Here is a 57671-nt window from a genome sequence, read left to right as displayed (position 1 = left end):
GCGGCGGCGGCGCGGCACTTCTCGCAGGCGCAGCCCACGCTTTATCACGCCGATCACAGCAACCCCGCCGCGCCGCGCATCCGGCCGCTGCACGAGGAGATCGCGCGCGTGATCCGCTCGCGCGTGGTCAATCCGAAGTGGATCGAAGGCGTGCAGCGTCACGGCTACAAGGGCGCGGCCGAAATGGCCGCGACCGTCGATTATCTGTTTGGCTATGACGCGACCGCGCGCGTGGTGGGCGACCATCAATACGCGCTGGTCGCCGATGCCTACGTGCACGATGACGCGACGCGCGCCTTCATGCAGCGCCACAATCCGCACGCCTTGCACGCGATCTGCGAACGGTTGATCGAAGCGATGCAGCGCGGCCTCTGGCAAGCGCCCGGCGAGCATCGCGAACGCATCGAACAGCGCCTGCTCGAAGTGGGCGAGCGTATGGAAGGTCGATAAGGATATCGAAGGAATGACCATGACTATCGCGGCGACGCGTCCGGCTTTTCCCTTCACCGCGCTGGTCGGCCAGGCGCCGTTGCAGCGCGCGCTGCTGCTGGCGGCCATCGATCCGGCGATCGGCGGCGTGCTGGTGAGCGGCCCGCGCGGCACCGCGAAATCGACGGCGGCGCGCGCGCTCGCCGCGCTGCTGCCCGATGGCGCGTTCGTCACGCTGCCGCTGGGCGCGAGCGAGGAAAAGCTGATCGGCACGCTTGATCTCGAAGCCGCGCTGCGCGAAAGCGCCGTGCGTTTTGCGCCGGGCCTGCTCGCGCGCGCGCACGACGGCGTGCTGTATGTCGATGAAGTGAACCTGCTGCCCGATGCGCTCGTCGACGCCTTGCTCGACGCCGCCGCCAGCGGCGTGAACACGGTCGAGCGCGACGGCGTCTCGCACACGCACGAAGCGCGTTTCGTGCTGGTGGGCACGATGAACCCGGAAGAGGGCGAACTGCGCCCGCAACTGCTGGACCGCTTCGGCCTGATGATCGAACTCGACAATCGCTACGACACGGCGGAGCGGCAGCGCATCGTCAAGGCGCGGCTTGCGTTCGATGCGAATCCGCCGGCGTTTTGCGCGGCGCACGAGGCCGCGCAGCACGAACTGGCGACGCGCATCGCGGCGGCGCGTGTGGCGCTCGATACGCTCGAATGGAGCGACGCCGTGCACGAACGCGCGGCGCAACGGTGCGTAGAAGCGGCGGTGGACGGCATGCGCGCCGATCTCGTGATGCTGCGCGCGGCGCGTGCGCTGGCGGCGTTCGAAGGCGCGGCGCGGATTACGCCCGAACACGTCGATCAGGTTGCCGATGCGGTGCTCGCGCATCGTCGGCGTGCCTTGCCGGATCAGCCGCAGGCAGGGCGCAACGAAGCGCCGCCGCAATCTCGCGACTCGCACGACTCGCGTGACTCGCGCGACGATAGACAAAGCACGCAGACGCAAAAGCCGCAGTCCGAAACAATCGCCGATTGGGGCGAGATGCCGCCCGAGCCGGTGGCCGCGAAAGCGGTGAAGGGCGTGATTCCGCTGCCCGCAAAAAAACGCTGACCCGTCGGGCAAGGGCCGCCGCCCAGGCACAGGGCGGCGCACGACGGCGAGAAGGCCCCGGACAGGCGCGAGCGCGTGTCTCAAGCGACGGCGCACGCATTGCCTGGCCGCCCACGCTGGCGGCCAAACGCGGTGCAGCGCTCGAGGCGCGACATCTGCGATACGCGCAGCGCAAGACCGGCAACGGCGTCTTGCATTGCTTCGTGCTGGATTGTTCGGCGTCGATGCTCGCGCACGATCAGCTTGCGCTTGCCAAAGGGCTGCTGATCGCGCTGTTCGACCGTGCGCGCAGCGAGCGCGTGGAAGTGGCCTTGATCTGCTTTGGCGGCGCACAGGCCGAATTGCGTTTCGGCCCTGCGGTGCCGCGCTGGTGGAACGAACGCTGGCTGGAGCCGATTGCGGGCGGCGGCGGCACGCCGCTCGAAGCGGGCATCGCGCGCGCCTCGCAACTGCTCGATGCGGCGGCGCGGCGCGACCCCGCGCGCGAACGCCACCTCTGGCTCTTTAGCGACGGGCGCACGACGCAGTGGCCGGCGCGCCCGCGCCACGCGGATCACATCACCGTGGTGGATTGCGAAGCGGCGGATGTGCGGCTGGGGCGCTGCCGGACGCTGGCGCAGGCGTGGCAGGGCGAGTGCATCGAGGCGGCGGCGTTGCCCGCTTGAAACCGCGTCCTAGCGCGAACCGCCGGTCCAGTACAGCACGTCGTCCTGACGATCGAACACGTAGACCTTCATCGCCATTTGATCGGCGGGCGAGAGGCTGTCGAGTTCGAGCCCGAGCGTGTGCAGCGGCTCGGCGCCCTCTTCCTGATGCACATTGCGCACGACGGCGCTCGTTTCGACGGTGGTATCGAGTTCGCCCGATTGCAGCCGGAACGCCACGCGCAGCCGTTCGCCGACCTTGGCGAGTGCCCACGGCGCGGCAATCGACAGCCCGAGCGCGCTGATGCCGCGCGCGAGTGCAACGCCCTGAAACCCCTCCGACTCCTCGCCGATACCGTAGCGCACGGGAAATTGCGCGCGCACGCGAATCGACTTGCGCTCGCGCAGCATGCGGATATTGGCGGGCTTCGAGAGCACGAGATAGCTGAGCGGCTGCTGATACAGCGCGTGGATGGTGCAGACGAAGCGGTAGACCGCATGACTGGCGATCGCGACGATTTCGACGTTTTCGCCGGGGGTGATGTCGATCGGGCGTCGGTCGACATAGGGAAGCGTGACGAAGATCGCTTCGTTGGGCGCGACGCCGATCAACTTGCACGGATGCATGGGCGCGCCGCTGGCGCCTTGCTGCGGACGCAGGCCCATGAGGGCGCCGATCGTCAGGTGCAGGTCGCGGACTGTGAGGGGCGCGTCTTCTGCTGCGGGCTTTTTGGGTTCGGATGCGGGGGCTTCGGTGTCGCCGCGGTGCGGCTTGAAGTGGCGGAACAGGAAGTCGCGTTCTAGCTCGCCTACCAGGGTTGCGCCGCTGTCGAGAAGGAGTGTGCCGTCGGCGTCGATCAGGGGCCAGGGGAGGGGCTCGCCTGGGGTGATGTCGGCTGCCGCTAGGGGGGCGGTCGCTGATTCTGTGGCTGCTGCTGCGGTGGCTGTCTCGGTCATCTGCGCGGTTCCTGCGAGGATGGGTTCACTGTGTTTACGGCGCGATGGGGGGGATTTTTAGGGGGGATATGCGGGGTGGGTTTTTTTGTGGGTTTTATTAGGGGGGTTGGCATTTCCTTGTTTTCGTGTCGGTCTATTAGCGTCGCCCCTGTGCGGGGCGGCACCTACTTTTCTTTGCAGCGGCAAAGAAAAGTAGGCAAAAGAAAGCCGCTCACACCGCCAGTGTGACGCAGTTGGCAAACAGCCGTTTAGGGGGAAAGGTATAGGAGCATCCGGTCCCCCGCGCCACCAAAGCTAGTGACAAGGCGCCCGCCCACCCGGGGGCGCTGCGCGCCCCGAGGGGCATAACCGCAAACCGAAGGTTTGCTGGTTTCACGGGCAAACCCAACCGTTGCGCGCGCAGCGAGCAACGGGATGTATGACGGCTTTGTCACTGGCTTTGAAGGCGCGAGATGCCGGATGCCCCTATACCATTCCCCGCGTAAGGCTGTTTGTGGACTGCGTCACATTGGCGGTGTGAGCGGCTTTCTTTTGCCTACTTTTCTTTGCCGCTGCAAAGAAAAGTAGGTGCCGCCCCGCACAGGGGCAACGCTAATAGACCGACACGACCCCAAGGAAATGCCAACACCCCAAGAAACGCCACCAATCAAACATCAACCCCATACCACCGAGGCGTATAAACCCACTCCCCATCACCACCACGCAAAAACCCCCGCGTAGCCGAAGACCCCACAATCACCATAGTCCGCATATCGACATCATCGGATCGAAGCGCACCAAGCGTAGTAGCCCGAAGCGTCTCCCCGGGCCGCCCGACATCGCGTCCGAGCACGACACGCGTCTCAGGCGTTCGCACAGCCCGCACAACCTCCAGCGCCCGATCGAGCTGCCAGGGCCTGGCCCGCGAAATCGGGTTATAGAAAGCCATAACCAGATCCGCGACCGCAGCATGATGCAAGCGCTTCTCGATCACCGCCCAAGGCTTGAGATTGTCCGACAGCGAGATCATGCAGAAGTCATGCCCCAGCGGCGCCCCAGCCTGCGCAGCCGTCGCCAGCGCCGCCGAAACACCCGGCACGATCCGCAGATCGACCTTGCGCCAGCGCTCATCCTCAGCGCCTTCGAGCGCCTCGAGCACCGCAGCGGCCATCGCAAACACCCCCGGATCACCCGACGACACCACCGCCACACGCCGCCCCTCGCAGGCCAGTTCGAACGCATGCCGCGCGCGCTGCAGCTCTTCGCGATTATCGGTAGGGTGCCGCACCTGCCCCGGCCGCAGCGGCCCGGCCATTTCCACATACGTGGCGTAACCGATGATATCGGTGGCTTCGTCGAGCGCGGCGCGCGCCATCGGCGTCATGAGATCGGCCCGGCCAGGCCCGAGACCCAGCACGGTCAGCCGTCCACGCGCCCGGCCAAGCGCGGCCACATCCAGCGGCTCATCGGCGATACCCAGCGCAATCCCATGCGCCGCCTCCACGCGCCGATGCGCCAGCGGCAACTTCAAACCATCGAGCAAGTCACCATCGACGAATCGCAACGGCACATTCAAAGCCGCCGCCGCCTGTTCGAACGCCACCTCGCCCATCCGCGCCACCGGCGCCACCAGCGCAGCCAGCGCCTGCTCCGCCACACCGGCTTCGCGCAGCGCCTCACGCACGTATTCGGCCAGCAGTTCGGGCGCATCGGCTGCCGCCGCCACCACCGAACGCGGATGAATCACCAGATGCTCAGGATTGCCGTCCCACGCCTGCGGACTCACGCGAATCGCGTGGCGCGCCGCGGCGTCGCGCGGCAGATCGACGTTGTCGAGCCAGGGCGCGTCGCCGTCGATGCGCGTGGCCTCGCCCGCCAGCAGATCCGACACGAAACGCTTGCCCTGCGCGAGACTCGCCAGCGCATAACCTTCCGGCGGATTCAGCAGGCAGGTGCCAAAGCGCAATTCGCCGCTTGTCGTGATCGCGGGTGCAATTCCCAGCGCCGCGCCGATTTCGCGCGCCATCACGTTCACGCCCGTCAGCCCGCCGAGCAGCGGCACCACGGCGCTGCCGTCTTCCGCGAGCGCGAGCACGGGCGGCTCGATGCCCTTGTTGGCCAGCAGCGGCGCCACGCAGCGAATCACGATACCCGCCGCGCACAGCGCGATGAGCGGCGTGCCGCGCCGATACAGTTCGCGCAGATGTTCGCCCAGTTCGCTGAACGCGATATCGCCTTGCGCGCGGTCCTGCAGCGCGTGAATCTGCGCGCCCGCATACAGCGCCTTGACGCGCTGCGCCGTGGCCAGCGCGCCTGGTCCCAGCACGATCACGGCCGGCGGCTGCAGCGCGGGATTCACGGTTGCCATTTTTCCCCCGGCACGACGAGCAGCGAAAAATACGGCGAAGCCATCGGATCGACATCGTCGAGCGGCACGATGCGCTGGTTCGACATCGTTGCGCGCTCAACATACAGCGCGCGATCGGCGAGACCGAGTTCGGTCAGCACGCGGCGCACTTTCTCGAAGTTTCGGCCGAGTTTCATGATGACGGCCGCGTCCGCATCGGCGAGACGGCGGCGCAGTTCGTCTTCGGGCAGCACGCCGGACAGCACCGAAAGGCTCTGGTTGCGGTAGACCAGCGGCACGCCCAGCACCGCCACGCCGCCGAGCATCGAGCACACGCCCGGCACGACTTCGGCTTCGTAACGCGCGGCCAGGCGGTCGTGCAGATACATGTACGAGCCGTAGAAGAACGGGTCGCCTTCGCAGATCACGGCCACGTCGCGGCCCGCGTCCAGATGGCGGGCGAGCACGTCGGCCGCGCCGTCGTAGAAGTCGGCGATGATCGCTTCGTACGAGAGCGGCGGTTCGAGCGCTTCGGTCGTTACCGGATAAACCAGCGGCAGTTGTTCCTGCTCCGGTTCCAGATGATCTTCGATGATGCCGAACGCGTTGCCTTTCTTGCCTTTGGCGACGAAATACGCCACCACGGGTGCGGCCTTGATCAGGCGCAGCGCCTTGAGCGTCAGCAGTTCAGGGTCGCCGGGGCCGACACCAATGCCATGCAGTCGTCCTTTACTGGACATTTATTCGATCTCCGAAGCCAATGCGTTGACAGCGGCGGCGGCCATCGCGCTGCCGCCGCGCCGTCCGTGTACGACCACGTAAGGCACGTCGATGCGGGCGCTCGCGAGCAGCGCCTTCGATTCGGCGGCGCCCACGAAACCCACCGGCATGCCGAGGATCAGCGCGGGACGCGGCGCGCCCGCTTCGATCATGTCGATGAGGTGAAACAGCGCCGTAGGCGCATTGCCGATCGCGACCACGCTGCCTTCCAGATGCGGGCGCCAGAGTTCGAGCGCGGCCGCCGAGCGCGTATTGCCGAGTTCGCGCGCGAGCGTGGGCACCGCGGGATCGTCGAGCGTGCAGACGACCGTGTTGTTGGCCGGCAGACGCGCGCGCGTGATGCCGAAGGCGACCATTTTCGCGTCGCAGAGAATGGGTGCGCCGCTGGCCAGCGCTGCGCGGCCGGCTGCGCCCGCGCCCGGCGAAAAGGCCAGGTCGGCGACGACATCGACCATGCCGCAGGCGTGAATCACGCGCACGGCGAGTTTTTCGAGGTCGGCGGGAATGTGCGCGAGATCGGCTTCGGCGCGGATCGTCGCGAAGGACTCGCGATAGATCGCCTGGCCGTCGCGGATGTAATCAGACATCAGGAATGCTCCGGGGCGCGCTGCGCATGCGGTTGCATCGAAAGGTGTTCGAGCAGTTGCGCAGCGGCTTCGATCGTCAGGTGGCGCGCGACACGGCGGCCGAATGGGGCCGCGTCGCGCTCTTCAATGTTTTCGCTGCTGTTTTGGGCGACGCTTTCGTCGATGTCTTCGTAAACGTCGTAAGCGCCGGGCGCGACCGCCAGCAGCGTGAACGGCGCGCGATGGGCGGCGGCGCAGGAGCGCTCGCAACCGCTCAGGTGCACGTGGATTTTCGGCGGCAGGTGTGCGGCCAGCAAAAGCGCATCGGCTTTGGTATCGGCGCGACTTTTGGCGCAGCCCGTCGAACCCGTGCAGGCGATCGTGCGGGCGAGCGGATGCGCGGCATCGGTTATCAGGCCGAGCGCGTGCAGCGCGGCGATCACTGCCGGCATGGCGTCGTTTGCCACGTGCGGCAAGATCGCGCCTTGCCATGGCGTGATGCGCAACGTGCCGTCGCCATGCGTTTGCGCGAGCGCGGCGAGGCCGCGCAGCGTCGCGGCATCGAGGCGCGCGAGCGGCGGCTGGCAGCCCACGTAGCCGGTCCGATCGTTCAGCCTGTGCGCGCCAAGCCGCAAACCGGTATCGACTTTGCTGCGTTGCCAGCCGCTTGCCGTTTCGTTCGCGATGTCGATCGACGCATGACGCAGCGCCTGTTTCAGCACCGCTTGCAGGCCGTGCGCGGCGACCACTTCGCGCATGCGCAACTGGCCGGGCCCGGCGAGATCGAGGAATGCGTGCAGCAGCGCGCGGATCAACGGCGTCGCCTGCGCTGCGGCAATCGAGCCGAAAGCGCCATCGCCGGGACATCCGGCGAGGCCGAACATGAAACGCGCGCCGCCTTCATGCGCGGTCGCAGCCAGCCAGATATCGTGCGGATGATCGAGCGCGGCCAGCGCTTCGCCGCCATCGATCAGCAGCGCGAACTTCGGCGAAAGTGCCGCGAAACGCGGCTCGTTTTGCAGCATCGCGACGATGGGCGCGGCGAGCGTGGTCGTATCGAGCAGCGCGGCGGGGTCGAGTCCGGCGAGCGGCGCGAGCATCAGGTTGCGCAATTCGTCGGCGGTGCAGAGATCGGCGCTTGCCGATGCCGATGGGCCGAGGCCGCCTGCCACGAGCGCTTCGCTCAGCGCCGCTTCGCTGCCCGCCCGGATGCCGCGCACCTGCAGGTTGGCGCGATTCGTGAGTTCGAGCGTGCCGCTGGCGTGCGCGAGTGCGGCTTGCGCGATCGCTTCGGCCTGCGCGGCCGTGAGCAGGCCGCCCGGCAGACGCACGCGGCAGAGCCCGCCGTCGTGCGTGGCGACGACGCGCACCAGCCCCGGGCACGCCGAACGGCGGGCCGCGGCCCATGCAGCAGGGGACGAAGCGGGCTTCGAGTCGTGATTCAAGGGGCACCGTGGATGAGTCGCGCGGTCGTTTGACCTTGCCGGCGTGGCGGCACGGCTTTGGCGCGCGCTGGCTGAATCGGCGGTGGGCCGGAAATTCGAGGGAAATTCGCGGATTTCAGGCCCGTGAGGCGCCAGCGGAAGCGGTATTATGCCCGTTTTCCAGCGCGATTCGCCAATCCGGGCGGGCCGCGCGCAACGCATGACGGAGCGTGAATGCAGGGCAGGCGAGCGTGGCTGACGGTGATCGGCATCGGCGAGGACGGATACGAGGGCCTCGGGCGCGAGGCGCGCCGCGCGCTGTTCGCGGCGACGGTCGTGACGGGCGGCGCGCGTCATCTGGCGATGCTGCCCGCCCGCGTGCGCGCGCGCCGCGAAGCGTGGCCGCAGCCGTTCAGCGTCGAGCCTTTGCTGAAGCTGCGAGATGCGCAGTCGTCGTCGCCGTTTTCCGTGTGCGTGCTGGCAAGCGGCGATCCGATGTTCTACGGCGTGGGCGCGACGCTCGCACGCCAGCTTCCGGCCGAGGACATGTGCGTGCTGCCCGCGCCTTCGTCGCTGTCGCTGGCGGCCGCGCGGCTGGGCTGGGCCTTGCAGGAGACGGCGGTGGCCTCGCTGGTCGGCAGGCCGCTCGATGCGCTGCGGCGTCATCTGTTCGCGGGCGCTCGCGTGCTGGCCTTGAGCGCCGATGGGCGCACGCCCCAGGCCATCGCCGCGCTGCTTGCGCAGCAGGGTTATGGCGCGACGCGTGTGGTCGTGTTCGAGCATCTGGGCGGCGCGCAGGAGCGTCGTATCGATGGCCGCGCCGATGCGTGGGCAAACGGCGCAATCGTCGATGAAGTCGCGGCGCTCAATCTGGTGGCCTTCGAATGCGTTGCCGCCGGAGATAGGCCCGCGCAGCCCTGGACGCTCACGCCAGGCCTGCCCGACGAGGCCTATCAGCACGACGGCCAGATCACCAAACGCGACGTGCGCGCGCTCACGCTCGCGCGTCTCGCGCCGACGCCCGGCGCCTTGCTCTGGGACGTGGGCGGCGGCAGCGGTTCGATCGGCATCGAATGGATGCGATCGCATCCCGCCTGCCGGGCGATCGCGATCGAATCGAACAGCGAGCGGCAACGCAATATCGAACACAATCGCCAGGCGCTGGGCGTGCCGGCGCTGCAACTCGTCGCGGGGCGCGCGCCGGATGCGCTGGCCGGTCTCGCCACGCCGGATGCCGTGTTCATCGGCGGCGGCGTGACGGTGCCGGGCGTGCTCGAAACCTGCTGGGAGCGCCTCGCACCGGGCGGCCGCCTGGTGGCGAACGCGGTGACCGTGCAAACCGAAATCGCGCTGGTGAACTGGCGCGCGCAACATGGTGGCACGCTTACGCGCATCGGCATCGGCGAAGCGGAGCCTTTGGGGCGCTTCGACACCTGGCGTCAAGCGCTGCCCGTCACGCTCTATGAAGCGATCAAGCCATGAGCGCGCGCGTCTTGCTGCTCGGCGGCACGGGCGACGCGCTGCGCATTGCGCGCGCGCTCGACAGCGCGCATGTCTACAGCCTCGCGGGCCTCGGGCGCGTGCCCGCCGATTTGCATTGCACCGTGCGGGTGGGCGGCTTTGGCGGTGCGCCGGGCCTCGCGCGTTATCTCGCCGATGAGAAAATCGGCCTCGTGCTCGACGCCACGCATCCTTACGCGGCGCAGATCAGCGCGAATGCTGCGAACGCTTGCGAGCAGACGCAGGTGCCGTACTGGGCGCTGCGCCGCGCGCCGTGGCAGCCGCATCCCGGCGACGACTGGCGCATGGTGGATGGCTGGAGCGGCGTGACCGGCGCGATCGCTTCTTATGAGCGCGTGCTGTTCACGCTGGGGCGCGAGCCGCTCGCGCATCTGGACGAAGTGCCGACGCATCAGCACTGGACCGTGCGTTGCCTCGATCCGCATCCCGGCCATGCGCGCGCGCAGGTGATCGACGCGCGCGGGCCTTTCACGCACGAAGGCGAGCGCGCGCTGTTCGAATCAGGACGCTACGACGTGATCGTCAGCAAGAACAGCGGCGGTGCGGCCACGGAAGCGAAACTCGCCGTCGCGCGGGAAATGAAGTTGCCCGTGGTGATGGTGCGGCGGCCCGCACTGCCGCCGGCGCTGCGCGAATTCGAATCGGTGCAGGACGCACTGGATGCCTTGCACGCGCTCGCGAATCTCAAACATCGGAATATCGACGCATGACTGTTTTCTTCATTGGCGCAGGCCCCGGCGACCCGGAACTGATCACCGTAAAAGGCCAGCGTCTCGTGCGCACTTGCCCCGTCATTCTTTACGCGGGTTCGCTCGTGCCGACTGCGGTGCTCGAAGGCTATCGCGCACATCAGGTCGTGGATACCGCGCCGTTGACGCTCGATGAAATCGTCGCGTTGCTGGAAAACGCGCATCGCGCCGGGCACGACGTTGCGCGCGTGCATTCCGGCGATCCTTCGCTTTACGGCGCGATTGGCGAGCAGATTCGTCGCTTGCGTGAGCTTGGGATTCCTTATGAAATCGTGCCGGGCGTGACGGCGACGGCAGCCTGCGCCGCGACACTCGGCAACGAACTCACGCTGCCCGGCATTTCGCAGACGCTGATCCTGACACGTTTTGCCACCAAAACCTCGATGCCCGAAGGCGAGGCATTGGGCGATCTCGCGCGTCATCGCGCGACCATGGCGATTCATCTGGGCGTGCGCCATATCGCGCGTATCGTCGATGAACTGCGCCCGCATTACGGCGACGATTGCCCCGTGGCCGTGGTGTATCGTGCAAGCTGGCCCGACGAAGAACGCGTCACGGGAACGCTTGCGGATATCGCCGCAAAAGTCCAGGCAACGGATATCGAACGCACGGCGCTGATCCTCGTGGGGCGCGTGCTGGGCGCGGAAGGTTTCGCGGATTCGACCTTGTATGGTGTGGGCAAGCGGTAGACTGGCGGCCTTTGAAATTCGAGGAGGCAAACCATGCGTGACGAAGACTCAAAGTTTGCTAATCAAATTCCGAATCTGAGCGACGTCACGCTCTGCGCCGTCGATACCGTCAATCCAGATCTCGCCGCGCGTGCGCTCGACATAACGCTGTCCCAGTGCCAGTTCGCCGATGCGATGTTGATTACGCACGCCACCGTGCCCACGCGCGCGCGCATCGTGCCGATCGAACCCATCGCATCGCTGGCCGCCTATTCCCATTTCATGCTCAAGCGCCTGGCCGATCACATCGCCACGCCCTGGGTTCTGGTGGTGCAATGGGATGGCTTTGTCACCGATGCGTCCCAGTGGCGCCGCGATTTCCTTCAATACGACTACATCGGCGCGCGCTGGCCGAATGCGGATACCGGTAAGGACATTGGCAACGGCGGCTTTTCGCTGCGCTCCGCGAAACTGCTCAAGACGCTGGCCAGCGACCGGTTTGTAATCGAAAGCGATGTTGGCGAAGACGTGCTGATTGGCAGCACCTGGCGATCGGCGCTCGAAACCGACTTCGGCATTCGCTTTGCGCCCGCTGGAATCGCGGATCAATTCGCCTATGAATACGCGCTGCCACGCCAGCCGACTTTCGGCTTTCACGGCGTCTTCAATATGTGGCGGCATGTCGAAGATCGCGCGATGTTTGAAATCATCGATGCGCTGGATATCCAGACGCTGGCGTCGCCGCGCGGCGTTGCGCTGTTGAAAAATTATTGCGATCTGCGCAAGTTCAACTGCGTGCGCGCCATGTACCGGCGCTACCGCGAATACCTGAGCGTGGCGGACGTCGCCCACGCGTTCGTGCACAACGGATTGAGCGACGAAGCCGCGCGCAATTACGTGACGCTATGCGAAGCGAGCCTGGCGAATTGATTTTCAGATGATGCGCCGCAACGCTTTGCGACATTTTGCCCAGCCAGCAGCCAGAATCGAATTCATTCGAACGTTTTGAGATATGCGTTTGACTATCATCGCTTTCCGTAACGAGTCTTGACTCAAGGCTGTACGGCGCGAATGCGATAGAAACAGCGCAGCGCGATGGACCGCTTTGAGCCTTTCCGCTTGAACGGTCCGATCATGTCCACATCGCCCATCCATCTTTGCATCATCCAGCCGGACAGCAATGTCCAGTTTTTAGGCTTTCTCGACCAGGCGCGTTTCTTTCGATATCAATTCCGGCGTCTGGGCGCCGAGGTGACGATCGGCAAGAATCGTCTGCGGCATGACGCGATCAATGTCGTTTTCGGCGCTCATGCCGGTTTCGATGCCGATCTGAAGCGGCGATATCGCTGCGTATTCGTGAACCTCGAGCAACTGGGCGAGAACGGCGCAACGGTTTCGCCCGATTATTTGCGCCTGCTGTCCACTTCGGCCGTGATCGATTACGACGAACGCAACATTGCGGCCTATGGCGCGGGCGCTCCGGTGTCGATCGTTTCGTTTGCTCACGCACCTTATCTTTGTTCCGAAGCGGCTATGCCGATCGAACAGCGGCCCGTCGACGTGCTGTTCTTCGGCAGCCTGAACGAGCGGCGGCTGGCGCTATTGCGAGAGATCGAAGCGGCGGGCTGCAAAGTCAGCGTATTGCCGTTTGGTATTTTCGGCCCGGAGCGCGACGAAGTCGTGCGTCAGGCAAAGGCCGTTTTCAACTGCCACTACTACGAAAGCGCGCGTTTCGAACAGGCGCGGGTTTTTCAATGTCTGTCGCTGGGCACGCCGGTTATCAGCGAGCGCACGCCGACAACCGAAGCGCCGTCGCAATTCGAAGACAGTGTTTTCTGGGTCGATGCGGCGAATGTCCGCTCGTTCTTCGCAGGCGATTTTCGCGCGGCGTCATTCGCGGATGCCGCTCGCGAGCGTTTGAATGCGTTTGCGGCACACGATGTACTCGCTCAATACGCTGCCGCGCTGGACCATGCGCAACAGTACTTCGCGACTCAGGCGATTTCCACGGCGCGCTGGCAGCCGGAGCGTCTGCAGATCGGATCGGGCAGGGATTACATGCCGGGCTGGCTCAATCTGGACATTCTGGCGCGCGCCGAACCCGACGTTCTACTCGACCTTTCCGCACCGCTTGACTTGCCGTTGCAACTCGAAAGCGGCCTCGCGGGCCCGGTCGAACTGAAAGCGGATTCGGTGGGTTTTATCTACGCGAATAACGTGCTGGAACACGTCGGCGATCTCACGCAGATGATGAGCAACTGTTTGCGTCTGCTGAAAATGGACGGCCAGATGCTGGTGGAAGTGCCTTACGAAAAAGCGCCGTCCGCGTGGCAAGACCCCACGCACGTGCGCGCGTTCAACGAGCATTCGTGGATCTATTACGCCGACTGGTTCTGGTATCTCGGCTGGTTCGAAACGCGCTTCGCGATCGTCGAACAGGTGTATCTGGACGGCCAGCACGCGAACACCACGCTGGAGCACGCGCATTTCATGCGTGTGCGTCTGCAGAAAGTGCCGACTACCGCGCTGGAGCGCAGTCAGGCACGCGCAAAGCGGGCCGATTTCGGCGGTATTCCCGAAGACCGGATCTAAAGCGAAAGGGGCCAACCAGGTTGGCCCCGCTTCGATTCAATGCGCGCCCGCGTGTTTGTGATCGGCATGTGTATGCGGTTGCGTCACCACGCTCACGGCCGCCAGCACGACGATATTCACGCCCAGTGCAAGAAAGCCGATATTGATGTCCTTGAGCGCATCCGGCGCAAAAGGAATCAGCTGCGCGACACTCACATGCAGCACGGTCGTGAGCACGACCACCAGCACGCCCGCCAGAATTCCGCAGAACGCGCCTTGTTTCGTCACGCGATTGCGCGGCGCCAGGCTGCAAACCAGCGCGGGAAACAACTGCGTCACGAAGTTATAGCCCATCAGCAATAGCGCCACGATGGTCTCGCCGCCGTTGAGCGTGAAGCCCACCGCCACCAGCGCGATGACCGGCACGAAGAAGCGCGCGAGTGTCGCCACGCGGGCGTCGTCGGCCTGTTTCATCATTGCGCCGCGATAGACGTCGTTGGCGATCAGCGTCGATGCCGTGGTCAGGATCATCGATCCCGGCACGAGGGCCGTGAGCACACCGGCCGCGCCGATCACGCCCACGAACCACGGATCGAAAGTCTGCAACGCCAGCTTGAAGAGCGAGAGATCGATCGCGCCGCCCTTGAGGCCCGGCACCTTGAGCACGGCCGCGAAGCCGCAAAAGAATACGAACAGCAGAATCAGCTGATAGAGCGGCAGAATCGCGGCATTGCGGCGGAAAATGCGTTCGTCCTTCGCCGTATACACCGAGCCGAACGTATGCGGCCACATGAAAAAGCCCAGCGCCGTCAGCAGCACGGTGGACTGGAACCACGTCACGCTCTGGCCTTTGGCGGGGAAGGTGAGGAAGCCGGGCTTGGCCGCGTCGATCGCGCGGAACATCTCGGCCATGCTGCCGTAATGATGGATCGGCAGATAAATGCCCAGAAAAATGGCGATGGCGAGAATCATCGTGTCTTTCACGACTGAATTCCACGCGCAGCCGCGCACGCCCGAGACGATCACATAAGCCGTCACCACGACCGCGCCGATCCAGATGGCGGCCGTCGACGAAACCGCGCCATACGACGCCGTCGTCACGATAATGCCCAGGCCCTTGAATTGCAGCACCAGATACGGCACGAGCGCGAGCACGCCCACGCAGGCCACCAGCACGCCAAGCGCGGGACTGTTGTATTTGCGCGCGAAAAAGTGCGGTTGCGACATCAGCCGGTGCTGCTTGGCGAAACGCCAGATGGGCGGCAGCATCCAGTACGAGAGGATGTAGGCGAGGGTGGCGTAAGCGAGGATGTAGTAGACCGGCGCGCCCTTGCCGTAGGCAAAACCGCTGCCGCCGAGGAACGTGAAGGTGGTGTAGATCTCGCCCGCCATCAGCAGGAAAACGAAGGCCGTGCCGAAACTGCGTCCGCCCACCGACCACTGTTCGAGACTCATATCGTGCCCGCGCCGCGCACGCACGCCCAGAAATAGCGCGACGAGCGTGACCGCCGCGATGATGATCAGCGCGCTCATGGTCGCACCTCGGCTTGCGTTTCGCCTGCAGTGCGATTGACCGGATCGAGGCGATACACGATCGCCATGATCACGGAGGTGAGCACCACCCACATGACGATCCACGCCAGCACCAGCGGCATGCCGAGCACGAGCGGCTCGGTGTGATTGACGAACGGCACGCCTAGCAGAATGCCGATGAAGGGTAGCGCTGCGAGCAACCTCAGTGACATGGCAACTCCTTTGTGCAAAAGGGGAACGTCGCGACCGGGTTCAATCGGTCCACTCTATGCCCGTGAACGCACCCCGTAAAGCCGCCAAAAATCCCAGGTTAGCGATCCTTTTAACCGGCGTTTTCATGGTGCAGCGCGTCACCAGCAAGCAGATTTCGTGCGCGCGCCGTCGCGATAGCGCACCGGCAGGGCACGCCGCACGCCGATCCAGTTACACTTCACGCACCCCGGCGGCACGCGTTGATCTGTGCAGCGCAGAAGTCGCGCGCCGCTCCAGTGACGACTTGCAGCACTCGCCCCGTTTTTCGGATCGCCTTCATGATCGAGAGCCTGATTTCAGACATTCTGTTCGGTTTCACCGGACTGATCAGCATCATCAACCCCATCGGCATCGCCTTTGTCTTTCTCGATCGCACGGCCACGCTCACCGACGAAGAGCGCCGCCTGCTCGCCAAACGCGTCGCCACCAATGCAGGTTTCGTGCTGCTCGCGGCGTTTTTTGTCGGCACGCCGATCCTGCATTTCTTCGGTATTTCGATGGAAGCGTTGCGTATCGGCGGCGGTCTTGCCGTGGCCGTGAGCGGCTGGCAGATGCTCAACGCGCCCGAGCCGGAACCGCCCGCCGCGAGCGACCCGGCGGTCAAGCCGGTCAGTTCGTGGTCGGCGAGCGGCAAGGCTTTCTTTCCGCTGACGGTGCCGCTCACCACCGGTCCCGGTTCGATCGCCACGGCCATCGCGCTGAACGCGAACCGTACGCACAAACTCTCGGCGTGGCTGCTGTCGAGCATCGCTTCGGTGGTGATTTCGCTGCTCGTCGTGCTGGTGATTTACTACGTCTACAGCCGCGCCGCGCGTCTCGCGCATTACCTGGGCGTGGAGGGCACGCGCGTGGCCATGCGCGTGTCGTCGTTCCTGTTGCTGTGTATCGGTGTGCAGATCATCTTGACCGGCCTGACCGGCTTTCTTACGCCGATTGCCGGGCTGCACGCAGCGAACTGACCGGCGCGCGGACGCGGCCGGCCGTCAATCTCATCGATGGAGACAACGATGTGCCGCTGGCTTGCTTACACGGGTAATCCGATTTCGCTCGAAGCCGTGCTGTTTCGCGCGCGCCATTCGCTGATCGACCAGAGCCTGCATTCGACGCTCGGCGCGACCACCACGAACGGCGACGGTTTCGGCATCGGCTGGTATCAGAATCCGCACGATATTCCGTACCGCTATCGCAGCGTGCATCCGGCATGGAACGACCGCAATCTGCGCGAACTGGCGCGCGCCGTGCATGCGCCGATGTTCGTCGCGCACGTGCGCGCCGCCACCAACACGCCGGTGCAGGAGACCAATTGCCATCCGTTCCGGCATCGGCGCTGGATGTTTGCTCACAATGGTTTGATTCACAGTTTTCCGCTCGTGCGGCGCGAATTGCTGCTGGCGATCGATCCGGGCCGCTTCAATGCGCTCGAAGGATCGACCGATTCCGAAGTGATGTTCTATCTGGCGATGACCTTCGGGCTCGAACTCGATCCCGTGCTGGCGCTCGAACGCATGGCCGGTTTTGTCGAGGCGGTCGCGAAGAATCACGGTATCGAGCCGGCGCTCAACATGACGGTGTTCGCCAGCGACGGCGAGCAGATCGTGGCCGTGCGTTATTCGAGCGAGCGTAATTCCCGCTCGCTCTTTCACAGCACCTCGTTCAAGCATCTGCGCGAGTTGTATCCCGACGATCCGCGCATTGCGGCGGTGGGCGAGGATGCCTATCTGCTGGTGTCCGAGCCGATCGTCGATCTGCCGGAAGCGTGGGCCGAAGTGCCCGAATCCACCGCGATTCTGGTGCGCGGGCCGGAGATCGAGTATCGGGATTTCGTGCCGGTGATGCCGTAAGGCATGCTGTCAAGCGCACGCTCAGCGCAGATTCAGCACAGATTCAGCGCGGCAGTGTCACCCAGCCCACACGCGCCGCGCGCCGCGCGGCCGCGCGTGCGAGCACTTCGTCGAACAGCGTGACATCCACCGGCTTGACGAGGTGCATTTCGAAGCCCGCCGCGCGCGTGAGTTCGATATCGGCGGCCTGGCCGAAGCCCGTCATCGCCGCGAACAGCGTGTGTCCGAGCGCCTCCAGCGTGCGCAGGTCACGCAGCGCGGCGTAACCGTCGATCTCGGGCATGGCGATGTCGATCAGCGCGGCGTCGGGCGTGAAGCGCTCGGCCAATTCGCGCGCCTGGATCGCGCTATAGGCCACGCGCACGTCATGGCCTTTCAGTTCGAGCAGCATCGCGAGGCTATCGGCGGAATCGCGGTTGTCGTCCACTACCAGCACACGCAGCGGCAGCGATTCGTCGTGCATGAGCACCGGCTGGCCCACCGTGCTGATCAGTCCTTCGGCGGGCAGATCGGCGTGTGTGGCGCTGGTGCGTTCGAGCGGCAGACGGATCGTGAAGGTGCTGCCCGCGTCGATCCCCGCGCTGGTCGCGGAAATCGTGCCGCCGTGCAGTTCGACCAGCGAGCGGCACAGCATCAGGCCGATACCCAGACCGTTTTCGACCGGACCCGGCATCGATCGATCCTGGCTGAACAGGCCAAAAATCGTTTCGAAGGATTCCGGGCGCAGGCCGCGTCCTTCGTCGCGCACCTGGATCTGCACGCCGCGCCCGGCCGTCTGCACTTCGACGCTAATGCGGCTCTGCGGCGGCGAAAACTTCGAGGCGTTGTGCAGCAGGTTCTGCAAAACCTGCACGAGTCGCGTGTGATCGCCGGTCATCGGCAGCGGCGCGGCGGGCAGCAGCGCTTCCACGCGCTGGCCGCGCGCGGCGGTGAAGGGCTGCGCCGCTTCGAGCGCATCCTTGACCACTTCGCGCAGATCGATCGGCGCTTCGCGCAGTTCGATCTTGCCCGAGGTGATGCGGCCCACGTCGAGCAGATCGTCGACAAGGCGCGTGAGATGGACGATCTGGCGATCGATCAGGTCGCGTGCGCGCTCGATTTCGGGGCTTTGCGCCGTCATCAGACGCATCGTGGCGACGGCGTTGCGCACCGGCGCGAGCGGGTTGCGCAGTTCGTGCGCGAGCATGGCGAGGAACTGCTTCATCTGCTCGCTCGAATGCTCGAGTTCGTCGGTGCGACGGCTTTCGGTCATGTCGCGCGTGACCTTGGCGAAGCCGGTCAGGCGGCCGTGCGCGTCGTGAACCGCCGTGAGCGTGACGTTGGCCCAGAACATCGAACCGTCCTTGCGCACGCGCCAGCCTTCGTTGACGCAGCGGCCCAGTTCGGCGGCGCGGCGTAATTCACGGCCGGGCGCGTCGGCGGCGATGTCATCGGCGGGATAAAACACCGAAAAATGCTGGCCGATGATTTCGGCGGGCCGGTAGCCCTTGAGGTTGGTCGCGCCGCTATTCCAGCTCACCACGCGGCCCTGGGCGTCGAGCATGAAGATCGCGTAATCGCTGACGCTTTCCACCAGCAGGCGAAAGCGTTCCTCCGAGAGACGCAGCGCTTCCACCTGACGGCGTTCCGCCGTGAGATCGCGCGTGATCTTGGCGAAACCGGCGAGCGAGCCGTCGTGCTCGCGCAGCGCCGTAATCACCACATTGGCCCAGAACATCGAGCCGTCCTTGCGCACGCGCCAGCCTTCGTCGTTGAAGCGGCCATGCAGGGCGGCCTGCTCCAGCTCGTGCTCGGGCCAGCGGCGGGCGTTGGCTTCGTCGGTATAGAAACGGGAAAAATGCTGGCCGATGATTTCGTGCGCTTCGAAGCCCTTGATGCGGGCCGCGCCCCGGTTCCAGCTCACCACATGGCCACGCGGGTCGAGCAGAAAGATCGCGTAATCCTCGATGGGCTGCACGAGCGCTTCGAAGCGGCGTCCGCTATGGCCTTCGGCGGACAGGCCGGCATCGGGTGGCAACGAGGAATCGGGCGTCGTCATGGTCCTTCGTAATCGGGAAAGAGCACAAGGAGCACAAGTGACGGCCGTGCGCCATCGCCTGTTACTGTCACTTACACTTTGGCGCCGCGCAGCTTACCACGCGCGTTGTCCGGCGCGGTCGTACTTTTCGGCCATGGCGGGTATGCCGGCGCGCACCAGACGCTCGGCGCGGCGCACTTGCCGCAAGAGCAGCACGACATGTGCCGGGGCCACGCGGCGGCGGCGCCAGGTCCAGAATGCGCCGCGAAACAGCGCGAAGCCGGCCGGGCCGAGCGAGCGCTGGCGCGCGAACACCACCAGCGCGCGGCCGGTGGCGGCGAGCGCATCGCGCATCGGCAGGCGCATCCACGCGACCCACGCGGCATTGCGCGCGTGCGTGCAGTGCTGCGCGCGCGTGAGCCAGCGGTAGAGCGGTTCGCGGTGCGCGAGCGCCGATTCGCAATAGACGATCGCATGGCCGGCGGCGAGTACGTCGAGCGCCGCGAGTTCTTCCGCGCCGCCGTGCGAGAGCCGTTCTTCGTAGCCGCCGAGCGCGCGGAACACCGCGGTGCGGAAGATGCAGGCGCCCGGCATATAGCTCGCGAGCGCCGGGCCGGGCAAATCGTCGTCGCCGGGCGAGGTGGCGTTGAGCATCAGGCAGGCCGGGTGGATTTCGCGTTCGTCGTGGCCGACCACGCGCGCATTGAGCACGCCCACCTGCGGATGTTCGTCGAGCCAGAGCGTCGCGCAGGCGAGCGCGCCGGGCGCGAACCAGGTGCTGTCGTCGCAGCAGGCGACATATTCGGTGGGGGCGAGCGTGACGGCGCGATTGAAGCCCGCCATGCCGCGATCGCCCAGACACTGGACGATACGCACCTGCGGAAACAGCGAGGCCAGCAGGCCGACGGTGGAATCGGACGAGCCGTTATCCGCGACGATCACATGGGGACGTTCGGGCAAGGCGGTCAGGCGCGCGACCGTATCGACGGTCTGGCGCACGTGATTGCGCGTGAGCACGACGACCGTGATGCGCGGGCCGGCTGAGGAGTCGTGTCTGGGGCCCGCGTGGGGTTGCGGGGCACTGGGGGCGCCGGGGGCGCCAGGAGCGGGAGCGGAGGCGTTCATCGCGGTTCCATCTTCCATCGCGTTGCGCACGGCCCAAGCCGGCGTACAGCATGCAGATCGCTCTGCGGAGGGGTTCAAGCGGGTACGTTCGAGCATACGCCGATGCGAGGCGGCTTGCACCACGCCAGCAGGCCGGAAAGCGCCGAAAAAGCGCCAAAAACCGCACATTGGCATGATCGATGCTGCGCTGCGGGAGCGGTGCGCGACTCAACTGGCATAGTGTGGGTCGCGCACGCGTCATGCCTGTGCGGTGCTGTGGCTGTTGCCGTGACGGTTCTAGCGAGCCGGAACCGCAGCCTTCGGCACACTCGACGCCCGCACAGCCGGCGTGCTTTCCGTATGCGGATACATCGTCAGCAGCGCGCGCAGCACGCCATTGGTCCAGCCGAAACCGTCCTGCAGCGGATATTCCCCGCCACCCGCCGACGATGCCTTCGCCGCCGCCGCGCTCACGTCGTACTTTTCGACCAGTTTGTGCGTGCGCTGGTAGTAGACGAGGTTGGTCGCGATCCAGCGCGTGGCGATGGTCTGCGCAAGCGCGTTTTCGCCATAGCGGCGCAAGCCCGTCACGGCCAGGTATTGCAGCGGCGCCCAGCCGTTCGGCTCATCCCATTGCTGGCCGCTCGCCACCTGGGTGGTCGCGAGACCCCCGGGGCGCAGCAGCCCGGCGCGCACCGCGCCCGCCACCTGATGCGCCTGCGAGCGCGTGGCCACGCCCGTGTAAAGCGGATAAACCGTCGCCGCCGTGAGCCGGTGCGTGAGCGTGCGGTGCACGAAATCGTAGTCGCTGAAGGCGTGCAGTTGCGGGTCCCAGAGCACTCGGCCGATCGCGGCCGCGCGTTGCTGCGCACGCTCGCTCATCTGCTGCGCTTGGGCCGCGTTGCCTTCCATGCCGTAGGCCCTGGCGAGCGCACGTTCGAGATCGACCAGCAGCGCATTCAGATCGACGGGCACGAGCGAGGTGATGTCGATGGTCGCGAGCGTGCGGTTATCGGCCAGCCAGCGCGAGCTGAAATCCCAGCCGGTTTCGCCGCCCGCGCGCAGATTGCGCCAGAGTTCGGGCGCGGCGCGTTGTGGCGCGCTTTGCGCGGTCAGCACGTCTTCGCGATACGACTCGTCGCGTGGCGTGTCGCGCGCGTCCCAGTAGCGGTTGAGCAGCGTGCCGTCGTCCAGACGTACGACGTGGCGCGTGGCGTCGCCGGGCTTGAGCGCGTCTGCGCCCGCCATCCAGTAGTCGTATTCCTTGCGCAGTTCGGGCAGATAGCGCACATAGGTGGCGTCGCCGTCGCGGCGCGCGATCAGCGCCACCATCTGCGCGAAAAACGGCGGCTGCGAACGGCTCAGGTAATAGCTGCGGTTGCCGTTCGGAATATGGCCGTAGCGATCGATCAGGGTAGCGAAATTATCGAGTTCGTCGCGCGTCAGATCGTGCCGCCCGCTCGCTTCCAGACCGAGCATGATGAAGTACGAATCCCAGTAGTAAATCTCGTTGAAGCGCCCGCCGGGCACGACGTACGGTCTGGGCAGCGGCAGCAGCGACGAGTACGGCTGCTGGGTGGTGTCGGGGTTGCGGCGCAGCACGTCCCAGAGCGTATCGATGTGGCTCACGACGTCCTGATTCGGATCGGAAACATAGTGATCCTCGCTTGGTTTCCGATCGGAAAAATACTGCGCAACGAAGGCGCGCAGTGCGGTTTTGCGCGCGTCGGGATCGGTGATGCCGGCGTTGCGCGCGCTCCAGATTTCGTACTCTGAAACGATTTTCGCGGGCGTGGTATTCGGCTCCATGTCAGCGAACGTTTTGCTGTCCGGAAAGACCTGGGCGAGTTCGACATCGCGATAAAGCTGGCCGAAAAGCTCCGAGGGCGGCTTCGGTGCGGCTTGTGGGCTTTGCGGGCTTTGTAATTCCTGCTGGGGCGCGGGCGCGGAGGCTGTCTGCGGCGCGGCGGTTTGCGCGCTCGCGAGCGGCGCCGCGCAGGCGAGCGGCAGGGCGACGATCAGCGCTGCGGCGTGGTGGAAAAAATCCGGCATGGACAGGCGCTGGGCGCTCAGGCTTGAAAACGGCATCGGCGTGGCTCGCGGTGATTGTCGGTGGAAGGGCGCTTGCCGGCGCGCGACCGTGTCGCCGGCAAACCGCTGTGGCGCAGCAATTTCCATTCCGCCCCGCTTTGAGATCGTTGCGCGCGAATCGAGTTTGCGAGGCTGTGCTTCCGCCCGGCGCGCCATCGAGCGATATCTCAAATCAGGATAGTACCTATTCTCGATATCGCATTGCGCGATACAGCCTGCCGCAGCCAAACTTGCGAAAAATCAACACGCAAACATGGAGACACCATCATGCGCACCCAGGTTGGCATCATCGGCGCGGGGCCTGCGGGCCTGCTTCTTTCCCATCTTCTGCATCTGCGCGGCATCGACTCGGTCGTGCTCGAAACGCGTAGCCGCGAGCAAATCGAATCGACGATCCGCGCGGGTGTGCTCGAACAGGGCACGATGGATGTGCTGACCGAAGCCGGCGTCGGCGCCCGCATGAAGGCCGAAGGCGCGCTGCATCATGGCTTCGAACTGGCTTTCGAAGGCAAGCGCCGCCGGATCGATCTGACCGAACTCACGGGCAAGGCCATCACGGTCTATGCGCAGCACGAAGTGCTCAAGGATCTCGTCGCGGCGCGCGTGGCGGCGGACGGCAAGCTCTTTTTCAGCGTCAAGAACACCTCGATTCACGGCATCGAAACCGATACGCCGTCGATCCGCTTCGAGCACGAAGGCGAACAGCACACGCTGCATTGCGATTACGTGATGGGTTGCGACGGCTCGCAGGGCGTTTCGCGCGCCGCGATTCCGGCCGCGCTGCGCCAGGATTACGAGCGCGTGTTCCCGTTCGGCTGGTTCGGCATTCTGGTCGAAGCGCCGCCTTCGTCGGACGAACTGATCTACGCGCGCCACGATCGCGGCTTCGCGCTGGTGAGCACGCGCTCGCCCAACGTGCAGCGCATGTATTTCCAGTGCGATCCCAAGGACAACGTCGATAACTGGTCCGACGACCGCATCTGGGCCGAAATGCACGCCCGTGTCGATTCGGAAGAAGGCCATCAGGTGGTCGAGGGCAAGATTTTCCAGAAGAACATTGTCGGCATGCGCAGCTTTGTTTCGACGACGATGCAGCACGGCCGCCTGTTCCTCGCGGGCGACGCGGCGCACATCGTGCCGCCGACCGGCGCGAAGGGCCTCAATCTGGCCGTCTCCGACGTGCGCGTGCTGACCGCGGCGCTCGACGCGTTCTACAAGGAAAACCGCACCGATCTGCTCGACGCCTACAGCGAAACCGCGCTGCGCCGCATCTGGCGCGCCGAGCACTTCTCGTACTGGATGACGCGCATGATGCACCGCCTCGACGACGCCACGCCGTTCGAGCAGCGTCTGCAGGTCGCGGAACTGGAACACGTGACGACCTCGCGCGCAGCCGCGATGTCGATGGCCGAAAACTACGTGGGCGCAGTGGCGGTGTAATCCGTTCGCACTCGTTGAGCGGCGATCACGCCGCGGTAACGCAAAAGGGGCGCAAAAATGCGCCCCTTTTTTCATGGCATGGCGGCTTCAAAGCGCCGTCAACCGCCAGATCGGCGCGCGGCATCCGGTCTCCCTGGCGAGTTCAGATCCAGCCGAGCCAGCGCCACCACGTCGCCGCGAACAGCAGCAGCAACAGATAGCCGATGATCGTCAGCACGAGGCCCACGCGCGCGAACTGCCGCGCGGTGAAGGTATCGGTGGCGAGGCAGACCATGTTCTGCGGCGCGTTGATCGGCAGGATAAAGCCGAAGCTCATCGTGAAGCCGAGCAGCATGGCGATGCCCAGACGGTTGAAATCGCCCGACATCGACTGCAGGACCGCGATCAGGATCGGCAACATCGCGGAGGTGAGCGCCGTGGCGCTGGCAAAACCGAGGTGAATCACGATCAGAAACGCCGCGAGGATCGCGAACGTCATGAACGGCCCGGCGGTGTCGAGTCCCGTGTGATGCGCAACGAGGTCGCCGAGCCACTGGCCGGCCTTGGTCGTCAGCAGCGCGGTGCCCAGACTGATCCCCACGCCGAACACAATCACCGTGCCCCACGGAATGCGGCTTTGCACGGTCTTCCAGTCCATCACGCCAAAGCGCGGCAGAAGCAGCAGCACGAGGCCCGCATACGTGACCGAGGTGGTGTCGAACGCATGCAGCTTGCCTTCGGTCGCCCAGAAACAGAGCAGGCCGATGGAGACGCCCAGCAGGCGTTTTTGCGGCCCCGTCATGGGACCGAGTTCGCGCAGCGATGTTTCGACGGCTTCCTTGCCGCCCGCGATGGCATCGGCTTCGGGCGGCAGCATCTTGAGCACCAGAACCAGCAGGATCGCCGACATCGCCAGCGCCCACGGCGCGCCCGCGATCAGCCAGTCGAGCCAGGTCACGCGCGCGCCGAGCATCTTGTCCATGAAGCCGACGGTCAGCAGATTCTGCGCGGCGGCCGTTTGAATGCCGACGTTCCAGATGCTGGTCGCTTCGGCCACCACGATCATGATGCCGGCCGCGATATTCGAGCGCTTGTCCACGCCAAAGGCCGAAATCACGCCGACCATGATCGGCACCACGCAGGCGCTGCGCGCGGTAGCGCTGGGCACGACGAGCGAGAGCACGATCGTCACCGCAATCGAGCCGATCAGAATGCGCCGCGTAGTCGTGCCGATCAGCGCAAGCGTGACGAGCGCGATGCGCCGGTCGAGCCCGGTCACGGTCATCGCCGCGGAGATGAACAGCGCGCCCGCCACCAGCGCGAGCGCGGAATTGGAGAAGCCCGCCAGCGCCATGCTGATCGCTTTGGACGTGCCGTAGAGCTGCGAGGGATCGTCGATGGTGGGCGCGGTGCCCACGAGAAAGGCCATCAGCGAAGTGATGATGATGGCGCTGGCTTCATAGGAAACCGCTTCGGTGAGCCATACGACCACGGCGAACGCGAGGATCGCCAGCATGCGCTGACCGGCTACGGGCAGGCTCGCGGGCAGCGGCAGCAACATCACGACAACCAGCGCGATGGCGCCCGCAATCAGCCCAATCGGCGGACCGGTTTTCTTCTGTACCTGGACGGCGGAAGCCTCGGGTTTCGCTGCGTTCATGGGTTGCGCTCCGTGTGGACCGGCACGTCGCGCATCGTCCCATAACGAATCTGGGCCTGCTTCGTAGGTGTGCTGTAACGGTCTGGCGGAAAAAACGCGAATGAACGCTTATGAACGCTTGTGAGTGCTTCGGGCGGGGATGTAGCGGGGATTCGTGACAGACCGGCGATGCGCCGGTCCGCAATGCTCAAACAACGACAGCGGGAACGACGGCGAACTTACTGGCTGGCGCCCTGGGCGGCAGCGGCTTTCTTCTGCGCGTCCTGGAGGTTCTGCGGGTAGTTCGGGTCGTTGTTCGCGGGCTTGTAGCCAGCGTCTTCCAGCTTCTTGAGCTCGGCGTTGTTCTTCGCGCGAGCGGCTTTGCGGGCGGCCTTGCGCTGCGCGCGGGCCTGTTTCTTCGCGGCGGACTTCTGTTCCTTGGTCATCGGCGCCGATGCCGTGGCCGGTGCCATGGCGGCAGGCGCACTGGCTTCCTGGGCGAACACGGGCGCGGCGGTGCCGAGCAGGAAAGCGGCGGTGGCCGCAACGAGAGTCAGCTTGCTGGTGGTGGAACGCATTGATACCCCTCTTGGTTGGTGTGTGCTGCTGGATTCAGGGTTTGTGATGCAGGCAAGGCGAGAAGCAGGCAAAAAGCCTCAAAGCAGCGCGACCCGAAACGAACACGTCGCGCCCGGGGCTCAATGTATACGATCCTTGCAATTGACGGTAGCAAGTGCCGACCCTGGCCGACCCTGACAAGAGAGCGGTGCGCGCCCGCGTTCTAGAGCTTTGCCGCCGCGCGTTCGACGATAAGCGTGCGTTGCGCGAGCGTCGCCGCGTTCTGCTGGCGCACGCGTTCCACGATCGCTGGCGGCGCGCTATGCGGACTGCCTGCATCGAAGGGCGGCGCGGGCGCGTATTCGAGCTCGAGTTGCAGCGCCTGCGCGGCATCGTCGCCGATCAGCTCGGCGGCCAGCGTCAGCGCGAAATCGATGCCGGCCGTAATGCCGCCGCCGGTGATCAGCGAGCCGTCGCGCACGACACGTTCATGCACCGGGATGGCGCCGAACGGTTCGAGCAGCGCATGGAAGGCCCAGTGCGTGGTGGCGCGGCGTCCGCGTAGCAGACCTGCCGCGCCCAGCACGAGCGCGCCGGTACACACGGACGTGACGTAGCGCGCATGGCGCGCCTGACGCTGGATGAAGGCGAGCGTGGCATCGTCTTCGAGCAGCGGGCCGACGCCGCTGCCGCCCGGCACGCAAAGCACGTCGAGCGGCGGACAATCGTCGAAGACGGTATCGGGCGTGAGCCGCATGCCGGTTGCCGAAACGACCGCCTCGCGATGCTTCCAGACGAGCCGAACCTGGGTATCCGGCATCGAGGCCAGCACGTCGTAGGGACCGCAAAGGTCGAGCGGTTGCACCTGTGGGAACAGCAGAAAGCCGATTTGTAGCGTCATGGCGAGGGCCCTGAAGTGACGATAAAAGAAGGGCGGCCCGCATTGCGTTGCGGACCGTTCATCGTCACTCTAGGCGCGAGCGTGCCCGCGTAAGCGCCAAAAAACGCGCAAAAGCTGCCAGCGCTTCACGCGTTTGTGCCAGCATCCTGCCAGACCTCATTACAGAATCCTGTTGCCACATGGATCTTCATGTCACCGTGTCCGGCCGTCGCGACCTCGCCGGGCAGATCTATCGCCAGTTGCGTGAGCGCATCGTCGAAGGGCGGCTGGCGGGCGGCACGCGCCTGCCGTCCACGCGCGATCTCGCCGATCAACTGGGCGTCTCGCGCAAGACCACGCTCGACGTGTTCGAGCGGCTGCTCGCCGAAGGCTATCTGATCGCGAAACGCGGCTCCGGCACCTTCGTCGCCGATACGCTGGAGCGTTTGCCCGCGCGTGCGCCCGGACATCCGAATGCGCAGATTCGCGCAGCGCTGGCGCAAAGCGGCACGTCGAATGCCGCGCGCACCGCACCGCGCGCTGCCGATGAAGACACGCCGCCGTGGTGGCAAACGCAAACCGAAGCACTCGCGCTGCCGCGTCCCGATCCGCGGCTTGCCTGCGATTTCGCGGGCGGCATCACCGACAAGACGCGTTTTCCCTTCGACGTCTGGCGCCGCTGCATCACCGATGCGCTGCGCGTGCAGGCGCGCGGTCAGGGCGCGTATCGCGATCCGGCCGGCGAAGAAAAGCTGCGGCTCGCGGTTTCGCGCTACCTCGCCTTCAATCGCGCGGTGGCGAGCAACTGGGACGACGTGATCGTCACGCAGGGCGCGCAGCAGGCGCTCGCGCTGCTGGCGCGCGTGACCTTGCGGCCCGGCGACACGATCGCCGTGGAAGATCCCGGCTATCCGCCTGCGCGCGAAGCGTTCGGGGCGCTCGGCGCGAAGGTCGTGCCGGTGCCCGTGGACGCCGACGGTCTGATCGTCGACCAGTTGCCGAAGGATGCGCGCGTGGTCTACGTGACGCCTTCGCATCAGTTTCCGCTTGGCATGCCGATGAGTCTCGCGCGGCGCGTGGCGCTGCTCGAATGGGCGCAGACGCACGGCGCGCTGGTGATCGAAGACGACTACGACTGCGAATTCCGTTTCGAAGGGCGTTCGCTCGAACCGCTCAAGAGCCTCGATAACGCCGGTCTCGTGGCCTACGTGGGCACGTTTTCGAAGACCATCTTTCCCGAGTTGCGCGTGGGCTACATGGTGCCGCCCGCCGCGCTCAAGGGCGCGCTGCTGCGCGCGCGCCAGACCGCGGACTGCCACGGCTGCGTGCTGACGCAGACCGCGCTCGCCGATTTCATGCTCAACGGCCACTTCGCGCGCCACCTGCGGCGCGTGCACCAGACCTATGCCGAACGTCGCGCGCGCCTGCTCGGCCATCTGCGCGGACCGCTTGCCGCATGGCTCGAACCGGTCATGCCGAACACGGCGGGGCTGCATCTTGCGGCACGTCTCGTCGATGGCGCCGACGAAAACGCGCTGCTGGCGGCGGCGCGCGCGGCCTCGGTCGGCTTGCATGCGCTCGCGCCGTTTTATCTGCAAACGCCTGTACAGGCGGGTTTTCTGTTCGGCTATGGCGGCGTGGAAAGCGCGCAGATCGACGCGGCGCTCGACTCGCTCGCCACGCATCTTGCGGCGGCGTGAAGCATGCGCTGAACGTCACGCACCGTGTAAAAGCTGTTACGAAAGACACTATTGCGACGTTTGCGATGCTGCCGAACGTGCTTCGCGAAGGTCGTCGGAACGCGAAAAACGCCATACGTGTGGCGTTTTCGCAGCATCGACGCCGCCTCGCAGTCGCTAGGGCGCACCGGTCATGTGCCGCACCGGACCACGTTTACCCCTGTAAACAGGCGTCGAAATGTGTTCATAGGTGGGCTTCAAACAAAAAATTTGCATCGACGATGCAAAAGAATGACGCAAAACGCTTGCACGCTTGTAGAATCCGCCGATGAAGCATTTGCATCCCGCTGTGCTTCGTCGATTCACTGACCAACACTGGTAGGAGAAACATGCCGACTTCCGCAAAGAAAGTGGCCAAAAAGGCAGCTGCCCCGGCCAAGAAGGTTGTTGCTAAAAAGGCCGCAGCGCCCGCCAAGACGGCAGCCGCTAAGACGCCCGCAGCTAAGAAGGTCGCCGTGAAGGCGTCCGGCGCACTGTCGCCGATCAAGGACACCTTCACGAAGGCCTCGCTGGCTGCTCACGTCGCTGAGCGCGCTGGTGTCGAACCGAAGGCAACGAAGGCTGTGCTCGCCGCACTGGAAGACACGATCCTGGGTTCGGTCCACAAGAAGGGCGCTGGCGAATTCACGCTGTCGGGTCTTCTGAAGATCGTCGTTCAGGCTGTGCCGGCGAAGAAGAAGCGCTTCGGCAAGGACCCGTTCACGGGTGCAGAGCGCTGGTTCCCGGCCAAGCCGGCTAGCGTTCGCGTCAAGGCACGCGCGCTGAAGAAGCTGAAGGACGCAGCTGCAGGCTAAGCGCCTCGCGCCGTGGCCGTGAATCGGCTGCGGTATGCGTAAGTACCCAAGGAATCCCCGTTGGCTTTTCGCCCACGGGGATTTTTATTTGCCTGCGAAAAATGCAGGGAAATGAAATACGTAAGTTCTATGTTCAGATGTTATGGCGCAGATATCTGTAATATCGGGCAATATATAAGGCATAGTAAGTAAGCCTGATTTTCTTTTGACGCTGCCTGGTCGAAGTTTTCTTAAAGCTCATGCGCTCATGTTATGGCCGGTTCTGAACTCAGCATTCGCCAGGTCGAAGCCTTCCGTGCCTTGATGGCGTCGCGCACCGTCACGCGCGCCGCGCATGCGCTGGGTGTATCGCAGCCTGCGGTGAGCCGTTTGCTCGCCGATTTCGAAGCGAGCGTGGGCTTTGCGCTGTTCGAGCGCAAACACGGACGGTTGTGGCCAACGGGGCAGGCGCATGCGCTGCATGCGGAAGTCGAACGCGCGTTCAGCGGATTCGATCGCGTCGTGCAGGCCGCCGCGCAGATTCGCGAGCAGCGTCGTGGCGCAATCTGTGTTGCGGCTGCGCCGGAATTCGCGGCGGATTTTCTGCCGCGTGTGGCAGCGGCTTTCGCGCATGAACACGCAGGCGTCGATATCAGCCTGCTCACGCTTGGGGCGGCGCAAGCGCTGGAGCGTGTGGCTGCGCAGCGCTGCGATCTGGCGATCGTCGGCGAAACGGTTTCGACGTGTGGCGTGCGGCTCGAACGTCTGGGCCAATGGCCGATGCGTGGCATCGTGCCGCGTGGTCATCCGCTCGCACGCAAACGCGCGTTGAACGCGGCGCACTGCGAAGGCGAGGCTTTCGTTTCGTTTGCGACAGGCACGCCCGAACGTGTGCGGATCGACCGGCTATTCGCGGAATGTGGCGTGACGCGCAGAACCGGCGTCGAAGCGGATTACGCCCAGGCGGTCGTGACGCTCGTGGAGGCGGGCATGGGCATCGCGCTGATCGACCCGGTCACGGCGGCGGTGGCGGGCGCACGGGTGGCCGTCAAGCGCTTCGAGCCGGCGCTGGAGGTCGCGGTAATGGTGGCGCGCAACGAGCGGCAGGAAACGGCGCCGCTGGCCGACGCGTTCGCCCGGCATGCGGCGGCGGCGCTCGCGCGGTTACGGTGAATCGCCGGCGTCGTCGCTGGCGTTAGACGCGCGATCGATCCTTCAGCACGAAACCGCGTGTCCAATAAAAAACCAGCCTCGGCTTGCGCCTGAGGCTGGTTGTATACAGCATCGCATCGCACGGCCGGGCATGCGCCCGGCTCATGCTGTCGATCAGAACTTGTGGCGGATGCCCAGGCTGACGATCTCTTGCGAGCTCGAAGCCGAGTTGTAGCCGTACGAACCGATCGATGCCGTTGCGTTCACGCCCGGTTGGCCCGGCTGCGTGCCGTTGGCGTGCTGGTAAGCCGCCACAGCGTAGAAGTCCGTGCGCTTCGACAGGTTGTAGTCCGCACCCAGCGAAACCTGGTGGTACGAGCTCGACGTGTCGCCTGCAGCGTGCGTGTAGATGTAGCCCAGACCCAGCAGCAGTGCCGGGTTCAGCTGGTAGCCCAGGAACGCGCCGCCGACGTTGTAACGCTCGGTCGACTGGAACGTCGAGTAGCCGTCCGGCTTGACTTGCACGTTGCTGTAACGCAGGCCGATCGTGAACGGACCGGCGACGTACTGGCCAGCAACCGAAGCGATGCCAACCGACTTCGCCGATGCGAATGCGTCGGTGATGACGCTGCCGTCCTGGAACACGTTGTCCGAGGTTGCCTGCGATGCCCAGCCGCCGTTCGTCGTCAGGCGGTTAGCCGGGTTCGACGAGTTGTCCATGCGGAAGTAGCCAGCAGCGATGTTCAGCGAGCCGATGCCGTACGTACCGGCTGCGCCCCAGCTTTGACCCGAACCCGTCGAACCAGCGACGCCGCCCAGTGCGTACATGCCTTCGAACTGGAAGCCGTCCAGAACCGGCGACGTGTACTTGATGGCGCTGTTGGTACGCGAGCTGTTGTCGTTATTGTCGATGTCGCCCGGCGTTGCGAACTGGCTACCGAAGTAGTTGTCGCCCGTCAGCGGCTGAACCAGGTCGACCAGCGGGTCGTACTGACGGCCCAGCGTGACCGTACCGAATTGCTCATGCGTCAGACCAACGTATGCCTGGCGGCCGAACAGGGCGGAGTTGCCGTTGTAGCTGCCCATCTTGCCGTTGTTGATGTTGAAGCCGTTTTCCAACTGGAAAATCGCCTTCAGACCGCCACCCAGATCTTCCGTGCCCTTGAGGCCGAAGCGGTTGCCCGACAGGTTGCCGCCAGCGAGTTGATACAGATTCTTGTTGGCGCCATCGACTGCGGTGTTGTGAACCCACTGGATCGATTCATCGATCACACCGTAGAGGGTGACGCTGCTTTGTGCATGTGCCACGCCGGTCGCGGCCAGCAGGGCCAGCGAGAGGGTCGAGAGTGCGACTCGTTTCATCCAGAATTCTCCACGCAGATGTTTGATTTAGTTGTTGCTGTTGCGCAAAGGAGAATAACGCAGGGGTGCAAAACCACCGAACTGAAAAAAAATCAGTGTCGCGAAAAGCTGACACCCGCCGGTAAGGCCTTGAAAAGCGGGCGATTACGCCATTCTTCTGGATCTCGAAATACTGGATTGTTGACTCTGCATTATTGTCGTTTCTGCTACAAGTCGCGAAAAGTGCAACCTCGCCGAAAGACGGATACGGGTAAACATGGAGCAACCAGGGGTGTGCCCTGGTTGCGCCGTTAAATGGGCTTACTTATGGGTATGCGTGGCGCGCTCACTCTAATAAGGAGTGCGGTGTGAAGGGATGCTGAAGAAGCCAGATCGACGCGATGCGAGCGGCGCTTGCCTAGTTCTTGTCGCGCTTGCTGGGATGACGTCGGCTGGCGGCGGCGGTCACCGCCAGTGTGGCGCTGGCGACCAGCAGGACCGAACTCCAGGGATGGCGCTTCAGATAGCGGTCGGCGGCCGCGACCGTGCGGCCGGCCTGCACCAGCGTGAGGGCGGCGGCATAGGTGGCGCTGTCTTCGAGGCGCACGACCGAGCGGCGAATCTGCAGCGCGCCCACGCCGCGCCGCGCAAACGCCCCGCCCGTCGCGCGTGCCCGGCCGATGGCGCGCAGCGGTTCGTGCAGATCGTCGGCCGCGCCGGTGGAATCGGTTTCGGCGGTCAGAGCGGCGGCGTAGGGCGGCGGCGTGCCGGCGCTCACGCCGTTTTCTGTTTCAGCGGCGGTTCCGATTGGCACGGCAGTCGCTTTGGGCGCGCCGATGGCCGCTTCGCGCAGCGGCGCGATCGTCGAGGCGGCCAGCACCGAGGCGAGCTTGGCGCGGCTGCCCGGCGGCGTTTCTTCGAGAAAACCCCAGGCGCCGCGCGGATCGTGCAGGCGGCCACGCGCGGCCGAAAATTCCGCGCCTAACAAGAGCACCGCAGCAGAAAAGTACAGCCACATCAGCAGCACCGCGAGCGAGCCGGCGGCGCCGAACGCCGTCGCCATGCCCGCATGCGCGAGATAAAGCGCAAACAGCTTCTTGCCGACCGAAAACAGCACGGCGGCGACCACGCCGCCCACCATCGCATCGCGCCATTGCACGAGCGCATCGGGCAAAAAGCGCAGCAGCGCGCCGAAGGCCACCGCGAGCACCAGCAGCCCCACCACGAACTGCACGATGTTGCCGATAAACAGATAGGTCGACGCGCCCAGCAGCCACTGGCCGACGAAGGTGATGACGGCATCCAGCACCAGCGAAACGATCAGCAGAAAGGCGACGCCCAGCACGAGGCCGAACGAGATCAGCCGCACCCGCACCAGCGCGATCACGGAGGAGGTACGCGGCCCATCCGGCGGCCACACCATATTGAGTGCGGAATTCAGCGACGAGAACGTTGCGGACGCCCCGACCACCAGCAGCACCAGCGAGATCACTGCGGCCAGCCCGCCCGCGCCGCCCGCGCGATGGGCGTTCTGCACGATGGTGGTGATGCCGGCGGCGGCGTCGTTGCCCAGCACGTTATGCACCTGCCGGAACAGTTCGCCACGCGCGGCATCGGCGCCAAAAAACCAGCCCGCCACGGCGATCACCATGACCAGCGTGGGCGCGAGCGAAAACGCCGAATAGAAGGCGATGCTCGCGGCCAGCGACGGGCAGCGATTCGCGAAGAACTGCCGGCACGCGCCGACGACCCAGGAAGCTTCCTTGCGGGCGGCCGATTCGAGCCGCCGGGATGAAATGGTTGCCATAGTTATGCGTCCCGCGTTCGAGCATGTTCCGGCGCAACGGCCGGAAAAGTCCACCAAAAAAGCCGACGAAAAGGAACGAGGGGGCGGCCATGCCGGCACTGCACCTTTCGTTTGACTATAGCAATCCCGATACCCGCCTGCGCGCTATGCGCCGCGGCGCAAGTCGTGCGATCCGGTTCTCAAAACGTCTTATACTGAATCTACCCACAACCAGAAAGCCGAGGACCGCACCATGCTGCAAATGTCCCGGCGTCAGTTCCTCAAGGTCACGGCTACGTCGCTGGCAGGTTCCAGCCTCGCGTTGATGGGCTTCGCGCCTGACAACGCATTAGCCGAAGTCCGGCAATACAAACTGGCGCGCACCACTGAAACCCGCAACACTTGTCCATATTGTTCGGTGGGCTGCGGGATACTCATGTACGGTCTCGGCGACGGCGCGAAAAACGCCACCGCGAGCATCATCCACATCGAGGGCGATCCCGATCACCCGGTCAATCGCGGCACGCTTTGTCCCAAGGGCGCCAGCCTGATCGATTTCATTCATAGTCCGAATCGCCTGAAGTATCCCGAATACCGCGCGGCCGGATCGAACGAGTGGAAACGCATTTCGTGGGACGAGGCGCTCGACCGCATCGCGAAACTGCTCAAGGAAGATCGCGACGCCAATTTCGTCGATAAAACCGCCGACGGCAAAACGGTCAACCGCTGGCTGACCACCGGCATGCTGGCCGCTTCGGCGGGCAGCAACGAAGTCGGTTATCTCACGCATAAAGTGGCCCGCTCGATGGGCCTGCTCGCATTCGATAACCAGGCGCGTGTCTGACACGGCCCGACGGTGGCAGGTCTTGCCCCGACGTTTGGCCGTGGTGCGATGACGAACCATTGGGTCGACATTCGCAATGCGGACGTGATTCTGGTGATGGGCGGCAATGCAGCCGAGGCGCACCCGTGCGGCTTCAAGTGGGTCACGGAGGCGAAGGCGCATCGCAAGGCGCGGCTCATCGTGGTGGACCCGCGCTTCACGCGCACGGCGTCGGTCGCGGACTATTACGCGCCGATCCGCACCGGCACGGATATCGCGTTCCTGGGCGCGGTCATCAACTGGCTGCTCACGAACGACAAGATCCAGCACGAGTACGTGAAGAACTACACGGACTTCTCGTTTATCGTGCGCGACGATTACGCGTTCAACGACGGCATCTATTCGGGCTACAACGCTGAAAAGCACGCGTATCCGGATAAATCGTCGTGGAATTACGAAATCGGCGATGACGGCTTCGTGAAAACCGACCCTACACTGCAGAACCCGCGCTGCGTGTATCAATTGCTCAAGCAACATTACTCGCGCTATACGCCCGAGATGGTGGAAAAGGTCTGCGGCACGCCGAAGGATAAATTCCTCAAGGTGTGCGAAATGCTGGCGAGCACGGCGGTGCCGGGCCGCGCGGGAACGATACTCTATGCGCTGGGCTGGACCCATCACTCGATCGGCGCACAGATGATCCGCACGGGCGCGATGGTGCAATTGCTGCTGGGCAACATCGGCATCGCGGGCGGCGGCATGAATGCACTGCGCGGCCACTCGAACATCCAGGGGCTGACGGACCTCGGCCTGATGTCGAATCTGCTGCCGGGCTATATGACGCTGCCGGTCGAAGCCGAGCAGGACTACGGCGAGTACATCAAGAAGCGTGCGCCACAACCGTTGCGGCCGAATCAGCTCAGTTACTGGCAGCACTACGGCGCGTTCTTCGTGAGCTTCATGAAGTCGTGGTGGGGCGATAACGCCACCCAGGAAAACAACTGGGGTTACGACTGGCTGCCCAAGCTCGACAAGTCCTACGACCTGCTGCAGACCATCGAGCTGATGAATCAAGGCAAGATGACCGGCTATATCTGCCAGGGCTTCAACGTGCTCGCGTCCTCGCCGGACAAGGCGAAAACGCTGTCCGCGCTCGGCAAGCTCAAGTGGCTCGTCATCATGGACCCGCTCGCCACGGAAACATCGGAGTTCTGGAAGAAGTACGGCGACTATAACGATGTCGATTCCACATCGATCCAGACCGAAGTGTTCCGCCTGCCGACGACCTGCTTCGCCGAAGAAAACGGCTCGCTCGTGAGTTCGAGCCGCGTGCTGCAATGGCACTGGCAGGGCGCGCAGCCGCCGTTCGAGGCGAAGAGCGATCTGGAGATCATGTCGGGGCTGTTCCTGCGGATTCGCGCCGCCTACCAGAAGGATGGCGGCAAGGTGCCCGACCCGATCCTCAAGCTCAGTTGGCCGTATTCGGACCCGGAAAGCCCGACGCCCGAGGAACTCGCCAAAGAGTACAACGGCCGTGCGCTCGCCGATCAGACCGATCCGAAAGATCCCACCAAGGTGCTCGTGAAGAAGGGCGAGCAACTGGCGGGCTTCGCGCAACTGAAGGACGACGGCACCACGGCCAGCGGCTGCTGGATCTTCTGCGGCGCGTGGACCCAGGCGGGCAACCAGATGGGCCGGCGCGACAACTCGGACCCGACCGGCATCGGCCAGACGCTGAACTGGGCCTGGGCGTGGCCGGTGAACCGGCGCGTGCTCTACAACCGTGCGTCGTGCGATACCGCAGGCAAGCCGTTCGATCCCACGCGCAAGCTGATCGGCTGGAACGGCGCGGCGTGGACGGGCGCCGATGTGCCCGATTACAAGGTCGACGAATCGCCCGATCTCGGCATGGGGCCGTTCATCATGAACCCGGAAGGCGTGGCGCGTTTCTTCGCCCGCGACGGCATGAACGAAGGTCCATTCCCCGAGCATTACGAACCGTTCGAAAACCCGCTGGGCTATAACCCGTTTCATCCGAACAATCCGCAGGCCACGTCCAACCCGGCCGCGCGCGTGTTCCCGGACGACCGCAAAACCTTCGGCACCGCGCAGAATTTCCCGCACGTTGCCACCACCTATCGCCTCACCGAGCACTTCCACTTCTGGACCAAGCATGCGCGCCTGAATTCGATCATCCAGCCGCAGCAGTTCGTCGAAATCGGCGAAGAGCTGGCGAAGGAAGTGGGCGTAGCCGATGGCGGGCGCGTGAAGGTGTCGAGCAATCGCGGTTATCTGATTGCCGTCGCCGTGGTCACCAAACGCATCAAGGCGCTCACGATCGAGGGCAAAAAGGTGCATACGGTGGGCGTGCCGCTGCATTGGGGCTTCACGGGACTGACGAAACCCGGCTATCTGACGAATACGCTGACGCCGCCTGTCGGCGACGGCAATTCGCAGACGCCGGAATTCAAGTCTTTCCTCGTGAAAGTGGAAAAGGCATAACGGGGGGAACATGGCATTCCAGTCGCTCGACATCAAACGCCTGTCCGCCACCACCACGCCGCCGCCAGGCGTGCGCGAGCCGGTGACGGGCACGGTCGCGAAGCTTATCGACGTCACCAAGTGCATCGGTTGCAAGGCGTGTCAGACCGCGTGCATGGAGTGGAACGACCTGCGCGACGAGGTGGGCATCAACACGGGTGTGTACGACAATCCGCGCGATCTCACCGAACACTCGTGGACCGTGATGCGTTACACGGAATACGAGAACCCGGACGGCAACCTCGAATGGCTGATCCGCAAGGACGGCTGCATGCATTGCGAGGACCCGGGTTGCCTCAAGGCGTGCCCGTCGCCGGGTGCGATCGTGCAATACACGAACGGCATCGTGGATTTTCACGAAGAGAATTGCATTGGCTGCGGCTATTGCATCACCGGTTGCCCGTTCAACATTCCGAGGCTTTCGAAGACGGAACATCGCGTGTACAAGTGCACGCTGTGCTCCGACCGCGTGGCCGTGGGGCAGGAGCCGGCGTGCGTGAAAACCTGTCCGACTGGTGCCATTGTTTTCGGCACCAAGGAAGACATGAAAGTGCACGCGGCCGAGCGTATCGAAGACCTCAAGGAACGCGGCTTCGATAAGGCCGGGCTCTACGATCCGCCGGGCGTGGGCGGCACGCATGTGATGTACGTGCTGCATCATGCGGATACGCCGTCGCTGTATCACGGCCTGCCCGATAACCCGCGCATCAGCCCGTTCGTGCGTTTGTGGAAAGGCGTGGCGAAGCCGCTTGCGCTTGCGGGCATCGCGCTCGCGGCGGTGGCGGGCTTCTTCCACTACACGCGCATCGGCCCGAACGAAACGCATGCCGAGGACGAAGAAGCCGCGCTGAACGAAGCGCAGCGCATTCGTTCGCAACGTGGCGGTATCCCGCCCGAGGAGCGCAACGATGAGCGACCATGAACCGCGTCTGATCCAGCGTTATACGGCCAACGAACGCAGCAATCACTGGATCACGGCCATCACCTTCGTCCTGCTCGCGCTTTCCGGGCTGGCGATGTTTCATCCGGCCATGTTCTGGCTTTCCGCGCTGTTCGGCGGCGGGCAGTGGACGCGCATCCTGCATCCGTTTATCGGCATCGTGATGTTTGTTTCGTTCATGATTCTCGCGCTGCGTTTCTGGCATCACAACTATCTGGACAAAGCCGATGTCCAATGGCTCAAACAGATGGACGACGTGCTCAATAACCGCGAGGACAAACTGCCCGAGATCGGCAAATACAATGCGGGACAGAAGCTGCTATTCTTCACGCTGGTGGTTTGCCTCGTGCTGCTGCTGGTGAGCGGCATCGTGATCTGGCGGCGCTACTTCTCGTTCTATTTTCCGATCGGGATCATCCGCCTTGCCGCCGTCGTGCATGCAGCCGCGGCCTTCGTCCTGATCGTGAGCATCGTCGTGCATATCTATGCGGCGATCTGGGTGAAGGGTTCGATCGGCGCCATGACGCGCGGTTACGTCACCTGGGGCTGGGCGCGCAAGCATCATCCGCGCTGGTTCCGCGAGAGCATCAAGTAGCGTTGCCTGGTAATAGCGCTGCTGGCAAGCCGCCTCGTCCGAAAGGGCGCGGCGGCTTTTTGCTGGTTGGACGGAAAGTGGCTGGACGGAGACATAAGCCGTGACGCAACAACGCATTCTCGACCCCGAGCAGATCCAGACGCAGGACCCTTCCGCGATTCCGCGCATCCGCCTGCCCGAACGGCTGACGCTGTTCAGGGAGCGCGCCGCGCGTCTGCGCAAGCTCGCGGATCGCAATCCTATCGGCGGTTATATGCGCCTCATGGCGGCGCTCGTGGACGCGCAACAGCAGGCGCTCGAACATCTCGACGCGCAGATGCCTTCCGCCGAGGCCATCGCCAACGCGCAACGTCATTCGATGCCGATCTTGCCGGCGCTAGGCGCGGAGCGCGACCCGCAATGGCGCACGGTGCTGCGTCGTCTCGCCGATCGCGTCGAAGCGGCGGGCGCGGTGACGCCTGCGCTGGCCAAGGTGCTCGACGCATTGCGCGCGATGAGCGACTCGCAACTCGACGCGCAAGCGGACGCACTGCTCGCGCAACGCTACGCCGAAGTCATGCCCGCCACCGCGCCGTTCGTGATGGCCGCGCTGCAAACCGTATGGACCGATCTGGCGAGCCGTCTCAACGCGCAGGATGTGCCTTACGTGGATGCGCCGGGCGTGTGCCCCGTATGCGGTCTGCCGCCTGTGGCGAGCATCGTGCGCGTGGGCGGCGCATTCCAGGGTTATCGCTATACGCAATGCAGCTTGTGCGGCACGGAAAACCATGTGGTGCGCGTGAAATGCACGAATTGCGATTCGACCAAAGGCATCGCGTATCACGGCATCGAAGGCAGCGACGGCGCCTTGAAAGCCGAGTCGTGCGACGAATGCCATACGTATCGCAAGATCGGCTATCAGGACAAGGATCTCGAATGCGAACCGCTCGCCGACGATCTCGCGAGCCTCACGCTCGATCTGCTGATGAGTGACGCGGGCTACCGGCGCGCGAGTGCGAACCCGCTGCTGTATCCCGAAGCATCGGCCGATCAGTGAGGCGAGCCCCATGAGCGAAACCGTGGCGCACGGTGCGAAACCCGCGCTCAATGCCTTGCTCGCGCAGATGCCGGCGGTGGAACGCGTGATCGCCTCGGCCGCTGCGCAGACCTTGATCGCGCAATACGGGCGCACGCAGGTGCTCGAAGCGATTCGCGCGACGCTCGACGGATGGCGCCGCGATGTGCAGTCCGGCGCGCATCCTCACGCTGACGATGTACAGCACCCGTTCTCCATCGAGCACGTGATCGCCGATGCCGATATCGCCTTGCAGAAGCGTTCGCAGGGAAAATTGCGGGCGGTTTTCAATCTCACGGGCACCGTGCTGCATACGAATCTGGGCCGCGCGCTGCTGCCTGACGAATCGGTGCGCGCGGTGGTGCAGGCGCTCACGCAACCCGCGAACCTCGAATTCGATCTGGCCACCGGCAAGCGCGGCGATCGCGACGATCTGATCGACGAACTCATTGGCGAACTCACGGGCGCGGAAGCGGCCACGGTCGTGAACAATAATGCGGCGGCGGTGTTGCTCACGCTTTCCGCGCTGGCCACGCGCAAGGAAGTGATTGTCTCGCGCGGCGAACTGGTGGAGATTGGCGGCGCGTTTCGTATTCCCGACATCATGAGTCGCGCAGGCGCACGTCTGCGCGAGATCGGCACGACCAATCGCACGCATCTTAAGGATTACGAAGCGGCTATCAATGCACGCACGGCTTTGCTGATGAAAGTGCATTGCAGCAACTACGCAATCAGCGGTTTTACGAAAAGCGTCGAACTGGACGAACTCGCACCGCTGGCGCGACAACATGGATTACCGGTCGCGGTCGATCTTGGCAGCGGCACGCTGACCGATCTCACGCAATGGGGCTTGCCTGCCGAGCCAACCGTGCGCGCAACCGTGCAAGCCGGCGCGGATGTCGTGACCTTTAGCGGCGACAAATTGCTGGGCGGGCCGCAAGCGGGCCTGATCGTCGGCAGGAAGGATCTGATCGCGAAGATCAAGAAGCATCCGCTCAAGCGCGCGCTGAGAGTGGGCAAGCTCACGCTCGCGGCGCTGGAGCCGGTGCTCAGGCTCTATCAGGCACCCGAGTTTCTGCGCGAACGGCTGACGACGCTGCGCCTGCTCACGCGTCCCGCCGCCGAAATGCACGAAGCCGCCACACGCGCCTTGCCTGCGTGGCAGCGCGCGCTGGGCGAAAGCTACGAAGCGAGTATCGCGCCGATGTTCAGCCAGATCGGCAGCGGCGCATTGCCGGTCGATGTGCTGCCGAGTAGCGGCCTCGTGCTGCGCCATCGCGGCAAGGGCGGCAGCGGCCGCGCGCTGCTCAGGCTCGAACGCGCGCTGCGGGCGTTGCCGCGCCCGGTGATCGGCCGTATCGCCGACGATGCCCTGCACCTCGACCTGCGCTGCCTCGAAAGCGCCGACGAAGCGGCTTTCATTGCCCAACTCGCGGAGCTGCGCCTGTGATCGTTGGCACAGCGGGGCATATCGATCACGGCAAGACCACGCTCGTGCGCGCGCTGACGGGCGTGGACACCGATCGCCTGAAGGAAGAGAAAGCGCGCGGCATTTCAATCGAACTCGGCTACGCGTATACGCCGCTTGCGAACGGCGACGTGCTGGGATTTATCGACGTGCCCGGCCATGAAAAGCTCGTGCATACGATGGCGGCGGGCGCATGCGGCATCGACTTCGCGCTGCTCGTGATCGCCGCCGACGACGGCGTGATGCCGCAAACGCGCGAACATCTCGCGATCCTGCAATGGCTGGGCGTGCAGCACGGCGCGATCGCGCTCACCAAAGTCGATCGCGTGGATGCCGGACGTCTCGCGCAGGTACGCGCGGAAATCGCCGCGTGGCTCGCGCCGACTTCGTTACGCGACGCGCCGATCTTCGAAACCCACGCAAGCGAGCCCGATAACGCGGGCGTCGCGCAACTCGATGCGTATCTGCGCGAGCGGGCGATGCAATGGCAATCGCGCGATGACGATGGTTTGTTCCGGCTCGCGGTGGACCGCGTATTCACGTTGACCGGGCAGGGCACGGTCGTGACCGGCACGGTCTTCGCGGGCCGCGTGCAGACCGGCGATACGCTGCTGCTCGCGCCTGCTGGCGAGCCTGTGCGCGTGCGTGGCATCCATGCGCAGAATCGTGCTGCGGAAATCGGCCATGCGGGACAACGTTGCGCGCTCAACCTTGCTGGCATCGACAAGGATCGCATCGCGCGCGGCGACTGGATCGTCGATGCGCGGCTTGCGCAACCGGCTACGCGGCTCGACGTCGAACTGCAATTGCTCGCCGATGCGGACATCACCCTGCAACACTGGTCGCCACTGCACGTGCATCTGGGCACGACGCATCGTGTGGCGAACGTTGCGCTGCTCGAAGGCGAAACGCTGGCGGCGGGCGAGCGGGCGCGCGTGCAGCTGGTGTTCGATGCACCGCTGCATGCGCTGCCGGGCGACCGCTTTATCGTGCGTAACGCGCAGGCGAGTCGTACCGTGGGCGGCGGACGCGTGCTCGATCCCTTCGGCCCGTCGCGCAGACGGCGCACGCCGGAGCGGCGCGCGTGGCTCGATGCGCTGCGTGCGTGGCTGGATGAAGGGCGTGTCGATGCGCTGATCGCGCAGGCGCCGCGCGGGCTCGAACGCAGCGCGTTGACGCAGTTGACGGGCTACGATGCGGCGACGCTCGCGTTACCGGACGACGTGATCGTCATCGCGCCGCAAGGCCGCGCCGAAGACACGATTGTGCTGGCGCGTGAACATTGGACGCGGCTGGTTGCGCGCATCGTCGATGTGCTGGGCGATTTCCATGCGCGGATGCCCGACGAGCAAGGCCCGGATGCCGCGCGTCTGCGGCGTATGGCAGCGCCGCTTGTCACTGATACGGTGTGGCGTGCGGCTGTCGATGCGCTGGTCGAGCAGGGGCGCATTGCGCGTAGCGGGCCGTGGCTGCATTTGCCTTCGCATGCGGTTTCGCTCGACGCGGATGAGGAGGCGCTGGCCGCGCGGCTTATGCCGTTGATCGCGCTAGGCCGTTTCGATCCGCCGTGGGTGCGCGATCTCGCGCGCGATATGCAACAGCCGGAAGAGAAGGTACGTGCGTTGCTGCGCAAGCTTGCACGCCTTGGGCGCTTGTATCAGATCGTGCGCGATCTGTTTTATGACCGTGAGGTTGTGCACGATCTCGCGCGCCTGATTGCGGAGATGGCGCGCGATGGTCGTGCGGGTGTCGGTGCGGCGGCGTTTCGCGATGCGTCCGGTCTCGGGCGCAAGCGCGCGATCCAGATTCTGGAGTTCTTCGATCGCGTTGGATATACTCGGTTTCAGCGCGATCTGCATTTGCTAAGACCCGATAGCCGAATGCGTGAATGGCTTTGATTTTGTTTTGTGTCTCGATCGTTGTGCAAGGGAAGGCAATCGCATCCGGTGGTGCGGCTGGACTTCAAATCCAGTTGGGGACGTCAGCCGTTCCTGGGACAGTTCGACTCTGTCTGCTTTCCGCCCAAATTTTTCCATCCACCTCGTAATAATATAAATAAAGGAATACGAATTAACGGGCGGAGAAGTTTCGTGATCTCTACGCCGTGTCCGGCAAAGGCGTCGCCAGCACACCAGGCGCAACAAGGATCGCTGCGCGGGCGAGCGGGTCGCTGAGTGTTGCGGCGAAGATCGGCTGGCATGTGTCGTTGGCGCGCTGCGCCGCGACCGCGAGCGTCACCAGTGCGAGCGCCGTGCCGCTTGCGCCGTTGGCAAGGCCTAAATGACTGCTGCGCGCGGGCGCTTCGTCCTGCCAGGTACGTTCGGCGATCGTCACGATTTCGCTGCGCGTGGCGTTGCGCTGATCGGCGTCGCTGATCAGACCATAGGGCGCATTCCCGGGGTAAAGAGGGGCGAACTGCGCGCGCGCTTTTTCCAGCACATGATCGAGCGTGCTCTTCGTGGCGCCGTCTGGCACATGCTGAGCCGCCACGAGCCGATGCAGACGCGGTGCCTGCATGGCCAGCGGTGTGTCGGGACGCGCGAGCAACAGCGCGCATGCGCCTTCGCCTGGCACCTCGCCGTCGGGCCGGTCGTGTCCGTAAAGGCGTCCCTCGCGTGCGAGCACATTCACGGCCTGTTGCGTCGCGCATGAATCGAAAGCCAGTACGACGTGCGGCTCGCTCCCAGGCAGCAGGTGCAAGGCCTGAATGACCTCGTCGACAACCATGCAGCCCTGGACCGGATTCGCGATCACATGCAATTGCGCTTGCGCCAGTCCTGGCGGCACGCGCTCCTGCGCCGCGTGTGTTTCGAGCCATGCCGCTAGCGTGGCCGCTTCGTGCTGCCAGCGTATCGGCACCAGCAGATGCAGTTTTAGCGGCGGGGTGTCGGGCGTGGGATTCGAGAGCGCGGCGTGGCGTTCGAGCAGTTCGTCCAGCGCATCGGCCGCGAGCGCCAGCGCACGCCAGTGCTCGTCGCGCAGTGTTTCGTGTTGGGCCGATGCAAGCAGTTCCGTGTCGAAGCGATCGAGCGAGAGCGCTTCGACGCTGCCTGCAAATACGCCGCTGCCATCGGGACGTTCGAGATCGGGGTGCAAGCCGAGCGCGCGATACGCTTGCGCAGCAAGCAGGACCTCCGCCGTGGTCGCGCCTGCGGGCACTCGCACGCTGCTGTCGATCAGCGCGGCGGTGAGTGTCTGCGTTGCGTCGGGCGGCGCGGTCGTCGTGGACGTGGATGCCGTAGCTGCAGCGTCATGTTGCTGTGCATCGGGCGGCGTCTTGCGCTGTTGGAGAAGCGCACGCGCCACCGCGATGCCGACGGTCAAAGCGATCGGCAGGGCAATGCCGCAGAGTATCAACTCCCGTTGGCTGGGCTGATGCCACGTGGATCGCCACCAGAAATAGAGCGCCGTCCACACGACAATAAAGGTCACGGCCACTGATGCCGTCCTGCGCAACGCCTTGATCATCCCTGTCGTCACCCCGTGTTCGATGCGATTCGAATCGCTTGTATGGCGCGTTTGCTTCGCGCGCGTCAGTCGCTGCCGGCCGACTGGCTCGCGATCAGCGTCGCGCCGCAGGCCGTCTTGTGGCCGTCGCGTGCAACGGCTTCGCCTTGCACGCTCATTGTGTCGTCGCCTTCGGCGATATGGTTCGAGCCGTGAATCGGGCAACTGACCGTGTCGTTGCGGCGAGCGATTCCACGGTTCTTCACCGACGACACGGCCGAAGCGCTCGTGACGCTGCCGCCATGGCTGTGCTTGTCGCCCAGAACGATGAAGGGCTTCGACATGAATGGGTCTCCTTGCAGGGCGGGTGACGCGACGTGTGCAGCGATTGAACGGGAATGCGCCGCCGAAAACGGGCGAATTTACTGGCTACGCGCTTCTTTAAACCGGAATTGAATGGTCGGTCCGGTATTTATTGCCTGAAAATATAATAAAAGATTGTATCGATGGCTGATTGCCGGATTTGCTGCCTGCCATTATCGCGTTCAATGTCGATGCGTCAAGCTTTAAAGAAGGATGGTTTTTCAGTAGCCGAAAACGATATGCTGATCTAGAATCTCATCGATGTAATATTTGTAGGGTTTGGTTATCCATTGTGCATGAAAATAGCGCTAGGTGTCTGGTTTAATTTGATTTTTCCCTGAGATCGTGCGGGGGAATTGCGCTATCCGGGGCGTTGTACGCGGGGCGGTGTGCGATAGCCTACGCTCGTGCCTTTACCTTCGGATTATTAAATTCAACTAGAAGAACGTCAGATCCTGAGAAGCGGGAATTGCATGAGCGTTATTACTGAATTGGCGTCGTTTTTTAACGCATTCAATCGGCTGTATTCGCTGGAAGGCGAAGGCGCGCTTGCGGCAATGCAAATCGAGCGCTGGTACGGTCATGAAGCGCTTTCCGCTAACTTCGAATGGGACGTTCATACGCTCGCCACAAACCCATCGCTGGATCTCGAAGCGATGCTCGGGCAGCGCGCATTGATTCGCACGACGCTGGCCGACGGCAGCAGTGCAGTGCGCAGCGGGCTGGTGGCGCAGGCCGAATGTCTGGGTTTTGACGCCGGGGTCGCGCGCTACCGGCTGCAACTCGTGCCGTGGCTGGCCGTGCTCGAACATGCGCGAGATCAGCGCACTTTCATGAAGCAGACCGTGGCGGATGTGCTCGACGCGGTGTTCGCGCCTTATGCCGATATCGCGAGCTGGCGTTTCACCGCCGATGCGGACCGGCGTATCGAAACGCTGGGCGCGAGTCCATTTCGCGTGCAGTACCGCACGCATACGCACTACGCGTTCGTGCGGCACTTGCTGGCCGAGGCGGGTCTCGGTTTCTGCTTTATCGAGGATGACGAAGCGCCGGCCGGCCACACGATGCTGATTTTCGACGACAGCACGCAGCTCGCCGAGGACGAAACGTCGGCGCGGCTCGGCGGCGTGCCGCGCCAATTGAGCGGTATGAATACGAGCGCGGACGACATGATCGTCGGCATCGGGCAATCGCTTTCGCTGACCGCCGATCGCGTCACGCTGATCAGCAGCGACTATCGCGCCAACCAGGCGAAGACCGCGAGCGCGAGCCTGCGCCGTGCCGATGGCGCGCGCGAGCTTTACGACGATGTCGGGCCAGAGGCCTTCGACAGTCTGCGCGAGGCGCAGGAAACCGCGCAGCGCCATGCGCAGGCGATGCTGTCGCAAGCGCAGATCTGGACCGGTATCGGCACGTTGCGCACGGCGCGCGCGGGCTGCGCGATGAAGATGGCGAGCGCGTCCTGGCTCACGTCGCAGAGCGACGCTCAGGCGCCCGAAGCGCTGCTGCTTACGCGTATCGATCACATCGGCATCAACAACCTGCCTGAGGCCGTGCTGTCGGCGCTGGAGCAACACGCTGCAGCGCTGCCTGCCACGGGACTGGACGCGCGTTTGCTCAAGCAGGCGAAGGCCGGCGGCTACGCGAACCGTTTCGATGCGGTGCCCCGCACACAAGTCTGGCGGCCCACGCTCGCCGACGGCACGGGCCAGCGCCTCAATCCTGCGGCCACGGCGCTGGGCGCGCAGACCGCCATCGTCGTCGGTCCGCAGGGCGAGGCGCAGGCTGGCGCGACCGGGCCTGTGCATACCGATGCACAGGGTCGTTTGCGCCTGCGTTTTCACTGGCAGGAGGTGGGCGATACCGGTACGTATCCGGTGCGTGCGGTACAGCGTCTCGCGAGCGAAGGGCACGGGCTGCAACAGACGCCGCGTATCGGCCACGAAGTACTCGTACAGTTTCATCACGGGCTGATTCATCGGCCGATCGTGCTCGGTGGTCTGTTCAACGGGCGCGGCGAAGGCGGCGTGATGCCGACGCCTGGCGGCACAGCCGCGCAAACGCTCGACGACAGCGTGTACACGCGCGCATCGGATCATGCGCCCAGCGCCCAGGCCAATCTCGCAGGCGGTTTGAGCCCCGCGTGGCATGGCGCGGGCGGCAGCGCGAGTCGCCAGGGCGGCGGGCACAATCATGCCGGGGCGTTATCCGGCTTCAAGAGCCAGGGCTTCGACGGGCAGGGCCACAATCAGCTGGTCGCGGACGACAGCGACGGCATGGGCCGCATGCAGATGTCGACGAGCCACGCGGCCACGCAACTCAACATCGGCCATCTGCGCCATCAGGCCGACAACTACCTCGGCAGTTTCCGCGGTCAGGGCGTGGAGTTACGCTCCGATGCTTATGGCGCGGTGCGCGCGACGCGCGGCGTGCTGGTCTCCAGCTATGCGCCGGCGGGTGCGGCACAGCCGGCGGGCGATGTATCGGCATTGCAAGGGTTGCTCGCGCGGCAGATCGCGCTGGTCAAACGCTTCGACAGCGCAGCGGCCGCGCATGGCACGCTGCCGTTCGCCGCGCAGCGTGGCGTGACGCAAAGCGGCCAGTCGGCGCTGAACGCGAGCGCTGCGCCGCTCGACGCGCTGGCGCAGAGTTTCGCGACCACAGTGAGCGCGAACGGCTACCAGCAGGCCAGCGCCGATGCCTCGCAGCGCGCAACCGGCGAGACATTGCCCCATAGCGGCGATGCCGTGCTCGGCGTGGAGGCGCAAGGCGGTCACGGGATGATTGCCGGACAGGCCTTGCAGTGGAACGCGGGCGAGACGCTGACCGTCGGCAGCGGCGGCGATTTCAACCTTGCCGGCGCGCGCCAGTTGCGCGTGCATAGCGGCCAGGGCATCGGCTGGCTGGCGGGCGCGGGCAATGCGTCGGGTGTTGGTATGAGCGTGATCGCGGGCAAGGATGGCATGAGCTTGCAGGCGCAGCAGGACACGCTTGCGATGCGCGCGCGCGACGACGTGAGGCTCGCATCCGCGAGCGCGGACGTGCAGATCGCCGCGAAGAAGACCGTGCATCTCGCGGTCAGCGGCGGCGCGCACATCACTATTGAAGGCGGGAACGTCACGTTCGGCTGTCCGGGCAAGTTTGTCGTGTATGCCGCGCAGCATGCATTCGTAGGCCCGGAACAGGCGGATACGCCGCTGCCGCAGTTCCCTGAAAAAGTCTGCGTCGAGTGTCTGATGCATGCGATGCAGTCGGGCAGTGCGCTCGCGGCCAAGGCGGTGTGAGCGTGAAGAACGTAGCGTTCGACTGGATCGATCCGTATCGCGACGATACGACGGCGCGCCTGCGCGAGCTGTTCGAACGCGGCGCGAGCGAGGGTGCGTGGCATCTGCTTCTCGATATGGCATTCGCGCCCGAATTGCATGAGGGGCTTGCTGCGCACATCGACGCCAATTCGCGTGTCGTGCTTTACGAAGGCATGTACGAGGGCGACGATTTGCTGGCGATCTCGCCGTGTCTCGTGCGTTTGCCCGACGATATCGACGCACGCATGGCGCTTTGCGAGGTGGTGCTGCGTGAATCGGCCGGGCGGCCGATGTTGAGCCTGCTGCATGGCGTGTGTGCGAGCGTGGCGCTGGCTGCGCATCTGCGCGGACAGATGGAGGCGCAGGCAAGCGCAGACGACGAGGCGTTTCTCGTGCGTTTCGCTGATACGCGTTGTTTGCCGGTATGGCTCGATGTATTGACGGCGCAGCAGCGCGCTCGATTTATCGCGGGTATCGACGCGTGGTGGATGTTCGATCGTACGGGGGCGCTGGTCGCGCTGGATCGCGGTGAAACGGGTGAGACCGTGGATGAAAGCGGCAAGCCTTATGTACTCGACGCAAGGCAGATCGGCGCGCTGCGCGAGGCTGCCAGGATCGACACGTTGATTTATCACGTACGCCAGCGGCCCGAAAGTTTCGGCACGCTGGCGGGCACGCCTTCGCAGATTCACGCGTGTGTGAACGCGGCGTGGACGATGCATGAGGGAACGGTTGCGGGCGCGTCGCGTGTGGCGCTCGATGCGCTGGAGGCGGCGGGGTTGCTGGCGGCGAACGCATCAGATGCGTTGGCCGTGGGCGCCTGAAAAAAGGATTCGTTCATGATATTCGGGTTGATCAGGAAAACAGCTAGCTGCTTCGTCATGCTGACGTTTGCGCTGGGCGTAGCGGGTTGTTCGCGCGCAGCTGAATCTTCTTCGCAGGCGAATGCACAAGTTGCGGCGCCACCAGGCGCAACGGGAGTCGACGATACGCTCGACCTTAAAATCAGCGCGCTGAACTACACCGATGTACCCATTGGCCGTTTCCAGGTGAATGACGTCGGCGATGGCGCAGTGCGCGCACGCCGTAACGGCGGTGCCAGCGGCATAAGTTGCTGCGTTTCGTTGCCGGCCAAATGGCATCCAGGCATCACCGTGACCGTCGATTGGCGCGATGACGTCATGTTCGCGAAGAATCCGGTGGCAATGGCGAGACGGGTTGTGCAGGTCGAGCCCTATGAATCGTTCTATGACGGCTTTCTGTGGGTACTGTTCATGCCGGGCGACAGGATCAAGGTCTATGCGTCCAGATGGGCGCCAGGATTCGCAGGCTTTCCCGAAGGTTTGCAGCGGCCCGACGAGGCTTGTCCGGGGCACTTCGCGCTGCTCAACAGCGATCCGCACTGCTTGACGCCTGAGAAGAGGAGTCAGCGATGAGCTTTCGCTTCGCCGCGCCCGAGCGTCCGGACGTGAACATTGTGACGAAGGCGGAGCAGGATGCCATCCTTCGGCGTCTGCATGACGACGACGGCATGAGTTGCTGCAAGACGCTTCACATCGGCGTCTTTTTCGATGGGACGCGCAATAACGAGGGGCGCGATCGTCCGGGAGGGAAAGACAGCAACGTCTCGCGTCTCTTCCATGCATTTATGGTCGACCGATGGCACCAGCCAATCTATGTGGCGGGCGTGGGCACGCCGTTCGTCAACGAAGTCGGTGATCAGGGCGTCGGCCTGCAGGCGGCTGCAGGTGCCGCGGCGGGATGGGCAGGCGAGGGGCGCATCAACTGGGCTCTCTTGCAGATCCACAACACCGTGCATCAATACGTTTGCGGTGTGACCTTGAGCGAAGCGCTGCAACAAAAAGACAAGGACATCACGCGATCCATCAGCGTCGACCTCAACTTCAAAGGCATCGATCTCGGCGGCACGCCACCCCAGCCTGGCAGTATCGGCGATATCAACGCGCGTGGCAGTTCGGGCGCAGGGGCGCTCAGACTGATAGCCGCGGAGCAAAACGGTATCGAATTGCGTTGGGATCGCGACACCATCTGGTCGCAACTCAAAGGCGAAGTCGATATCGCGAACTGGACGCGCACGATGCGCGAATGGGACGAGAAACGCCGCCGTGTAATGCGCGAGCGTTGTGCCGCGCTCAAGGCGCGCGTGGGCGATCGGCTCGTCAATGGCAAGCCGAAAGTACAGCGAATTCGCCTGTACGTGTTTGGCTTCTCGCGCGGTGCGGCCGAGGCGCGCACGTTCTCGAACTGGCTCGCCGATGCGCTCGATCCGGATTTCACGCTCTGTGGCGTGCCGGTCTCGTACGATTTTCTCGGCATCTTCGATACGGTGGCCTCTGTGGGAATTGCCCAGAGTACGGCCGCGACGGTGTTCGACGGACATGGCGGCTGGGGGCGCAAGGAATTGATGGCGGTGCCGTCCTATGTGCGTCGCTGCGTTCATATGGTTGCCGCCCATGAACCACGCGGCTCGTTTCCGCTCGACCTGATCGACAGCGCGATGGATGGCCGCGAGGAAATCGTCTATCCCGGCGTGCATTCGGATGTCGGCGGCGGCTATGGCCCCGGCGAGCAGGGACGTGGCACCGGCGATGCGGACAAGCTTTCGCAGGTACCCTTGCTCGACATGTATCGAGCGGCGCGCGTGGCGGGTGTGCCGCTTGACGCGATCAGCGCGGGTGCCGATGTCGCGGCGTCTTTCGGCATTTCGTCCGCCCTCAAGACCGCCTTCGCGAACTACGTCAACACGAGCAAGGGCTACTACGCCAATCAGGATCACGGCACCGCAGGGCTGATGCGCGCGCACTACGGTCTCTATCTGCGCTGGCGCAGGATGCGGCTCGACAATCTGCGCGAGCAGCCGGGCTTCAAGGCGGCCAAAGCCGCCTATCCGCAGGATGGCGCCGATCTCGACAGCGCGAACGAAGAGCTCAGGGCCGAATGGAAGGACCTGCTCGAGTGCGAGAAAAATGGCGGGCCGACGGTGGGCCACTACGTCATGAAGGCGATCGACAACCAGATGGCGAAAAACCCGAAGTCCGTCGCGCTGGTTGCGCCGCCGCTATTGCCTGCGCTCGCGAGTCTGGCTGTGAATCCCTTCGTTGGCCCGGCGATCGGCGGCGGAAAGCTTGCCGTCGACTTCTTTCGTCAGCAGATCGAGGAAAAGTGGCGGCAATGGTGCGAAGTGCGCAGCGACTGGAACCTGGGGCCGCCCGAAGCGGCGATCAGCGCGCTTTACGACGGCTTCATGCATGACTCGCGTGCATGGTTCAAGCCGCTTGGCGACGACGACGATGTCTGGAACCACAAGCAGATTCAGGATCTCAAGAAGCAGCAGGCCCAGTTCGAGCGCGATCATGCGCAATGGAAGCAGCGTCAGGCAACCGGTATGCCGGGCACGGCGCAGATCATGCAGATGATCGGCGCAGGTTCGGTGGGCCTCGCGCCTTCGCCTGCGATGCTGGCCGACCCGGAACCGCGCTCGCCGCTCAGCGCACAGCAAAGCGCCATTCTGGCGCGTTACGACGCCGCACAGCGCGCGGCGCAACAGGCGCGTGCCGCGAGGCGCACCGATGCGTCGAGTGACAGCGCCGTACTGACCGACCCCAAAGTGACGGGCGGGCTCGCGCTGCAGGACTCGGGCCGCGAGTTCTATTTCGTGTGGGGCTATCTGCGCTGGCGCACGGTGTTCGTGAACGGCGTGCGCTGGGATGCGCCGCGCGTGCCGACGGCCGAAGAAGAATGGGAAGCGCAGCGTCAGATGGTGAAGTACAACATCGACATGGGCAAGATGTTCTGAACGTATCGACTATTACCGTATCTGGCTGGAACACGACATGGATCTCGTTGGCGCTTTAACGGGTGTGAGGCAGGCGACCCGTCATATTCAGATCGATACCGCGATGCCGGGCGCGTTCGTCGTCGAGCGCTTTCATGGTCGCGAAGGCGTGAACGAATCGTTTCGCTTCGAGATCGACGTGCTGTCGAACGCGGCGTTTCTCGACCTCGCGCCGCTGATGGGCAGCGCGGCGCGCCTGCGGCTGGCTACGGGCGCAGGCGAGCGCTGCTGGAACGGCTACGTCACGCACGCGGCCTATGCCGATAGCGACGGCGAAATCACACGCTACCGCATCACCATGGAGTCGTGGCTGGCGCTGCTGCAATTGCGCCGCAACTGCCTGTATTTCGTCGATCTCGATACGGTAGGCGTTTGCGAGCGTGTGTTCAGCGATTACCCCGAAGCGCGGCGGCGCTACGAGCTGCACGAGCCGCTGCGCACGTACAGGCTGCGCGGCCAGTATCGCGAAACGGATCGGGATTTCGTGCTACGTCAGCTTGCCGAAGCAGGGCTGTCTTATCGCATCGAACATGCGCAGGATACGGGCGATGCGCCGTGCGGCAATCATAGCGTGGTGGTGTTCGATCGGCGTGCTGGCTTCGATGCGGGCAGTACCATCGCGTATAACCGGCAGGATGTGGGCGATCCCGATGGCGTCATGACGCAATTCGCGGAGCGCCGGCAACTGGTGCCGGACAGCGTGGTCGCGACGAGCTGGAAGTCCAGCGAATTGCTCGCGCTCGCGGGACGTGCGAGACAGCTTTCCGAAGCGGACGTGCCGGTGTTGCCGGCGCGCGAGATCTACGAAGGACAGCGTGCCGGCCGTTTCGAAACCGGCGAGGAGGCGCAGCGGTACGCCGATCAGCGGCTGGACGCGCTGCAACTCGACCGGCGCATATACCACGGCGCGGGTTCGTCGCGCACGCTTGAAACCGGCAAGGTTCACACGCTCACGGGTTATCTGGACGGCACGGTGAAGTTCGTCCCGCTGTGGATCGAGCACGAGGCGGTGAACAACCTCGGCGCGCAGATCGCACAGGTGCTCGCGAGCGGCGAACTCGACCAGGGGTTGTATCGCAATCGCTTTACCGCTGTGCCGGAACACGTGGCGATCGTGCCGGCGTTTCGCGATCGTCCCGTTGTGCATGGTGTGCAGACGGCCATTGTGGTGGGCGAGCCGGGCAGCGTGGTAAGCAGCACGCGCGATCATCAGGTGCGCATCCAGTTTCCGTGGATGCGGGGCACCGCGCCGCTGGCGGGCGGATTGACCGATACGGCGAGCCGTTCCAATCCGGCAGGTCATGCGCCGGGCGATCATCGCAGCGGCGTGCTGGTGCGCGTGGCCGAGCAGGCGGCGGGGCCGAACTTCGGCCACGCGTTCACGCCGCGCGTCGGTGCCGAAGTGGCGGTGGGCTTCGAATCGGGCAACATCGATTTGCCGGTCGTACTGGGGCAAGTGTATGGCGGGCGCGTGCAGCCGCCGTTCGCGGCGGGCGAAGGGAGTGATGCCAATCATTCCGGCACGCTTACGGGCCTGCAGACGCAAACGCTCGACGGCCAGAGCGGCAGTCGTTGGGTGATGGACGATGCGCCCGGACAGTTACGCCACGAGTTGACAAATGCGACCGCCAGCAGCACGCTCGCGCAGGGCTACCTGATCGAGCAACAAGGCGCGACGCGCGGCGCGTATCGCGGCGAAGGCTTCGAACTGGCGACGCAGGGCTGGGGCGTCGTGCGCGCGGGCGAAGGCGTGCTGATGTCGAGCACGGCGCGCCGTCAGGGTGTATCGACGCAGATGGATGCCGCAGAACGCATCGGACAACTGAAGAATGCCGTCGATGCATCCGCGGAACTCGACACGGCGGCGCTCGGCGCGCAGGCGTTGGGACTCGGCGCGAATGCGGCACAAAGTGCGTTTCTCAAGTCGATCGATCCGGCGCAGGACGGCAAATACACGGGCAGCGTGAATGGCCAGAGCACGGCGCAGCCAGGCGGAAAGGCCGTCGAGCGCTTCGCGCAGCCAGCGGTGCTGATGGAGTCGCCGAACAACATCGCGATGACAACGCCCAATAGCGCGGTCGCCTACGCGGCGCAGCACGTGCACGTGAGCGCGCAAGGAGACGCCCACGTTGGCGCGGCGGCGACGGTGGCGGCCGCGTCAGGAGATGCGACAAGCTTCTACAGCGTCGCGGGCGGTGTGAAGGCGATTGCGGGAGAGGGGCCGGTGAGCGTGGAGGCGCATGCGTCTACGATGGAAATATCCGGCGATCAGACCGTGAGCGTGACGTCGACAGAAGAGCGCGTCGATGTGCTTGCGAAAGACGCCATCGTGCTGCAGCAAGGCCAGAACCGCATCACGATCAAGGGCGCCGATATCATCGTCGAGACGCCGGGGCAGTTTTCAGTGAAAGCGGCAGGACATCCGTTTCCGGGCGCTGCCTCGGACAGCGTGCAATTGCCTGGGTTGCCAGTGCTCGCGCCGTTTGCGGTGTATGACGAGCAGATTCGCTTTGTCAGCAAATCGGCGGACCCGTTGGCCAAGGTCGCGTATCAGCTCAAACTGGCCGATGGTTCGACCGTCTCCGGTGTGACCGACGACGACGGCCGGACCCAGCGCATCGTCACCGATCAGCCCGTGAAGATCGAGAGCGCAGCACTCACGCCCGCGCAGACGGTCGATTGCTGCTCGAGAACGGCGGCGGCAGCGCCCGAAGCCGTGAATGTGCCGATTGCCGATATTCAGACCAACGATGCGCAGGTGGGGAGTTCGGTCAAATCCGTCGAAGTCGGCAGCGAAGGCCGCGCGTTGACGCAAGGCGAGATCGAGATGGCGAAGCTGATCTTTCAGGAGGGCATCGACTACAGCCGCGTGCGCGTTCATAAAGGCAGCTATTTCTGGTTTAACCTGCAGAGCAAAAGAACGGCTGTTACACCGAATGGAGAGATGTATTTTCTTGAAGGAGATTATGAAGAGGATTTCTCATTGCCTCAGGGTGAGTTTATCCAGAAGAGGTCATGGTTCCTTCATGAAATGACACATGTCTGGCAATTCCAGATGGGTTATGCCGTGCGCTGGCATGGGATTCTCGTCAGACTTCGGTTCGGCAGCGCCTACGATTACACCATCGAGGCCGGACAGGTATTCGGGGATTTCAATATGGAACAGCAGGGCAATATCGTGGCCGACTATTACGCGATTGTTATCGCGAAGACGTTGAGGGCGGCTATTCATGATGCACCGTTCCCCGATCACCACAAATTAGAAAAAGTACTGGCGCCGTTATTCAAGGACCCAAAAGATGCAGCGAATCTTCCGAAATAGCGCCGCGTTGCTGGCGGTATGCACCTTTTTGACATCTGCTTGCGCGAGTCAACTCGTCGTAGTGAGTCTCGACGTCCGGCAAGTTGGCGACAAGCCAGCACTGTGCTTTGCTTCGGATGACGAATATATGCAGGACGCCGTGAAACTGGCCGACATTGGCGTCGTACGTGCGACGGGTATTGCGACGCCGGTCGAAACTTACTGGGAAGTCGAAATACCTGAAAGCGCGCCGCCGGTCATATTGCATCACGGCGATTGCATTGTCTATGGACAGGCCATCGACGGGGCCAAAGTCGTCACGCCGCCGAAGCCGCTCGACAGCGGAATGCTCTACACGTTCGGCATTTCGACGAGGGATAACAAAGGCGGTCCGATTTACGCGGGTGGTTTTTGCGCCTGGCGAAAGCCTGGTAATGGACTGCGTATCGAGCGTCAGCGCAAGAAGCAGTACTCATGCTCGAGCGATACAACCCGACCATGACTCCAGCAATCCAGCAGGCAATCGATATCGCGATGCGTACCGCAAGAGCACACCATGTCGAACACTACTGATCTGATCCGTGCTTTTCTCGGCGGCTGGTCCCAGCATGACCGCTTCCTCTGGCTGACGACACCGCTCGGCCAGAACACGCTCGTCGCCGAAAACCTGCAAGGTTGGGAGTCGCTCGACGGCGGCGGTTTCCGTTTCGAGCTGACCGCTCTGACCGAAACGCCCGACCTGCCGCTGGAAAAATTGATCGGCGCACCTGTGCTGATCGAATTGCAGGCGGCGCAAGGACTCGATGCACGACGCCCATTTCACGGCCACGTTTTCGCCGCCGAACTCGACGGCTATAACGGCGGGCTCGCGCGCGTGCGACTCGTTGTCCAGCCGTGGCTCGCGCTTCTTCGGCAGCGCGTGGACAGCTACAACTTCCAGGACGCGAGCGTCATTGAGATCACCGAGCAGATCTTCGGCCATTACGCGAGCGGTGTGGTTGCGCCCGCCTGGCGCTGGTCGCTCGACGACGCTTCGCGTTATGCGAAGCGCAGCCTCACCGCGCAAGCGGGTGAATCCGATTTTGCCTTTCTGGAGCGCCTTTGGGCCGAAGAGGGCCTGTTTTACTGGTTCGAGCATGCGGCCGATCACGCGTCGGGCAGTTTCGGCAAGCACACGCTCGTCCTGGCGGATTCGAATCTGCGCTTCACACCGGCCGAGCCGGAACCGATCGGCTTTCATCAAAGCAGCGACGGCGATCCGCAAGGTGCCATCCAGCACTTCGTCAACGCGCGGCGCTGGCGCATCGGCAGCGTGGCGCGGGCAAGCTGGGACCATCGCAGCCTGTCGACGCGCGCGACGCTCGCGCAGGCGACGGGTGCCGTCGTGCCCGGCGAGGATCGCGACGTGGCAGGGCCGTACGCGTATCAGACATCCGCGATCGGCGATCGTCAGGCACAGCGCCAGCTCGATGCGCAACGTGTCGCCGCCTGGCGTTGCGAAGGCGGCAGCACGCGGCGCGATTTGCGCGCGGGCCTGCACTTTGCGATCAGCGATCATCCGACACTGTCTGCGCAAAACCCGTTCGTGTGCCTGCGCGTCGATCACGAGGCGCACGCGAATGTGAGCGCGGATGTGTACGGCGCGATCGCGCAGCAGCTTGGCGCGGTCATGCAAACCGCCATGCAGGCGCAAACGCAGAACGACGCGCAGAACGACGCGCAGGGAGACGGCGTCTATCAGAATCGCTTCACGGCGTTGCCATTCGAACAGGCTTATCGTCCGCTAACGAATGACGGTCATGGCGGCCGTGCGCATCCGGTGGCGATCATGCCGGGCGCGCAGACGGCCATCGTCGTCGGCGCGGGCGATCCCGTTCACACCGACCGCGATCATCGCATTCGTATCCAGCATCACGCGCAGCGCGGCCAGAATGCCGCCAGTCGCGAAGCGCATCCGCGCAAGGAGAACGCACCAGCCGATCACGGCGCGGGGACGTGGACACGTATGCTCACGCCCGTGGGCGGCGATAACTGGGGCGGCGTAAGCGTGCCGCGCGTCGGCCAGGAAGTGTGGACCGAATGGCTCGAAGGACAGCCGGATCGACCGGTC

44 protein-coding genes and 1 tRNA gene (2 of these 45 cut by a window edge) are annotated in these 57671 nt (G+C 64.4%); 28 read left to right on the top strand and 17 right to left on the bottom strand.

Annotated elements, in window-relative coordinates:
* The 3 genes from cobN to G3N59_RS25125 form a co-directional block, all read left to right on the top strand.
* A protein-coding gene (gene cobN / locus G3N59_RS25135; RefSeq protein ID WP_205985516.1) for a cobaltochelatase subunit CobN crosses the window boundary here: on the top strand, positions 1-450 show its 3' portion. 3342 nt of this gene lie to the left of the window's left edge; only the last 450 of its 3792 coding nucleotides appear in the window; the start codon falls outside the window, past its left edge; its stop codon occupies positions 448-450.
* Between the two features lie 13 nt (positions 451-463).
* Positions 464-1537 carry an ATP-binding protein gene (locus G3N59_RS25130; RefSeq protein ID WP_205985515.1) on the top strand — a complete coding sequence of 358 codons (1074 nt, stop codon included), beginning with the start codon at positions 464-466 and terminating at the stop codon, positions 1535-1537.
* Between the two features lie 98 nt (positions 1538-1635).
* Positions 1636-2202, top strand: a complete 567-nt coding sequence (locus G3N59_RS25125) for a VWA domain-containing protein (RefSeq protein ID WP_346777928.1) — start codon at positions 1636-1638, stop codon at positions 2200-2202.
* A 9-nt stretch (positions 2203-2211) separates the two neighbouring features.
* Here G3N59_RS25125 and G3N59_RS25120 read toward each other — a convergent pair whose 3' ends face one another.
* The 5 genes from G3N59_RS25120 to cobG all read right to left on the bottom strand — a co-directional run bounded on the left by G3N59_RS25120 (position 2212) and on the right by cobG (position 8255).
* Positions 2212-3138, bottom strand: a complete 927-nt coding sequence (locus G3N59_RS25120) for a flagellar brake protein (protein ID WP_205985514.1) — start codon at positions 3136-3138, stop codon at positions 2212-2214.
* Between the two features lie 646 nt (positions 3139-3784).
* Positions 3785-5485 carry a precorrin-3B C(17)-methyltransferase gene (cobJ, locus tag G3N59_RS25115; RefSeq protein WP_205985513.1) on the bottom strand — a complete coding sequence of 567 codons (1701 nt, stop codon included), beginning with the start codon at positions 5483-5485 and terminating at the stop codon, positions 3785-3787.
* A complete protein-coding gene (locus G3N59_RS25110; RefSeq protein ID WP_205985512.1) occupies positions 5473-6204 on the bottom strand; it encodes a precorrin-2 C(20)-methyltransferase in 732 nt (243 codons plus the stop codon). The genes cobJ and G3N59_RS25110 overlap by 13 nt, the downstream gene beginning before the upstream one ends.
* Positions 6205-6831 carry a precorrin-8X methylmutase gene (locus G3N59_RS25105; protein ID WP_205985511.1) on the bottom strand — a complete coding sequence of 209 codons (627 nt, stop codon included), beginning with the start codon at positions 6829-6831 and terminating at the stop codon, positions 6205-6207. It abuts the gene before it with no gap.
* Positions 6831-8255, bottom strand: coding sequence for a precorrin-3B synthase (gene cobG / locus G3N59_RS25100; protein WP_241024040.1), 1425 nt, complete (start codon positions 8253-8255; stop codon positions 6831-6833). Before cobG ends, G3N59_RS25105 begins: the two co-directional genes overlap by 1 nt.
* Positions 8256-8468: 213 nt before the next feature.
* Here cobG and cbiE point away from each other — a divergent pair, with 213 nt between their 5' ends.
* From cbiE to G3N59_RS25075, 5 genes are all read left to right on the top strand, one after another.
* Positions 8469-9716: a precorrin-6y C5,15-methyltransferase (decarboxylating) subunit CbiE gene (gene cbiE, locus G3N59_RS25095; protein ID WP_205985509.1), complete on the top strand. Its 1248-nt coding sequence runs from the start codon at positions 8469-8471 to the stop codon at positions 9714-9716.
* A complete protein-coding gene (locus G3N59_RS25090; RefSeq protein ID WP_205985508.1) occupies positions 9713-10465 on the top strand; it encodes a cobalt-precorrin-6A reductase in 753 nt (250 codons plus the stop codon). Before cbiE ends, G3N59_RS25090 begins: the two co-directional genes overlap by 4 nt.
* Entirely contained in the window at positions 10462-11193 is a 732-nt protein-coding gene (cobM, locus tag G3N59_RS25085) for a precorrin-4 C(11)-methyltransferase (RefSeq protein WP_205985507.1), read from the top strand. The genes G3N59_RS25090 and cobM overlap by 4 nt, the downstream gene beginning before the upstream one ends.
* Before the next feature lie 33 nt (positions 11194-11226).
* Positions 11227-12102 carry a DUF5672 family protein gene (locus G3N59_RS25080; protein WP_205985506.1) on the top strand — a complete coding sequence of 292 codons (876 nt, stop codon included), beginning with the start codon at positions 11227-11229 and terminating at the stop codon, positions 12100-12102.
* 204 nt (positions 12103-12306) lie between these two features.
* Positions 12307-13764 (top strand): hypothetical protein, encoded by a 1458-nt coding sequence (locus G3N59_RS25075; protein WP_205985505.1) that lies wholly within the window; start codon positions 12307-12309, stop codon positions 13762-13764.
* Between the two features lie 36 nt (positions 13765-13800).
* Here G3N59_RS25075 and G3N59_RS25070 read toward each other — a convergent pair whose 3' ends face one another.
* Positions 13801-15276, bottom strand: coding sequence for a sodium:solute symporter (locus G3N59_RS25070; protein WP_205985504.1), 1476 nt, complete (start codon positions 15274-15276; stop codon positions 13801-13803).
* Positions 15273-15488: a DUF3311 domain-containing protein gene (locus G3N59_RS25065; protein WP_205985503.1), complete on the bottom strand. Its 216-nt coding sequence runs from the start codon at positions 15486-15488 to the stop codon at positions 15273-15275. Before G3N59_RS25065 ends, G3N59_RS25070 begins: the two co-directional genes overlap by 4 nt.
* A 318-nt stretch (positions 15489-15806) precedes the next feature.
* Between G3N59_RS25065 and G3N59_RS25060 the strand changes: the two genes are divergently transcribed.
* Both G3N59_RS25060 and G3N59_RS25055 read left to right on the top strand, forming a co-directional pair.
* Positions 15807-16487 carry a MarC family protein gene (locus tag G3N59_RS25060; RefSeq protein ID WP_205985502.1) on the top strand — a complete coding sequence of 227 codons (681 nt, stop codon included), beginning with the start codon at positions 15807-15809 and terminating at the stop codon, positions 16485-16487.
* Positions 16488-16535: 48 nt separating this feature from the next.
* Positions 16536-17369: a class II glutamine amidotransferase gene (locus tag G3N59_RS25055; protein ID WP_205985501.1), complete on the top strand. Its 834-nt coding sequence runs from the start codon at positions 16536-16538 to the stop codon at positions 17367-17369.
* A gap of 43 nt (positions 17370-17412) precedes the next feature.
* On the opposite strand, the gene G3N59_RS25050 is transcribed toward G3N59_RS25055, so the two are convergent.
* From G3N59_RS25050 to treF, 3 genes are all read right to left on the bottom strand, one after another.
* Positions 17413-19407, bottom strand: a complete 1995-nt coding sequence (locus G3N59_RS25050) for a PAS domain S-box protein (RefSeq protein ID WP_205985500.1) — start codon at positions 19405-19407, stop codon at positions 17413-17415.
* Between the two features lie 93 nt (positions 19408-19500).
* A complete protein-coding gene (locus G3N59_RS25045) occupies positions 19501-20511 on the bottom strand; it encodes a glycosyltransferase (protein ID WP_205985499.1) in 1011 nt (336 codons plus the stop codon).
* A 276-nt stretch (positions 20512-20787) separates the two neighbouring features.
* On the bottom strand, positions 20788-22578 hold the full coding sequence (treF, locus tag G3N59_RS25040) for an alpha,alpha-trehalase TreF (RefSeq protein ID WP_241024038.1): 1791 nt from the start codon (positions 22576-22578) through the stop codon (positions 20788-20790).
* Positions 22579-22848: 270 nt separating this feature from the next.
* Between treF and G3N59_RS25035 the strand changes: the two genes are divergently transcribed.
* Positions 22849-24021 carry a 4-hydroxybenzoate 3-monooxygenase gene (locus G3N59_RS25035; RefSeq protein ID WP_205985497.1) on the top strand — a complete coding sequence of 391 codons (1173 nt, stop codon included), beginning with the start codon at positions 22849-22851 and terminating at the stop codon, positions 24019-24021.
* A 142-nt stretch (positions 24022-24163) separates the two neighbouring features.
* On the opposite strand, the gene G3N59_RS25030 is transcribed toward G3N59_RS25035, so the two are convergent.
* The 3 genes from G3N59_RS25030 to G3N59_RS25020 all read right to left on the bottom strand — a co-directional run bounded on the left by G3N59_RS25030 (position 24164) and on the right by G3N59_RS25020 (position 27098).
* Positions 24164-25660 (bottom strand): DASS family sodium-coupled anion symporter, encoded by a 1497-nt coding sequence (locus G3N59_RS25030; protein WP_205985496.1) that lies wholly within the window; start codon positions 25658-25660, stop codon positions 24164-24166.
* 218 nt (positions 25661-25878) lie between these two features.
* Positions 25879-26217, bottom strand: coding sequence for a DUF4148 domain-containing protein (locus G3N59_RS25025; protein ID WP_205985495.1), 339 nt, complete (start codon positions 26215-26217; stop codon positions 25879-25881).
* Positions 26218-26420: 203 nt separating this feature from the next.
* Complete coding sequence (locus tag G3N59_RS25020; protein ID WP_205985494.1) at positions 26421-27098, bottom strand: DJ-1/PfpI family protein; 678 nt, start codon at positions 27096-27098, stop codon at positions 26421-26423.
* A gap of 179 nt (positions 27099-27277) precedes the next feature.
* Here G3N59_RS25020 and G3N59_RS25015 point away from each other — a divergent pair, with 179 nt between their 5' ends.
* The 3 genes from G3N59_RS25015 to G3N59_RS25005 all read left to right on the top strand — a co-directional run bounded on the left by G3N59_RS25015 (position 27278) and on the right by G3N59_RS25005 (position 30762).
* Complete coding sequence (locus tag G3N59_RS25015) at positions 27278-28777, top strand: PLP-dependent aminotransferase family protein (protein ID WP_205985493.1); 1500 nt, start codon at positions 27278-27280, stop codon at positions 28775-28777.
* Positions 28778-29145: 368 nt separating this feature from the next.
* Positions 29146-29610 (top strand): HU family DNA-binding protein, encoded by a 465-nt coding sequence (locus tag G3N59_RS25010; RefSeq protein WP_205985492.1) that lies wholly within the window; start codon positions 29146-29148, stop codon positions 29608-29610.
* Between the two features lie 252 nt (positions 29611-29862).
* Positions 29863-30762 (top strand): LysR substrate-binding domain-containing protein, encoded by a 900-nt coding sequence (locus tag G3N59_RS25005; protein WP_205985491.1) that lies wholly within the window; start codon positions 29863-29865, stop codon positions 30760-30762.
* A gap of 153 nt (positions 30763-30915) precedes the next feature.
* Here G3N59_RS25005 and G3N59_RS25000 read toward each other — a convergent pair whose 3' ends face one another.
* On the bottom strand, positions 30916-32103 hold the full coding sequence (locus G3N59_RS25000; RefSeq protein WP_205985490.1) for a porin: 1188 nt from the start codon (positions 32101-32103) through the stop codon (positions 30916-30918).
* Positions 32104-32500: 397 nt separating this feature from the next.
* The gene (locus tag G3N59_RS24995; RefSeq protein ID WP_205985531.1) at positions 32501-33895 is read right to left on the bottom strand and encodes a YihY/virulence factor BrkB family protein; all 1395 of its coding nucleotides are present in this window, start codon (positions 33893-33895) and stop codon (positions 32501-32503) included.
* Between the two features lie 226 nt (positions 33896-34121).
* On the opposite strand from G3N59_RS24995, the gene fdnG reads away from it, so the two are divergent.
* The 7 genes from fdnG (at position 34122) to G3N59_RS24960 (ending at position 43310) form a co-directional block, all read left to right on the top strand.
* Positions 34122-37193, top strand: a complete 3072-nt coding sequence (gene fdnG, locus G3N59_RS24990; RefSeq protein WP_205985489.1) for a formate dehydrogenase-N subunit alpha — start codon at positions 34122-34124, stop codon at positions 37191-37193.
* 10 nt (positions 37194-37203) lie between these two features.
* Complete coding sequence (gene fdxH, locus G3N59_RS24985) at positions 37204-38154, top strand: formate dehydrogenase subunit beta (protein ID WP_205985488.1); 951 nt, start codon at positions 37204-37206, stop codon at positions 38152-38154.
* Positions 38141-38767, top strand: coding sequence for a formate dehydrogenase subunit gamma (locus G3N59_RS24980; protein ID WP_205985487.1), 627 nt, complete (start codon positions 38141-38143; stop codon positions 38765-38767). The genes fdxH and G3N59_RS24980 overlap by 14 nt, the downstream gene beginning before the upstream one ends.
* A 100-nt stretch (positions 38768-38867) precedes the next feature.
* Positions 38868-39803 carry a formate dehydrogenase accessory protein FdhE gene (gene fdhE, locus G3N59_RS24975; protein ID WP_205985486.1) on the top strand — a complete coding sequence of 312 codons (936 nt, stop codon included), beginning with the start codon at positions 38868-38870 and terminating at the stop codon, positions 39801-39803.
* Between the two features lie 10 nt (positions 39804-39813).
* Complete coding sequence (gene selA / locus G3N59_RS24970) at positions 39814-41271, top strand: L-seryl-tRNA(Sec) selenium transferase (RefSeq protein ID WP_205985485.1); 1458 nt, start codon at positions 39814-39816, stop codon at positions 41269-41271.
* Positions 41268-43187, top strand: coding sequence for a selenocysteine-specific translation elongation factor (gene selB, locus G3N59_RS24965; protein WP_205985484.1), 1920 nt, complete (start codon positions 41268-41270; stop codon positions 43185-43187). Before selA ends, selB begins: the two co-directional genes overlap by 4 nt.
* Before the next feature lie 30 nt (positions 43188-43217).
* Positions 43218-43310, top strand: a tRNA-Sec gene (locus tag G3N59_RS24960).
* Positions 43311-43386: 76 nt separating this feature from the next.
* Here the strand turns inward: G3N59_RS24960 and G3N59_RS24955 are convergent.
* On the bottom strand, positions 43387-44757 hold the full coding sequence (locus G3N59_RS24955) for a hypothetical protein (protein WP_205985530.1): 1371 nt from the start codon (positions 44755-44757) through the stop codon (positions 43387-43389).
* Between the two features lie 65 nt (positions 44758-44822).
* Complete coding sequence (locus G3N59_RS24950; protein WP_205985483.1) at positions 44823-45080, bottom strand: PAAR domain-containing protein; 258 nt, start codon at positions 45078-45080, stop codon at positions 44823-44825.
* A gap of 492 nt (positions 45081-45572) precedes the next feature.
* Between G3N59_RS24950 and G3N59_RS24945 the strand changes: the two genes are divergently transcribed.
* The 7 genes in view from G3N59_RS24945 to tssI are tightly spaced (at most 54 nt apart) and all read left to right on the top strand, a layout consistent with a single transcriptional unit that may run on beyond the window.
* Entirely contained in the window at positions 45573-48383 is a 2811-nt protein-coding gene (locus tag G3N59_RS24945) for a type VI secretion system Vgr family protein (protein ID WP_205985482.1), read from the top strand.
* The gene (locus tag G3N59_RS24940) at positions 48380-49228 is read left to right on the top strand and encodes a DUF4123 domain-containing protein (RefSeq protein ID WP_205985481.1); all 849 of its coding nucleotides are present in this window, start codon (positions 48380-48382) and stop codon (positions 49226-49228) included. The genes G3N59_RS24945 and G3N59_RS24940 overlap by 4 nt, the downstream gene beginning before the upstream one ends.
* 15 nt (positions 49229-49243) lie before the next feature.
* Positions 49244-49840: a DUF3304 domain-containing protein gene (locus G3N59_RS24935; RefSeq protein WP_205985480.1), complete on the top strand. Its 597-nt coding sequence runs from the start codon at positions 49244-49246 to the stop codon at positions 49838-49840.
* Complete coding sequence (locus G3N59_RS24930) at positions 49837-52221, top strand: DUF2235 domain-containing protein (protein ID WP_205985479.1); 2385 nt, start codon at positions 49837-49839, stop codon at positions 52219-52221. Before G3N59_RS24935 ends, G3N59_RS24930 begins: the two co-directional genes overlap by 4 nt.
* A 37-nt stretch (positions 52222-52258) precedes the next feature.
* Entirely contained in the window at positions 52259-55582 is a 3324-nt protein-coding gene (gene vgrG / locus G3N59_RS24925) for a type VI secretion system tip protein VgrG (RefSeq protein WP_205985478.1), read from the top strand.
* The gene (locus G3N59_RS24920) at positions 55560-56063 is read left to right on the top strand and encodes a hypothetical protein (protein WP_205985477.1); all 504 of its coding nucleotides are present in this window, start codon (positions 55560-55562) and stop codon (positions 56061-56063) included. Before vgrG ends, G3N59_RS24920 begins: the two co-directional genes overlap by 23 nt.
* A gap of 54 nt (positions 56064-56117) precedes the next feature.
* Positions 56118-57671 carry the 5' portion of a type VI secretion system Vgr family protein gene (gene tssI / locus G3N59_RS24915; protein ID WP_205985476.1) on the top strand. 1209 nt of this gene lie beyond the right edge of the window, so 1554 of the gene's 2763 nt are visible here — the first part of the coding sequence; it begins with the start codon at positions 56118-56120; the stop codon falls past the right edge of the window.

Source organism: Paraburkholderia sp. Ac-20340 (assembly GCF_017104965.1).
In the GTDB taxonomy this organism is placed as follows: Bacteria; Pseudomonadota; Gammaproteobacteria; order Burkholderiales; family Burkholderiaceae; genus Paraburkholderia.
Note: the sequence above shows the minus strand (reverse complement) of the source record. Positions and strands in the feature narration are given on the sequence as shown.

Bases quoted from the DNA above. Each gene is read 5' to 3' on its own strand.
- G3N59_RS25130 (WP_205985515.1), top strand. From the start codon at position 464: ATGACCATGACTATCGCGGCGACGCGTCCGGCTTTTCCCTTCACCGCG.
- G3N59_RS25120 (WP_205985514.1), bottom strand. From the start codon at position 3,138: ATGACCGAGACAGCCACCGCAGCAGCAGCCACAGAATCAGCGACCGCC.
- cobJ (WP_205985513.1), bottom strand. From the start codon at position 5,485: ATGGCAACCGTGAATCCCGCGCTGCAGCCGCCGGCCGTGATCGTGCTG.
- G3N59_RS25110 (WP_205985512.1), bottom strand. From the start codon at position 6,204: ATGTCCAGTAAAGGACGACTGCATGGCATTGGTGTCGGCCCCGGCGAC.
- G3N59_RS25105 (WP_205985511.1), bottom strand. From the start codon at position 6,831: ATGTCTGATTACATCCGCGACGGCCAGGCGATCTATCGCGAGTCCTTC.
- cbiE (WP_205985509.1), top strand. From the start codon at position 8,469: ATGCAGGGCAGGCGAGCGTGGCTGACGGTGATCGGCATCGGCGAGGAC.
- G3N59_RS25090 (WP_205985508.1), top strand. From the start codon at position 9,713: ATGAGCGCGCGCGTCTTGCTGCTCGGCGGCACGGGCGACGCGCTGCGC.
- cobM (WP_205985507.1), top strand. From the start codon at position 10,462: ATGACTGTTTTCTTCATTGGCGCAGGCCCCGGCGACCCGGAACTGATC.
- G3N59_RS25080 (WP_205985506.1), top strand. From the start codon at position 11,227: ATGCGTGACGAAGACTCAAAGTTTGCTAATCAAATTCCGAATCTGAGC.
- G3N59_RS25075 (WP_205985505.1), top strand. From the start codon at position 12,307: ATGTCCACATCGCCCATCCATCTTTGCATCATCCAGCCGGACAGCAAT.
- G3N59_RS25070 (WP_205985504.1), bottom strand. From the start codon at position 15,276: ATGAGCGCGCTGATCATCATCGCGGCGGTCACGCTCGTCGCGCTATTT.
- G3N59_RS25065 (WP_205985503.1), bottom strand. From the start codon at position 15,488: ATGTCACTGAGGTTGCTCGCAGCGCTACCCTTCATCGGCATTCTGCTA.
- G3N59_RS25060 (WP_205985502.1), top strand. From the start codon at position 15,807: ATGATCGAGAGCCTGATTTCAGACATTCTGTTCGGTTTCACCGGACTG.
- G3N59_RS25055 (WP_205985501.1), top strand. From the start codon at position 16,536: ATGTGCCGCTGGCTTGCTTACACGGGTAATCCGATTTCGCTCGAAGCC.
- G3N59_RS25050 (WP_205985500.1), bottom strand. From the start codon at position 19,407: ATGACGACGCCCGATTCCTCGTTGCCACCCGATGCCGGCCTGTCCGCC.
- G3N59_RS25045 (WP_205985499.1), bottom strand. From the start codon at position 20,511: ATGAACGCCTCCGCTCCCGCTCCTGGCGCCCCCGGCGCCCCCAGTGCC.
- treF (WP_241024038.1), bottom strand. From the start codon at position 22,578: ATGCCGTTTTCAAGCCTGAGCGCCCAGCGCCTGTCCATGCCGGATTTT.
- G3N59_RS25035 (WP_205985497.1), top strand. From the start codon at position 22,849: ATGCGCACCCAGGTTGGCATCATCGGCGCGGGGCCTGCGGGCCTGCTT.
- G3N59_RS25030 (WP_205985496.1), bottom strand. From the start codon at position 25,660: ATGAACGCAGCGAAACCCGAGGCTTCCGCCGTCCAGGTACAGAAGAAA.
- G3N59_RS25025 (WP_205985495.1), bottom strand. From the start codon at position 26,217: ATGCGTTCCACCACCAGCAAGCTGACTCTCGTTGCGGCCACCGCCGCT.
- G3N59_RS25020 (WP_205985494.1), bottom strand. From the start codon at position 27,098: ATGACGCTACAAATCGGCTTTCTGCTGTTCCCACAGGTGCAACCGCTC.
- G3N59_RS25015 (WP_205985493.1), top strand. From the start codon at position 27,278: ATGGATCTTCATGTCACCGTGTCCGGCCGTCGCGACCTCGCCGGGCAG.
- G3N59_RS25010 (WP_205985492.1), top strand. From the start codon at position 29,146: ATGCCGACTTCCGCAAAGAAAGTGGCCAAAAAGGCAGCTGCCCCGGCC.
- G3N59_RS25005 (WP_205985491.1), top strand. From the start codon at position 29,863: ATGGCCGGTTCTGAACTCAGCATTCGCCAGGTCGAAGCCTTCCGTGCC.
- G3N59_RS25000 (WP_205985490.1), bottom strand. From the start codon at position 32,103: ATGAAACGAGTCGCACTCTCGACCCTCTCGCTGGCCCTGCTGGCCGCG.
- fdxH (WP_205985488.1), top strand. From the start codon at position 37,204: ATGGCATTCCAGTCGCTCGACATCAAACGCCTGTCCGCCACCACCACG.
- G3N59_RS24980 (WP_205985487.1), top strand. From the start codon at position 38,141: ATGAGCGACCATGAACCGCGTCTGATCCAGCGTTATACGGCCAACGAA.
- selA (WP_205985485.1), top strand. From the start codon at position 39,814: ATGAGCGAAACCGTGGCGCACGGTGCGAAACCCGCGCTCAATGCCTTG.
- G3N59_RS24955 (WP_205985530.1), bottom strand. From the start codon at position 44,757: ATGATCAAGGCGTTGCGCAGGACGGCATCAGTGGCCGTGACCTTTATT.
- G3N59_RS24950 (WP_205985483.1), bottom strand. From the start codon at position 45,080: ATGTCGAAGCCCTTCATCGTTCTGGGCGACAAGCACAGCCATGGCGGC.
- G3N59_RS24945 (WP_205985482.1), top strand. From the start codon at position 45,573: ATGAGCGTTATTACTGAATTGGCGTCGTTTTTTAACGCATTCAATCGG.
- G3N59_RS24935 (WP_205985480.1), top strand. From the start codon at position 49,244: ATGATATTCGGGTTGATCAGGAAAACAGCTAGCTGCTTCGTCATGCTG.
- G3N59_RS24930 (WP_205985479.1), top strand. From the start codon at position 49,837: ATGAGCTTTCGCTTCGCCGCGCCCGAGCGTCCGGACGTGAACATTGTG.
- vgrG (WP_205985478.1), top strand. From the start codon at position 52,259: ATGGATCTCGTTGGCGCTTTAACGGGTGTGAGGCAGGCGACCCGTCAT.
- G3N59_RS24920 (WP_205985477.1), top strand. From the start codon at position 55,560: ATGCAGCGAATCTTCCGAAATAGCGCCGCGTTGCTGGCGGTATGCACC.